Annotated in this window: 45 protein-coding genes and 5 tRNA genes (1 of these 50 running past the window's edge); 31 read left to right on the top strand and 19 right to left on the bottom strand. The window is 63.3% G+C overall.

Annotated features, from left to right (window positions below; all coding sequences use genetic code 11):
- Positions 1–426 precede the first annotated feature (426 nt).
- From PQQ95_RS08275 to PQQ95_RS08250, 6 genes are all read left to right on the top strand, one after another.
- Positions 427–774, top strand: a complete 348-nt coding sequence (locus tag PQQ95_RS08275) for a hypothetical protein (protein ID WP_408436732.1) — start codon at positions 427–429, stop codon at positions 772–774.
- A 220-nt stretch (positions 775–994) separates the two neighbouring features.
- The gene (locus PQQ95_RS08270) at positions 995–2,959 is read left to right on the top strand and encodes an extracellular solute-binding protein (protein ID WP_408436730.1); all 1,965 of its coding nucleotides are present in this window, start codon (positions 995–997) and stop codon (positions 2,957–2,959) included.
- A 42-nt stretch (positions 2,960–3,001) separates the two neighbouring features.
- Positions 3,002–4,039, top strand: coding sequence for a microcin C ABC transporter permease YejB (locus PQQ95_RS08265; protein WP_408436729.1), 1,038 nt, complete (start codon positions 3,002–3,004; stop codon positions 4,037–4,039).
- A complete protein-coding gene (locus PQQ95_RS08260) occupies positions 4,039–5,145 on the top strand; it encodes an ABC transporter permease (RefSeq protein ID WP_408436727.1) in 1,107 nt (368 codons plus the stop codon). The genes PQQ95_RS08265 and PQQ95_RS08260 overlap by 1 nt, the downstream gene beginning before the upstream one ends.
- A 5-nt stretch (positions 5,146–5,150) precedes the next feature.
- Positions 5,151–6,776, top strand: coding sequence for an ABC transporter ATP-binding protein (locus PQQ95_RS08255; RefSeq protein WP_408436994.1), 1,626 nt, complete (start codon positions 5,151–5,153; stop codon positions 6,774–6,776).
- A 137-nt stretch (positions 6,777–6,913) separates the two neighbouring features.
- Positions 6,914–7,579 carry a C40 family peptidase gene (locus PQQ95_RS08250; RefSeq protein ID WP_408436726.1) on the top strand — a complete coding sequence of 222 codons (666 nt, stop codon included), beginning with the start codon at positions 6,914–6,916 and terminating at the stop codon, positions 7,577–7,579.
- A gap of 188 nt (positions 7,580–7,767) precedes the next feature.
- On the opposite strand, the gene PQQ95_RS08245 is transcribed toward PQQ95_RS08250, so the two are convergent.
- Entirely contained in the window at positions 7,768–8,739 is a 972-nt protein-coding gene (locus tag PQQ95_RS08245) for a patatin-like phospholipase family protein (protein ID WP_408436993.1), read from the bottom strand.
- Between the two features lie 394 nt (positions 8,740–9,133).
- Here PQQ95_RS08245 and gltX point away from each other — a divergent pair, with 394 nt between their 5' ends.
- From gltX to PQQ95_RS08210, 7 genes are all read left to right on the top strand, one after another.
- Complete coding sequence (gene gltX / locus PQQ95_RS08240) at positions 9,134–10,543, top strand: glutamate--tRNA ligase (protein WP_408436724.1); 1,410 nt, start codon at positions 9,134–9,136, stop codon at positions 10,541–10,543.
- Between the two features lie 122 nt (positions 10,544–10,665).
- A tRNA-Ala gene (locus PQQ95_RS08235) sits at positions 10,666–10,741 on the top strand.
- A 165-nt stretch (positions 10,742–10,906) separates the two neighbouring features.
- Positions 10,907–10,982: transfer RNA gene (locus PQQ95_RS08230), tRNA-Glu, on the top strand.
- A gap of 94 nt (positions 10,983–11,076) precedes the next feature.
- Positions 11,077–11,153, top strand: a tRNA-Asp gene (locus tag PQQ95_RS08225).
- A 61-nt stretch (positions 11,154–11,214) separates the two neighbouring features.
- Positions 11,215–11,290, top strand: a tRNA-Glu gene (locus PQQ95_RS08220).
- A gap of 81 nt (positions 11,291–11,371) precedes the next feature.
- Positions 11,372–11,448, top strand: a tRNA-Asp gene (locus tag PQQ95_RS08215).
- 154 nt (positions 11,449–11,602) lie between these two features.
- Positions 11,603–12,067, top strand: a complete 465-nt coding sequence (locus PQQ95_RS08210; RefSeq protein WP_408436722.1) for a GNAT family N-acetyltransferase — start codon at positions 11,603–11,605, stop codon at positions 12,065–12,067.
- A gap of 39 nt (positions 12,068–12,106) precedes the next feature.
- On the opposite strand, the gene PQQ95_RS08205 is transcribed toward PQQ95_RS08210, so the two are convergent.
- Complete coding sequence (locus PQQ95_RS08205) at positions 12,107–12,958, bottom strand: AraC family transcriptional regulator (RefSeq protein ID WP_408436720.1); 852 nt, start codon at positions 12,956–12,958, stop codon at positions 12,107–12,109.
- Between the two features lie 390 nt (positions 12,959–13,348).
- Between PQQ95_RS08205 and rraA the strand changes: the two genes are divergently transcribed.
- Positions 13,349–13,843, top strand: coding sequence for a ribonuclease E activity regulator RraA (gene rraA, locus PQQ95_RS08200; protein WP_408436718.1), 495 nt, complete (start codon positions 13,349–13,351; stop codon positions 13,841–13,843).
- 54 nt (positions 13,844–13,897) lie between these two features.
- A complete protein-coding gene (locus tag PQQ95_RS08195) occupies positions 13,898–14,299 on the top strand; it encodes a gamma-glutamylcyclotransferase family protein (RefSeq protein ID WP_408436716.1) in 402 nt (133 codons plus the stop codon).
- Between the two features lie 266 nt (positions 14,300–14,565).
- Here PQQ95_RS08195 and aceB read toward each other — a convergent pair whose 3' ends face one another.
- Both aceB and PQQ95_RS08185 read right to left on the bottom strand, forming a co-directional pair.
- Positions 14,566–16,176 carry a malate synthase A gene (gene aceB / locus PQQ95_RS08190; RefSeq protein ID WP_408436714.1) on the bottom strand — a complete coding sequence of 537 codons (1,611 nt, stop codon included), beginning with the start codon at positions 16,174–16,176 and terminating at the stop codon, positions 14,566–14,568.
- 83 nt (positions 16,177–16,259) lie between these two features.
- The gene (locus PQQ95_RS08185) at positions 16,260–17,111 is read right to left on the bottom strand and encodes a (S)-2-haloacid dehalogenase (RefSeq protein WP_408436713.1); all 852 of its coding nucleotides are present in this window, start codon (positions 17,109–17,111) and stop codon (positions 16,260–16,262) included.
- Between the two features lie 174 nt (positions 17,112–17,285).
- Here PQQ95_RS08185 and PQQ95_RS08180 point away from each other — a divergent pair, with 174 nt between their 5' ends.
- Both PQQ95_RS08180 and PQQ95_RS08175 read left to right on the top strand, forming a co-directional pair.
- Positions 17,286–18,197 (top strand): LysR family transcriptional regulator, encoded by a 912-nt coding sequence (locus PQQ95_RS08180; RefSeq protein WP_408436712.1) that lies wholly within the window; start codon positions 17,286–17,288, stop codon positions 18,195–18,197.
- A gap of 273 nt (positions 18,198–18,470) precedes the next feature.
- A complete protein-coding gene (locus tag PQQ95_RS08175) occupies positions 18,471–18,905 on the top strand; it encodes a universal stress protein (protein ID WP_408436710.1) in 435 nt (144 codons plus the stop codon).
- Positions 18,906–19,167: 262 nt separating this feature from the next.
- On the opposite strand, the gene aceA is transcribed toward PQQ95_RS08175, so the two are convergent.
- From aceA to PQQ95_RS08160, 3 genes are all read right to left on the bottom strand, one after another.
- Positions 19,168–20,472: an isocitrate lyase gene (aceA, locus tag PQQ95_RS08170; protein ID WP_028199401.1), complete on the bottom strand. Its 1,305-nt coding sequence runs from the start codon at positions 20,470–20,472 to the stop codon at positions 19,168–19,170.
- 503 nt (positions 20,473–20,975) lie between these two features.
- Positions 20,976–22,625, bottom strand: coding sequence for a DEAD/DEAH box helicase (locus PQQ95_RS08165; RefSeq protein ID WP_408436709.1), 1,650 nt, complete (start codon positions 22,623–22,625; stop codon positions 20,976–20,978).
- Between the two features lie 630 nt (positions 22,626–23,255).
- A complete protein-coding gene (locus PQQ95_RS08160) occupies positions 23,256–23,525 on the bottom strand; it encodes an acyl-CoA-binding protein (protein ID WP_408436707.1) in 270 nt (89 codons plus the stop codon).
- A 160-nt stretch (positions 23,526–23,685) separates the two neighbouring features.
- On the opposite strand from PQQ95_RS08160, the gene tsaB reads away from it, so the two are divergent.
- Genes tsaB through PQQ95_RS08140 form a run of 4 tightly spaced genes read left to right on the top strand, consistent with a single transcriptional unit; the run spans position 23,686 to position 27,191 of the window.
- A complete protein-coding gene (gene tsaB / locus PQQ95_RS08155; protein WP_408436706.1) occupies positions 23,686–24,501 on the top strand; it encodes a tRNA (adenosine(37)-N6)-threonylcarbamoyltransferase complex dimerization subunit type 1 TsaB in 816 nt (271 codons plus the stop codon).
- Positions 24,498–24,992, top strand: a complete 495-nt coding sequence (gene rimI / locus PQQ95_RS08150; protein WP_408436705.1) for a ribosomal protein S18-alanine N-acetyltransferase — start codon at positions 24,498–24,500, stop codon at positions 24,990–24,992. Before tsaB ends, rimI begins: the two co-directional genes overlap by 4 nt.
- Positions 24,979–26,160, top strand: a complete 1,182-nt coding sequence (locus PQQ95_RS08145) for a uracil-DNA glycosylase family protein (protein WP_408436703.1) — start codon at positions 24,979–24,981, stop codon at positions 26,158–26,160. The genes rimI and PQQ95_RS08145 overlap by 14 nt, the downstream gene beginning before the upstream one ends.
- The gene (locus PQQ95_RS08140) at positions 26,157–27,191 is read left to right on the top strand and encodes a DUF1853 family protein (protein ID WP_408436702.1); all 1,035 of its coding nucleotides are present in this window, start codon (positions 26,157–26,159) and stop codon (positions 27,189–27,191) included. Before PQQ95_RS08145 ends, PQQ95_RS08140 begins: the two co-directional genes overlap by 4 nt.
- 154 nt (positions 27,192–27,345) lie before the next feature.
- Here PQQ95_RS08140 and thiD read toward each other — a convergent pair whose 3' ends face one another.
- Both thiD and lplT read right to left on the bottom strand, forming a co-directional pair.
- A complete protein-coding gene (thiD, locus tag PQQ95_RS08135; RefSeq protein ID WP_408436700.1) occupies positions 27,346–28,152 on the bottom strand; it encodes a bifunctional hydroxymethylpyrimidine kinase/phosphomethylpyrimidine kinase in 807 nt (268 codons plus the stop codon).
- Between the two features lie 55 nt (positions 28,153–28,207).
- Positions 28,208–29,515 (bottom strand): lysophospholipid transporter LplT, encoded by a 1,308-nt coding sequence (lplT, locus tag PQQ95_RS08130; RefSeq protein WP_408436698.1) that lies wholly within the window; start codon positions 29,513–29,515, stop codon positions 28,208–28,210.
- Between the two features lie 218 nt (positions 29,516–29,733).
- Between lplT and alr the strand changes: the two genes are divergently transcribed.
- The 3 genes from alr to PQQ95_RS08115 all read left to right on the top strand — a co-directional run bounded on the left by alr (position 29,734) and on the right by PQQ95_RS08115 (position 32,852).
- Complete coding sequence (gene alr / locus PQQ95_RS08125; RefSeq protein ID WP_408436696.1) at positions 29,734–30,804, top strand: alanine racemase; 1,071 nt, start codon at positions 29,734–29,736, stop codon at positions 30,802–30,804.
- Positions 30,805–31,053: 249 nt separating this feature from the next.
- Positions 31,054–32,430: a DNA repair protein RadA gene (gene radA, locus PQQ95_RS08120; protein WP_408436695.1), complete on the top strand. Its 1,377-nt coding sequence runs from the start codon at positions 31,054–31,056 to the stop codon at positions 32,428–32,430.
- 143 nt (positions 32,431–32,573) lie between these two features.
- A complete protein-coding gene (locus PQQ95_RS08115; RefSeq protein ID WP_097389622.1) occupies positions 32,574–32,852 on the top strand; it encodes a DUF2866 domain-containing protein in 279 nt (92 codons plus the stop codon).
- 112 nt (positions 32,853–32,964) lie between these two features.
- Here PQQ95_RS08115 and PQQ95_RS08110 read toward each other — a convergent pair whose 3' ends face one another.
- Together PQQ95_RS08110 and PQQ95_RS08105 are read right to left on the bottom strand one after the other, a co-directional pair.
- Entirely contained in the window at positions 32,965–34,047 is a 1,083-nt protein-coding gene (locus PQQ95_RS08110; protein ID WP_408436991.1) for a CaiB/BaiF CoA transferase family protein, read from the bottom strand.
- 190 nt (positions 34,048–34,237) lie between these two features.
- Entirely contained in the window at positions 34,238–36,172 is a 1,935-nt protein-coding gene (locus tag PQQ95_RS08105; protein WP_408436693.1) for an ATP-binding cassette domain-containing protein, read from the bottom strand.
- Positions 36,173–36,306: 134 nt separating this feature from the next.
- Between PQQ95_RS08105 and PQQ95_RS08100 the strand changes: the two genes are divergently transcribed.
- Positions 36,307–36,786, top strand: coding sequence for a glutathione peroxidase (locus PQQ95_RS08100; RefSeq protein WP_408436692.1), 480 nt, complete (start codon positions 36,307–36,309; stop codon positions 36,784–36,786).
- Positions 36,787–37,100: 314 nt separating this feature from the next.
- Here PQQ95_RS08100 and cls read toward each other — a convergent pair whose 3' ends face one another.
- The 6 genes from cls to dapC form a co-directional block, all read right to left on the bottom strand.
- Positions 37,101–38,540, bottom strand: a complete 1,440-nt coding sequence (gene cls / locus PQQ95_RS08095) for a cardiolipin synthase (RefSeq protein ID WP_408436691.1) — start codon at positions 38,538–38,540, stop codon at positions 37,101–37,103.
- Positions 38,541–38,912: 372 nt separating this feature from the next.
- Positions 38,913–39,797, bottom strand: coding sequence for a 50S ribosomal protein L3 N(5)-glutamine methyltransferase (gene prmB, locus PQQ95_RS08090; RefSeq protein ID WP_408436690.1), 885 nt, complete (start codon positions 39,795–39,797; stop codon positions 38,913–38,915).
- 17 nt (positions 39,798–39,814) lie between these two features.
- On the bottom strand, positions 39,815–40,954 hold the full coding sequence (gene dapE / locus PQQ95_RS08085; RefSeq protein ID WP_408436688.1) for a succinyl-diaminopimelate desuccinylase: 1,140 nt from the start codon (positions 40,952–40,954) through the stop codon (positions 39,815–39,817).
- 256 nt (positions 40,955–41,210) lie between these two features.
- Positions 41,211–41,576: an ArsC family reductase gene (locus PQQ95_RS08080; protein WP_408436686.1), complete on the bottom strand. Its 366-nt coding sequence runs from the start codon at positions 41,574–41,576 to the stop codon at positions 41,211–41,213.
- On the bottom strand, positions 41,576–42,403 hold the full coding sequence (gene dapD / locus PQQ95_RS08075) for a 2,3,4,5-tetrahydropyridine-2,6-dicarboxylate N-succinyltransferase (RefSeq protein WP_408436684.1): 828 nt from the start codon (positions 42,401–42,403) through the stop codon (positions 41,576–41,578). Before dapD ends, PQQ95_RS08080 begins: the two co-directional genes overlap by 1 nt.
- Positions 42,404–42,483: 80 nt before the next feature.
- The gene (gene dapC, locus PQQ95_RS08070; RefSeq protein ID WP_408436682.1) at positions 42,484–43,701 is read right to left on the bottom strand and encodes a succinyldiaminopimelate transaminase; all 1,218 of its coding nucleotides are present in this window, start codon (positions 43,699–43,701) and stop codon (positions 42,484–42,486) included.
- A 453-nt stretch (positions 43,702–44,154) separates the two neighbouring features.
- Between dapC and PQQ95_RS08065 the strand changes: the two genes are divergently transcribed.
- The 6 genes from PQQ95_RS08065 to def all read left to right on the top strand — a co-directional run bounded on the left by PQQ95_RS08065 (position 44,155) and on the right by def (position 53,115).
- Positions 44,155–44,319 carry a hypothetical protein gene (locus PQQ95_RS08065; protein WP_408436681.1) on the top strand — a complete coding sequence of 55 codons (165 nt, stop codon included), beginning with the start codon at positions 44,155–44,157 and terminating at the stop codon, positions 44,317–44,319.
- Complete coding sequence (locus PQQ95_RS08060) at positions 44,316–45,302, top strand: DMT family transporter (RefSeq protein ID WP_408436679.1); 987 nt, start codon at positions 44,316–44,318, stop codon at positions 45,300–45,302. Before PQQ95_RS08065 ends, PQQ95_RS08060 begins: the two co-directional genes overlap by 4 nt.
- A 151-nt stretch (positions 45,303–45,453) precedes the next feature.
- Positions 45,454–48,972, top strand: a complete 3,519-nt coding sequence (smc, locus tag PQQ95_RS08055; RefSeq protein ID WP_408436678.1) for a chromosome segregation protein SMC — start codon at positions 45,454–45,456, stop codon at positions 48,970–48,972.
- A gap of 118 nt (positions 48,973–49,090) precedes the next feature.
- Positions 49,091–50,344, top strand: coding sequence for a cell division protein ZipA C-terminal FtsZ-binding domain-containing protein (locus tag PQQ95_RS08050; protein ID WP_408436676.1), 1,254 nt, complete (start codon positions 49,091–49,093; stop codon positions 50,342–50,344).
- A gap of 174 nt (positions 50,345–50,518) precedes the next feature.
- Positions 50,519–52,585: an NAD-dependent DNA ligase LigA gene (gene ligA / locus PQQ95_RS08045; RefSeq protein ID WP_408436675.1), complete on the top strand. Its 2,067-nt coding sequence runs from the start codon at positions 50,519–50,521 to the stop codon at positions 52,583–52,585.
- Complete coding sequence (def, locus tag PQQ95_RS08040) at positions 52,582–53,115, top strand: peptide deformylase (protein WP_408436674.1); 534 nt, start codon at positions 52,582–52,584, stop codon at positions 53,113–53,115. The genes ligA and def overlap by 4 nt, the downstream gene beginning before the upstream one ends.
- 149 nt (positions 53,116–53,264) lie before the next feature.
- On the opposite strand, the gene PQQ95_RS08035 is transcribed toward def, so the two are convergent.
- Positions 53,265–55,412 (bottom strand): pseudouridine synthase, encoded by a 2,148-nt coding sequence (locus tag PQQ95_RS08035; RefSeq protein WP_408436672.1) that lies wholly within the window; start codon positions 55,410–55,412, stop codon positions 53,265–53,267.
- Positions 55,413–55,418: 6 nt separating this feature from the next.
- Positions 55,419–57,671, bottom strand: partial view of a [protein-PII] uridylyltransferase gene (locus PQQ95_RS08030; RefSeq protein WP_408436670.1) — the 3' portion only. 327 nt of this gene lie beyond the right edge of the window; only the last 2,253 of its 2,580 coding nucleotides appear in the window; the start codon falls outside the window, past its right edge; its stop codon occupies positions 55,419–55,421.

Here is a 57,671-nt window from a genome sequence, read left to right as displayed (position 1 = left end):
GATGGCAACGCAAACGTATGGGAGGATAAGGGCGTACGGAGCGGCCAGGTTTCAGCGTCCGGTCAGGCTCGTTACGTGCCGTGAGAATGTTTCGATATCCTACTGATCTGGGTGTGTCGGCAGCACCACGGTCACAAGGCTGATCGAAGGCCGCTGACCAGATTGCCTGGCGCGAAGGCAAGCGGCGTCCCTCAGCGGCGAGGGCGGTGACCGATGGGTGGCTCGCCCCAAGATGGTCCACTAAGGGCGAGGCGATTCGATTACATCGCCACTACTTTTTCGCCAAACCTTTGTCCAATGTAACGAGACGTAACGAGGCGGCCCCGGACGCGATGTTGTGCATCAGTTATTACAAAGTTGAAATACGCGGACGGCTGCCTTGCGCTATATTTCGGCCAACAACACACATCTTCAAAAGGGTGATCGATGAAGTCCGCACGTCTTGTTCCACTTCTGATCGGGGTTCTCGGGTTGGCTGCGTCGGGTGCTGCAATGGCCGGCGGCCTTAGCGTTGGTGTCAACATCGGCATTCCCGCGCCGGTCTACGTTGCGCCGGCTCCGGTCTACGCACCGCCGCCGCCCCCGCCGCCGCCCGTCGTCTACCAACCGGCTCCTGTGTATTACGGCGGTCCGGCGATCGTGATCGGCTGGCACGGCGACCGTTACTGGGACGGTCGCCGCTATTGGGCGCGTGATGACTGGTATCGCCACCATCCCCCGGGCCGCTACGATTATGGCCGTGACCACTACGACAATCATCGCGGCTGGCACTAAGCCTCAAAAGGTCACAGTCGGCCCAGCGGCCGAGCTGAAAAACCGCCCCCGAAAAGGGGCGGTTTTTTATTGCGCTCGCGAAACCGGCAGGGTGAGTCGAAGGCGTTGAGGTCTGCGCGCCACGCACGTCAACGTCTTGTAGATGAGATGTGCGGATTGCGTGGGTTTATTGGGTAGAATTCTCTCACACCGACATTGCCCACTGACCAACAAGGCCCCTATGACAACTGGCTCGCGATGGGTTCAAGCGCTTCATGCACTTTGGTGCAGCGTGATTCACAGGCTATCGCGTGTCGGTTTACCCGTTGTGCCGCGCATCCGCCGTTCGGCGTGCGCTGCCGCGCTGTGCGGGCTGTCTCTCCTGGCCGGTTTGCTCGCGCCGCCCGATGCGCACGCTGTCTATGCGATCGCGCAATACGGCGAGCCGAAGTATCCCGCCGATTTCAAGCACTTCGACTACGTCAACCCGGATGCGCCGAAGGGCGGCACGCTGGTGCTGGCCAATCCGAGCCGGCTCACCAGCTTCGATAAATTCAATCCGTTCACGCTGCGCGGTAACGCCGCGCCGGGCGTCGACCTGATGTTCGAGAGCCTGACCGTCGGCAGCAGCGACGAAGTGGCCTCCGCCTACGGCCTGCTCGCCGACGACATCAATATCGCGCCGGACGGCCTGTCGACCACCTTCCACATTAACCCGCGCGCACGGTTTTCGAACGGCGATCCGGTTACCGCGGACGACGTCAAGTTTTCGCTCGATACGCTGAAAAGTCCGCAGGCCGCGCCGCAGTTCGCGTCGATCTTCGGCGAGATCACACGAGCGGTCGTTGTTGATCCGCATACGATCCGTTTCGAGTTTCGTCAACGCAATCGCGAGTTGCCGCTGCTCGCGGGCAGCATGCCGGTGTTCTCGCACAAGTGGGGGATGAAGCCGGACGGCAGCCGCGTCGCGTTCGACCAGTTGGCGTTCGAAACGCCGATCGCCAGCGGCCCCTATCTGATCGATCAATACGAGAACGGTCGCACGATTGCTTACCGGCGCGATCCGAATTATTGGGGGGCGACGTTGCCTGTGCGGGTCGGCATGAACAATTTCGACCGGATCGTCTACAAGCTGTATTCGGATAACACCGCCCGGCTCGAGGCGTTCAAGGCGGGCGAATACGACGCATTGGTCGAGTATGTCGCGCGCAACTGGGTGCGGCGCGACGTCGGCAAGAAGTTCGATAGCGGCGAACTGATCAAGCGCGAATTTCCGCAACATAACGGCACCGGCATGCAAGGCTTCGTGCTCAACACACGGCGTCCCTTGTTTCAGGACGTGCGGGTGCGCAAGGCGCTCGATCTCGCGCTCGACTTTCAGTGGCTGAACCGGCAACTGTTCTTCAATCAGTACACGCGCATCGACAGCTTCTTTGCCAATACGGAATTGCAGGCGAAGGGAATGCCAACGCCTGGCGAGTTGGCGCTGCTCGAACCATGGCGCGCCAGGCTCGATCCGGCTGTGTTCGGTCTGCCGCCGAAGCAGCCCGACACCGATCCGCCAGGCTCGCTGCGCGCCAATCTGCTGCAGGCGCGCGCGTTGTTGCAGGAGGCGGGTTGGACCTATCGCGACGGCGCATTGCGTAACGCCAAAGGCGAGCCGTTCCAGTTCGAGATTCTCGACGACTCCGGCTCGTCCGCCCAGTTCGAGCCGATTGTCGCGACCTTCATCCGTAATCTGCAGAAGCTCGGCATCACCGCGACCTTTCGCGTATCCGACTTCGCGGTCTATCAGAAGCGGCTCGACGCATTCGACTTCGACACGACCACGATCCGTATGGCGGATGTGCAGGTGCCCGGTTCGGAGCAGATCGATCGTTTCGGCAGCAAGGCTGCAGACACCAACGGCTCGGACAACGTAATCGGATTGAAGTCGGCCGCCGTCGACGCGATCCTGAACGCGCTCGTGCATGCGCAGACACGCGAGCAGCTGATCGACGCGACGCACGCGCTCGACCGCGTGCTGATGCATGGCTACTATGTGATTCCGCAGTGGTACAGCGCTTCGCACCGGGTGGCGTTCAAGCGCGGTCTCGCGTGGCCCGCCACGCTGCCTCTGTACTATGGCGCGGAAGGCTGGATCACCTCGATGTGGTGGTATGCACAGCCGCAACCGACGCAATCGCCGCAAACCCAGCCGCACTGAACGCGTCTATTCATTCATCGCCTTCGCACCGGAAACGCCGCCATGTGGAGCTACATCCTCAAACGCCTGCTGTTGATGATCCCGACCTTGCTCGGCGTGCTGACGCTGACCTTCGTCGTGATCCAGTTCGTGCCGGGCGGCCCGGTCGAGCAGATGCAGCACGAACTGCGCAAAGGCGCGGAGAATGGCGCGCCGTTCGGCCTGCGCACGCATACCGGTGTCGACGCGCAGCAGATCGCGCAACTGAAGGTGCTATACGGTTTCGACAAACCGCCGCTCGAACGCTATGTCCTGATGCTCAAACGCTTCTCGACATTCGATCTTGGCCAGAGCTATTTTCGTCACCAGAGCGTGTGGTCGCTGATCGTTTCGAAATTGCCGGTGTCGATCAGCATCGGTTTGTGGACGTTCTTTCTGACGTATCTGATATCGGTGCCTTTGGGTATAGCCAAAGCGGTGCGCAACGGCTCGCGCTTCGATATTGCGACGAGCCTCGTCGTGCTGATCGGTTACGCGATTCCGGGCTTTGTATTGGGCGTGCTGTTGCTAGTGCTGTTCGGCGGCGGCAGTTTCCTGCAGTTGTTCCCGCTGCGCAATCTCACCTCGGACAACTGGGCGCAATTGAGTTTTGGCGGCAAGATCGTCGACTATCTGTGGCACATCACCTTGCCGATTACGGCCTCTGTGGTGGGCAGCTTCGCCGTCGTCACAATGCTGACGAAAAACGCCTTTCTCGACGAGATCCGCAAGCAATACGTGCTGACCGCGCGTGCCAAAGGGTTGTCCGAGAAGCGCGTGCTGTGGAAGCACGTGTTTCGTAATGCGTTGCTCCCGTTGATCGTCGGTTTTCCTGCGGCCTTCATCGGTGCGTTCTTCACGGGCAGTCTGCTGATCGAGACGCTGTTTTCGCTCGACGGACTCGGCTTGCTGTCGTACGAATCGGTGGTGCGGCGCGACTATCCGGTCGTGCTCGGCACGCTGTATCTGTTCACGCTCATCGGTCTTGCGACCAAGCTGATTTCCGATCTTTGCTATGTGTGGGTCGATCCCCGCATCCAATTCGAACAACTGGAGCGCTGATGAATCGAGCCCGTCTTTCAGCCGATGCGGCGGCGCGTACCGAACCGGCTCGCGCGTTCGTGTCGCCCACGCCCGCGCGCCGCGTCTGGCAGCGTTTTCGCCAGCAGCGCCTGGGCTACTGGAGTCTGATCATCTTCGTCGTCGCGTTTGCAGCGAGCCTCGCCGGGCCGCTGTGGTCGAACGACAAACCGCTCGTGGTGCGTTACGAAGGGCAGTTGTATTTTCCGATGTTCAAGACCTATTCGGAGACCACCTTCGGCGGCGATTTCCCGACCCCCGCCGATTATCTCGATCCGTATATCAAGCATCGTTTCGATACACCGGGCAACTTCGCGGTGTACCCGCCGAACCGGTACTACTACGACACGCTGAATTATTTCTCGAAAGCGCCGAATCCGGCGCCGCCGTCGCGCGATAACTGGTTCGGCACTGACGATCGTGGTCGCGATCTCTTCGCGCGTCTCCTGTACGGTTTTCGCGTGTCGGTGGAATTCGCGCTGGTGCTGACCTTGATCGGCACGGTGCTCGGGATTGCCGCGGGCGCCGTGCAAGGTTACTTCGGAGGACGTACCGATATCATCGGGCAGCGTCTGATAGAAATCTGGAGTGCGATGCCGGAGCTTTACCTGTTGATCATTTTCTCGTCGATCTTCGAGCCGGGGTTCATTCTGCTGATCGTGCTGCTGTCGCTGTTCGGCTGGATCGGCTTGTCCGACTACGTGCGCGCGGAGTTTCTGCGTAACCGTCACCAGGACTATGTGCGTGCGGCCCGGGCGATGGGTCTCTCGAACTGGCAGATCATGTGGCGGCACGTATTGCCCAACAGTTTGACGCCGGTGATCACATTCCTGCCGTTTCGCATGAGCGGCGCGATTCTCGCGCTCACCAGTCTCGACTTTCTCGGTCTCGGCGTGCCGTCGCCGACCCCGAGCCTCGGTGAACTGCTCGCGCAAGGCAAAGCGAATCTCGACGCATGGTGGATCTCGCTGTCGACTTTCGGCGTGCTGGTCGCGATGCTGTTGCTGCTGACGTTCATGGGCGACGCGCTGCGCAATGCGCTCGACACCCGCATCTCCGATGCCATGCGCGCGGGAGGCAACCAGTGAGCGCCATGACGGAGAACCACGCAAAGCAGGCCATGACGCCACCGCTGCTCGAACTCGATCATCTGCATGTGACCTTCGGCGACACAGTCGCGGTGAACGACGTGACGCTCGCGATTCAACGCGGCGAGCGGGTTGCGCTGGTTGGCGAATCGGGTTCGGGCAAGAGCGTGACCGCGCTGTCGATCCTGCGTCTGTTGAGCGATGCGCAGATCAGCGGATCGATCCGTTTCGACGGCCAGGACCTGCTCGCCAAAAGCGAACGCGAGATGCGCGGCATGCGCGGCTCGGACATCGCGATGATCTTCCAGGAGCCGATGACGGCCCTCAATCCGCTCTATACGGTCGGCGACCAGATTGCGGAGACGATTGTCGTGCACGACGGCGTCACGGCGAACGAAGCACGTAAGCGCGCCGTGGCGTTGCTGGGGCGCACGGGCATCGCCGAGCCCGGTAAGCGGGTGAACAGTTATCCGCATCAGCTTTCGGGCGGTCAGCGGCAGCGCGCGATGATCGCGATGGCGCTCGCGTGCCGCCCACGCCTGTTGCTGGCCGACGAACCGACGACGGCGCTCGACGTGACGATTCGCGCACAGATCGTCGACCTTCTGCTGGAGCTGCAACGCGACGAAGCCGAGAAGCGCGGCATGGCTGTGCTGCTGATCACGCACGACCTGAATCTGGTGCGCCATTTCGCGCAACGCATCGCGGTAATGGAGAAGGGTGTACTCGTGGAAAGCGGGTCGGTCGAGCAGGTGTTCGAGTCGCCTCAGCATCCGTACACGCAACGTCTGCTGGCGAGCCGGCCGCAGCGCACCGTGGTCCCGGTGCTGCCGATCTCGCCGGTGCTCCTCGAAGCGCGCGATGTCTCGGTCGACTTCAAAACGAAGCTGCCGGGCTTGAGCGGCTGGTTTCGCTCGGGACACTTCCGCGCGGTTGCGGATGCGAACGTGTCGGTGCGCCAGGGCGAGACGCTGGGGATCGTCGGCGAGTCGGGCTCGGGCAAATCGACACTCGCGATGGCGCTGCTCGGTCTGCAACGCACGGTGCACGGCGAGATCGAGTTTCAGGGCAGGGCGCTTGGCAGCTATCGCGGCGCTGAGCAGACCGCCTTACGCTCGAATATGCAAGTTGTCTTTCAGGACCCGTTCAGTTCGCTTTCGCCACGGCAGACCATCGAACGGATCGTGGGCGAAGGGCTCGCGCTGCATCGGCCGAACCTGAGTCCGGAGGCGCGGCGTGACAAGGTGATGTCGGTGCTGCGCGAAGTCGGTCTCGACCGCACGGTGCTGTACCGATATCCGCATGAGTTCTCCGGCGGTCAGCGTCAGCGGATTGCGATCGCGCGCGCGCTGGTGCTGGAACCGCGCATCCTGATCCTCGACGAACCGACCAGCGCGCTCGACGTGTCGATCCAGCAGCAGGTGCTGAAACTGCTCGCCGGGTTGCAACAGAAGTACAACCTCGGCTTCGTTTTCATCAGCCACGATCTGGCGGTGATCGGGGCGATGGCGCACCGTGTCGCGGTCATGCAAAACGGTTCAATCGTCGAAAGCGGGGACGTTGAGCAGATTTTTGCGACACCGGCGCACCCTTACACCCGAAAGCTGCTGAAAGCGGCGCTTGACCACTGATTTTGCACTCTTTCACCAATTGGGTGCGTGTCTCGATTGTATTTTTCTATTTGTTTTGACACGTGAATACTTACTGGCTAGTATCGACCAAACTTTTTTCCGTAGCCCACTGATTTTTAGGCAAAAAATACCGACCAATGCAGCACAGAAACCTAACCCAGGCTTGCACGCGCGTCGTCGCCGGGATGTTCATTGGCGTCTTGATGGCAGCAGCTCCCGGCGCGTTCGCCGACGAAGTAAGCAGTTTTAATCAGAATGCCTCATATTCGACCCCCAGCGGGTCGAATTCTTTGTCCTCCCTGAATACGCAATCGGCCGCTCCTGATAGCGACGGCGGCGCCAAATCGTTCCTTTCCGGTATGGCCGGCAAAGCGGGCGACGTGGTGGTCGGCGCGCTGAACATGATCGGCGTTCGCTACCGTTGGGGTGGTAATACGCCCGATTCGGGGCTCGATTGCAGCGGCTTCGTTCGCTACGTGTTCCAGGACACGCTCGGCATGGCGCTGCCGCGCCGTGCAGAGGAAATGAGCCGCGTTGGCGAGAAGGTTCGCGTTAGCGACCTGAAGCCGGGCGATCTGGTGTTCTTCAATACGATGCGCCGCACGTTCTCGCACGTCGGCATCTATATCGGCGACAACAAGTTTGTGCATTCGCCTTCCACGGGCAGCACGATTCGCGTCGACGACTTGGATAGCGGTTATTGGGAAAAGCGCTTCACGGGTGCACGCCGGATCGAGACCTCCTATCAGGAAGGGGAAGATCTGCGCAAGCGCGTGAATGCGTCGATCGGCGGCAATCAGTAACTGATTCAACTCGCACCGGCGGTTTGGGTGCGACAAAAAAGCCTGCTTCATTCGAAGCAGGCTTTTTGCGTTTGAGTGCTCGCCGATGTGCCGGCGAATCTTCCGTGCCGTTTTCCAAGGCGCCGCTCGGTGAGCGACGACAGCCGTAGCGCGCCGGTCGGTGCAACCGCCGCTGCCTTGCTGCGGGGTTACACCGCGGCGCGGCTGGCGGCTAGCTTGCGTTGCAACTCAGGCATCATCTTCGCCACCGCTTCCTCGCCGGCCAGAATCGCCGCATTGCGCTGCGAGAAATCGCTGCCGCTCATGGCGGCCAGATTGGGCCGGATCACGACGTCGGCATATTTGTCGAGTTCATAGGCCTTGATCGTCTGGCCCATGATCGTGAAAGTCTGCATCAGCACGTCGAATGAACTGGCGGTGAGGCCGCTTTCCGGGCGCTGAGAGATGTCCACGGCGATCACGAAATCCGCGCCCATCTTGCGCGCAAACGAAGCCGGCACCGGGCTCACCAGACCGCCATCCACATATTCGTGGCCGCCGATCTTTACCGGCTCGAAAATCGACGGCACGCTGCACGATGCGCGCACGGCAACGCCGGTGTTGCCGCGCTGGAACAGGATCGGCTGACCGGTTTTCAGATCGGTGGCGACCACGCCGAGCGGCTTGCTCATCTTTTCGATCGGACGGTTGTTCAGGGTCGTGTTCAGGTAATTCTGCAGCGCGACGCCTTGCAGAAAACCGCGCGTGCGAAACGGCATGGCCCAGTCGCTGATCGACGCTTCGTCCATGGTCAGTGCGAGCTTGTTCAGTGCAAAGCCGTTCATTCCCGAGGCGTACAGCGCACCGACTACCGAACCCGCGCTGGTGCCGGCCACGAGGTCGACCTGGATATTGCGCGCCTCCAGCGCCTTGATCACGCCGATGTGCGCGAAGCCGCGCGCGGCGCCGCCGCCCAGCGCGAGCCCGACGCGGATTGGCCGCTGCGGTTTGTCGAGCGGCGGCGTGTTGGCGGTAGGCGTGGCGGTAACCGGCGTGTTATCGGTCTTGCTGCCGCCGGTCGTGGTGCAGGCGGCCAGCACCGCGGAAGCGGCCGCCAATGAGAAGTGGCGACGGGCGAGGCGAGGGGATGACGGTTTCAACGGGTTCTCCAGCAACGGCATGGGTGGCGCGATCGGCGCAACCTGTGCCGCGATCAGGCGGATAGTCAAACGGATGGAGCCGCCGGCGGCGATTCCATGCACTGTGGTTCTATCCCCACCCGCAGCGCGCGCACATCATAAATCAAAGCTTCGGACCCGCGCCGGCCTCGTAATGAAACGTTGCAGAGGAAGCCCTCGGATGCCTCGGCGCACGCTTCCCGCGCGGCCTTGTGCGCTGCCATTGGCCATTCGGACGAGGGCTGGCAACGCCTGTTGGGAAGGTATAATTCGGCTCTCGCATTTATTTCCTTCGTGTCCGTGCAAGGCGCTTTCCGCTGCATGGGCGCGGTCCGCTGCCGCGCTTCACTGGCCATGTTCGCCACGGCGCCGGCGCCTGTCTTCCGAGTAACCGCTAATGACCACCTCCGTCCGTACCCGTTTCGCACCGAGTCCCACCGGCTTCATCCACCTCGGCAACATTCGCTCCGCGCTTTATCCGTGGGCGTTCGCGCGCAAGATGAAAGGGACTTTCGTGCTGCGGATCGAGGATACCGACGTCGAGCGTTCCAGTACCGAAGCGGTAGACGCCATTCTCGAAGGGATGGAATGGCTGGGCCTCGATTTCGACGAAGGCCCGTTCTACCAGATGCAGAACATGGACCGTTATCGCGAAGTGCTCGAGCAGATGCGGGATGCCGGCCTCGTGTATCCGTGCTACATGTCGACGGAAGAACTCGATGCGTTGCGCGAGCGTCAGCGCGCAGCCGGTGAAAAGCCGCGCTATGACGGCACGTGGCGCCCGGAACCCGGCAAGGTCTTGCCGGAGCCGCCGGCGGGCGTGCAACCGGTGCTGCGCTTCCGTAATCCGTTGACGGGTGTCGTGGCATGGGACGACGCGGTGAAAGGCCGCATCGAGATCTCGAACGAAGAGCTCGACGACCTCGTGGTCGCGCGCCCGGACGGCACGCCGATGTATAACTTCTGCGTGGTGGTCGACGATCTGGACATGCGCATCACGCACGTAATTCGCGGCGACGACCACGTGAACAATACGCCGCGTCAGATCAACATTCTGCGTGCGCTCGGCGCCGAGCCGCCGGTCTACGCGCACTTGCCGACCGTGCTGAACGAGCAGGGCGAGAAGATGAGCAAGCGCCACGGCGCAATGAGCGTGATGGGTTATCGCGACGCCGGTTTTTTGCCGGAAGCGGTGGTCAACTATCTGGCGCGTCTGGGCTGGTCGCATGGCGACGCGGAAATCTTCACACGGGAGCAGTTCGTCGAATGGTTCGATCTGGAGCATCTGGGCAAGTCGCCGGCTCAGTACGACCACGACAAGCTGAACTGGCTCAACGCGCACTACATCAAGGAAGCGGACAACGCGCGCCTTGCGGCACTCGCCAAGCCGTTCTTCGCTGAACTGGGCATTGACGAAGCCGCGATTGCGCAGGGCGCCGATCTGACGTCGGTGGTGGGCTTGCTGAAGGATCGTGCGTCGACGGTGAGGGAAATCGCCGGGAACGCGGCGATGTTCTATCGCGTACCCGCACCTGAAGCTGAGGCGCTCGCGCAGCACGTCACGGATGTTGTGCGGCCGGCGCTTGCCGATCTGGCGGCTTCGCTGAAAACGGTGGAGTGGACCAAGGAAGCGATCGCTGCGGCATTGAAGGCAACGCTCGGCGCGCACAAGCTGAAGATGCCGCAACTGGCCATGCCGGTTCGTCTGCTGGTGGCCGGCACCACGCATACGCCGTCGATCGACAGCGTGTTGATGCTGTTTGGTCGCGATGTCGTCGTCAGCCGTATCGAAAAAGCGTTGGCTTGAGCGCGTTCGCCTCTGCATTGAGCGGGTTTGCATGCGACTTGCGAAAAAAGTCGCATGCAATTGCTCAAAGGGTATTTACAAAGCGCAGATTGGCCTCTAAAATCTCGTTTCTGTTCTGCAAGGGGGGTATAGCTCAGCTGGGAGAGCGCTTGCATGGCATGCAAGAGGTCAGCGGTTCGATCCCGCTTACCTCCACCATCAGAGCAGAGTGAAGTGGTTCCGAAGTCTGGAGCTTGTAGCAAAAAAGACTTCACAAACAGCGGTAACGTAGTTAGAATATCGGTCTTTGCTGCAGACGAAGCGAAATTAGCCAAAAGTTAAGCTGAGTTGGCAGCAAGATAAAGACAGATCTGAAAAGATTATGTCCCCTTCGTCTAGAGGCCTAGGACATCACCCTTTCACGGTGAGTACAGGGGTTCGAATCCCCTAGGGGACGCCAAATATCAGCGTCGCTTTAGTATTCGATAAGAAGCAGTAAAGCAACGCAGCTTGCAGAGAAAAAACCAACGCTCGCAAGTCATGATAGGCAAACTGGAGTGGTAGTTCAGTTGGTTAGAATACCGGCCTGTCACGCCGGGGGTCGCGGGTTCGAGTCCCGTCCACTCCGCCAGACAAAGCCCGTTCATGCAAACCTGAACGGGCTTTTTCATTAAAGGTGTAAGCAGTACGTTGTCCCCTTCGTCTAGAGGCCTAGGACATCACCCTTTCACGGTGAGTACAGGGGTTCGAATCCCCTAGGGGACGCCAGAACATCGGCGTCGTTCAGTGTCAATATGAGCGGTGCAGCGGGTGAGTGAGCCAGGCTCACACGCCACGGTCAAAAAATCTGGAGCGGTAGTTCAGTTGGTTAGAATACCGGCCTGTCACGCCGGGGGTCGCGGGTTCGAGTCCCGTCCGCTCCGCCAGATTTTAAAAAGCCCACTTCGAAAGAAGTGGGCTTTTTTTATTTCCGCAGCCGGGTTTGCCTGGGTATCGTCCGGGTATGCTCGGGACAAACAGCCATTGCCAGCGCGCGCGGCCTGTTTTACCGTTGACCCGACTCATCTTCGTCGTTCCACCATGTTCGATCCAACCGAAGCCCCGTCACCGTTTTATCTGCGCCAGGCCAGCATGGACGATTTCGAGTTCGCTGAGGCGCTGACTCGCAATAACATGGGTGGCTACTACCGTCGGCACCATCTGGTCTGGCGTGGCGATCTGTTTCTCGGCAGCTGGCGTGAGTCGGAGAATTTTATTCTCGAAGTGGACGGCATGCCGATCGGCGTGCTGCGCATTACCCAGGAAGGCGATTCGCTGCATATCCGCGATGTGCAAATTGCCGAGGGGCATCGGCGGCTCGGCGCCGGCACGTATCTGCTCGATATGTCTCATCAGTGGGCGCGCGAGCGCGGGCTGCGCGAGTTGCAGTTGCGCGTATTCGTCGACAATCCTGCCGCGCGGCTGTACCAGCGCAAGGGATACAAGCTGACCGGGCCGCGTCTGGCGCAACTCGGGGCGATCCGTCACCTGGCGCGGCGCGTCTGACGCACGGCGGCTAGTGGCCGGCGGTTTCGCGCTATGCCGTCACTTTTGCGCGCTTTCTTCAACCGTCCCGCTCTCCACCCGATGCTCCGCGCCACGTTCGATGAACGCGCGTGGGCTTTCGCCGAATGCCCGCCGGAACATCGCCGAGAACGCACTCTGGCTCTGATAACCCAACTCCTGCGCGACATGTGAAAGCGGCCGTCCCTGACTCAACAGCGGAATCGCGCGCGCGAGAATGGCCTGCTGACGCCATTGTGAAAAGCTCACGCCCAACTCCTGACGAAACAGCCGCGCAATCGTGCGCGTACTCGCCCCCACGCTCGATGCCCATTGTTCGAGCGACTCGCCGTGCGTCGGGTCCGCGATCACGGCCTCGCACAACGCGCGCAAGCGCTTCTCGTTGGGCATCGGCACGGACAGCGGCAACGGTTCCGAACGCGTCAGTTCGTCGAGCGCGAGCGCGCCTAGCAATTGTTCGCGCGTCGCCGAAATGCCTGGCGTATCGAGCGCGGCAATGACTTCGCGCAGCAGGTCCGATACTTCGACCACGCGTGGCGCATCCAGTCCGGCCGGGACGGTGCTTTCGGTGATGTAGAGCGTGCGCAGGAATGCATCTTCGACGGCGACCACTTCGTGTGTCACGTGCGGCGGCACCCAGATTGCCCGGGATGGGGGCACCATCCAGGTCGTGCCGGTTGTCGCGACCCGCAGCACGCCGCGCGACGCATAGGCCACCTGGGCCCACGCGTGCGTGTGTCGCGCGATGCGCCAGCCCGACGGCATCAGCCGCGAGCGCACGCGGATCGGGTGCGTTTGCGTCGGCTGGAATTCGGGCGGGATGTCGGCGAAGTGGACCTGGCTCGACAGGACTGAGTCAGAGGACGAATTCATGTTGAAGATCGATCCAATGGATGGAACGCAAAAAACGCTGTGCTTGCAAATGCGGAACTCGTGAGCAGGGCGCTCTCATCTACTGAGCGCTTTACGGACCTCAAGGCCCACGGCCCAGATTCAAGCTCTAAGGTTCAACCCCAGGCTCCAAGGCCCAACCCCAAGCTCAAAAGCCCAACCCCAAGCTCAAAAGCCCAACCCCAAGCTCAAAAGCCCAACCCCAAGCTCAAAAGCCCAACCCCAAGCTCAAAAGCCCAACCCCAGGCTCCAAGGCCCAGACCCAAGCTCCAAGGCTCAACCCCAAAACTCCCCCTGGCCACTCATTGTAGGTGTTACGTCGGGGTCAACGTTGCATAATGTCCCGATTACACGGATCCTGAGGAGAAGGCCATGAGTTTTGCAACCGCCGACTTGTGTGACGCACACGAGGACCAACTGGCGCTGGGCACGTTGCGGGTGCTCGAGCCGGTCTTTCATCTCTTCAGTCGCGCCGAATGCTTCAGCGGCGAGGCCGTCACGCTAAAAGTATTCGAAGACAACGCACTCGTACGTGCCACGCTCGAGGAGAAGGGCGCCGGCCGGGTGCTGGTGGTCGACGGCGGTGGCAGCCTACGTTGCGCACTGGTGGGCGGCAATCTCGCGCAAATCGCCGAGCAGAATGGCTGGGCGGGCATCGTGCTGAACGGATGCGTGCGTGACACGCTCGAGCTCAATGAAGTCAATGTCGGCGTGGCGGCGTTGGCGACCTGCCCACGGCGTGGCCAGAAGCTCGGCATCGGCCAGCGCGACGTGCCGGTGCAATTGCCGGGCGCGCTGGTGCGTCCGGGCGAATGGATCTATGCGGATATCGACGGCGTGCTGGTGGCGAGCGCGCCGCTGAACTGAACCCCGGCAACAGCCGGGGCAAGCCGAACCCCTCATCAAGGAGAGCAAACGACGATGCAGACCGTCTTTGTATACGGCACGTTGCGTGCCGGTGAAGTGAACGATCTTAGGAATGCTGCCGCGCGTAACGATATCGCCGCGCCGAATCTGCTCGGCACGGCCACGGTGCGCGGTCATCTATTCGACTTCGGTTTGTATCCGGGCCTCGTGATCGACGAAGCGGGCGTGGACGTCACGGGCGACGTCTACGAAATCGACGATGAACTGGTTGCGGTGCTCGACGAGATCGAAGCGGTGTACCCGGGCGTCGAAGATCGTTTCCTCGCGCGGGAAGTGATGGTGAAAGTAGACGGTAACGTCGTGAACTGCCGCTTCTATCCTGTCACGCCCCATGCAGTGAAGGGTCTCCCGGAAATCAGATCGGGCGATTGGGTCGAATATCGTAGCTCGCGCTGAGAGGGCACGACCAATCCCGCAGCGAAATGCACCGCGAGCACATGACGGACTGACGGACGCATCACGCGCCCCCGCGAGCATTCCCGCGAGCGCATAAAAAAACGGCCCGGCAGGCATGCGCCTGTCGGGCCGTCCGGTCGGTCAGCCTTGCGACCCGGGCCGCTCGTTCATCTTGCGTGGCTGGTGAAAGCGGGCCCGGTACGACGTCGTTGTTGCGGATCAATGAGGCAGATCAATGAGGCTGCTGCAGACGCTATTCAGATACCTCAGATTTCCTCATACAGCGGCAGCGTCAGGAAGTCGGTGAACTGCTCCGACGTCGACATCTCTTCGAAGATTTGTGCGGCGCGATCGTACGGTTTCGTATCGCCGCCGACTGCCAGCTTCACCTTGTCGAGTTCTTCCGCCGACAGTTCGCGCACCAGCTCGGCCGTGACCTTGCGGCCGTCTTCGAGCTTGCCCTTCGGCGAGCGAATCCATTGCCACACTTGCGAGCGCGAGATCTCCGCGGTGGCGGCGTCTTCCATCAGGTTGTGAATCGGCACGCAGCCATTGCCCGCGAGCCACGAACCCAGGTAGTGAATGCCGACGTTGATGTTGTTGCGCAGACCGCCTTCGGTGATCGGCGCTTCCGGGCGGAAGTCCGTCAGGTCGGTCGCCGTGACGAGCACGTCGTCGCGTTGCTTGCTGATCTGATTCGGTTTGTCGCCGAGCACCTTGACGAATTCTTCCATTGCGATCGGCACGAGGCCCGGATGCGCGACCCAGCCACCGTCGTAACCGTCGCCCGCGTCGCGTGCCTTGTCCGAGCGCACGCCGCCCATTGCCTTGTCGTTCGCGGCCGGATCGTTCTTGATCGGAATCAGCGCGCTCATGCCGCCGATTGCCGGCGCGTTGCGGCGATGGCAAGTCTTCAGCAACAGCAGCGCGTAGGCGCGCATGAACGGCGAGGTCATCGTGATCTGCGAACGGTCGGCGAGACAGAAATCGCGGTCGTTCTTGAACTTCTTGATCGCCGAAAAGATGTAGTCCCAACGGCCGGCGTTCAGGCCCGAGCTATGCTCGCGCAACTCGTACAGGATCTCGTCCATTTCGAATGCGGCGACGATCGTTTCGATCAGCACGGTTGCGCGAATCGTGCCGCGCGGCACGCCCACGGCTTCCTGTGCGGCGAGGAAGATATCGTTCCACAGGCGCGCTTCCAGATGGCTCTCCATCTTCGGCAGATAGAAGTAGGGCGCCGTGCCGCGTGCAACCTGTTCCTTTGCGTTGTGAACCATGAAGAGCGCGAAATCGAAGATGCCGCCGGACACGCGCTTGCCGTCCACCGTCACGTGCTTTTCATCCAGATGCCAGCCGCGCGGACGCACGATCAGCGTGGCGATCTTGTCGTTCAGCGTGTACGACTTGCCGTTCTGTTCGAGCGAAATCGTGCGGCGCACCGCGTCCTTCAGATTGATGTGACCGGTAATCTGGTTATCCCAGCTCGGCGCATTCGAATCCTCGAAGTCGGTCATGTACGAATCCGCGCCCGAATTCAGCGCGTTGATGATCATCTTGCGCTCGACTGGTCCGGTGATTTCCACGCGGCGGCATTGCAGATCGTGCGGCAGCGGCGCGATCTTCCAGTCGCCTTCGCGCACGCTTTTCGTTTCGGCGAGGAAGTCGGGGCGCTCACCGGCATCGAGGCGCTTGGTGCGTTCCACCCGCGCTTGCAGCAGTTGCTGACGGCGCGGTTCGAACGTGCGATGCAGCGCGGCGACGAGTTCGAGCGCGTCGCGGGTGAGGATCGTTTCATAGCCCGGCTTGATTTCAGCCGTGATTTCCATGCCCTGCGGCAGTTGCAGCGATGATTGCGATGACAGCGGATTCGCCATGGTTTTTCCTTGGTCGGTCAGATTGCAAAGATGCAAATGTTGAGAGGCGGTTGAATTGCGTCGTGGTATCCAGATGAGAGCTGTCATGCGCCAGGGCTGTGGCGCGTGCGGCTGCCGCCCGGATTGCCGGTGCTGCCCGTGCCGCTGGTGCGGCCGGGCGACGCGAGGGACTTCAGAAAAGCGAGCAGATCGTTCATGCCTCCGCCCGCGCCATGCGGCGTGACGCCCAGTTCTTCGGCTGGTGCGTTTTGCCGGTTAAGCCAGAAAGTCGTGAAGCCGAACCAGCCGGCGCCTGCCACGTCCCAGCCGTTCGACGACACGAAGACAATCTCGCGCGGCTCTGCGCTGAAGGCGTGCGTGCCGAGCGTGTAGGCTGCGGGCGAGGGTTTGTAGGCGCGTACTGTGTCGACGGATAGGACATGGTCGAACAGCCCCGTCATGCCGGCGCTCTTCACGGCGATGTCGAGCATTTGCGGGTTGCCGTTCGAGAGGATCGCGAGACCGGGCCTTGCCGTTGCTCCGGCTTTGCCGCCCACAGCGGCAGATGCGGATCCTGACGACGCCGAAGGCGCGTCGCGCAACTGGCGCAGTGCGGGCACGGCATCGGGAAAAGCGGACAGGCACGCATATTCATCCATCAGACGCTTCTCTGCCGCGCGGCCCAACGTGAGATGCAGTTTCCTGGCGGAGAAGCGCAAGGCGTCGAGCGTGATGTCCCAGAACGGCCGGTAGTGCGCGCCGGATGCGCCGGCCGGATCGGCGAGCGTGCGCAGCTGCGTGTATTCGATCTGTTTCTGGCGCCACAAGTGCGAGAGCGCATCGCCATGGCCGGGGAACATTTGCTCTGCGGCAGCGATCACCGAGTGCACGTCGAAAAGCGTGCCGTACGCGTCGAAAATCACTGCTCTAGGAAAAGGTGTCGTTATGGCCGACATTGCCGTGCACTCCTATCAGAGGTCAGGACGAATTGTATTAGTGACGCTGTATGCTAAAAAAGAGGTAAAAGATCACTTGATCTTTTACTTTCATGCACCTAATCTGACGCGCACCGACCACTTTCCTGCGCAGCCCCAAGAGAATTTCTTTCGGGCGTTGCGGCTTCGTTGCCCATGGACCGTTTCAAGCAGATCGAGACTTTCGTTACCGTTGCGGCCAAAGGCAGCCTGTCCGCCGCGGCGCTCGCGGAAGGCGTCGCGCCCGCGATCATCGGCCGCCGCATCGATGCGCTCGAAGAGCGCCTCGGCGTCAAACTGCTGGTGCGCACCACGCGCAAGATCACGCTGACCTTCGAAGGCTCGGCGTTTCTCGAGGATTGCCAGCGCGTCATCCACGACATGCAGAACGCCGAGGCCAGCGTGTCGGCGGGCGGCGTGAAGGCGAGCGGCCATTTGCGGCTGTCGGCGCCGGCCGGGTTTGGGCGTCGGCATGTGGCGCCGCTGGTGCCCGCTTTCACCGTCGCGCATCCGGATGTGTCGATTACACTCGACCTGTCCGACCGGCTGGTCGACCTCGTCAACGAAGGATTCGACTGCGCGGTGCGCCTGGGCGAACTGCCGGATTCGTCGCTGGTGTCGCTCAAGCTTGGGGAGAACCGTCGTGTGTGCGTGGCTGCGCCGTCGTATCTGAGCCGGCGCGGTTCGCCGCATTCGCTGGCCGATCTCGCGCACCACAATTGCCTCGCGCTCGGCGCGAGCGCCAATCAGCAGCGCGGCTGGATGTTCCAGCAGGGGGACAAGGTCGTGTCGATCAAGGTATCCGGCACGATGGAGTGCTCGGATGGCGCCGTGCTGCACGAGTGGTGCCTCGAGGGTTATGGGCTTGCATGGCGCTCGTGGTGGGAGGTCGGCACGGATATCGCCGCTGGCCGGCTGGTGAGCGTGCTCGATGAGTTCGCCGCGCCGCCGATCGGCATCCATGCGGTTTTTCCGCAGCGCCGGCATTTGCCACTGCGGGTCCGGCTGTTTCTGGACTTTCTCAAGCATACGTACGGCCATCCTGACTACTGGGGCGAGGCGGGCTGAGGTGGGACTGAGGCCAGACGATCTGCGCAATGACCCTTTTGGGTTGTTTTGCGCAGGCGCCATACACGAGCGCCCCACACGAGAACCAACCCGCCGCACCAATCCGCTGCGCCAACCCGTCACACCAACCCACGCAACGGGTTTCCGATATGCGGACAGACCCGCACAACCGCCTTGACCTCATTTCTGCGAACTACAATCGATTGAAGCGGCTTCCATGCCGATCGCGGGACGCTGAAGCCGCGCTGCACGCAGCCGGCGACGGAGGGCATCATGTTCAGGCACATCCTGGTTCCGACCGATGGTTCCGACCTGTCACGCAAGGCGATAGACGGCGCCATTGATCTCGCGCAGGCCGTCGGCGCTCGCGTCACGGCCTATGCGTGTCTGCCGCAATATCCGTATTCCCCGTTCTCCGACGTGGTGGTCGAACCGCCGGTCGAGTTTCTGCGGCGCAGCGAACGGGAAGCGCACGTGCACCTGCGGGAAGTGGAACTGGCCGCGCGCCGTGTCGGTGTTGCGTTCGACAGTCACACCAGCGTGCATCCGGCACCCTATCTCGGCATTATCGAAGCGGCCGAGCAGGGTGGCTGCGACGTGATTTTCATGGCGTCGCACGGACGGCGGGGCCTCGGCAGCCTGTTGATCGGCAGCGAGACGCAGCGGGTCCTGACGCATACGAAGATTCCGGTCATCGTGTACCGCTGAGGCGCACGCTCGCGATCACATCGCCGGCACAGATACGACATGGCAAAAAAAACGCGCCGGCGATGAGGCCGGCGCGTCCCATGCTTCGCCGCACAATGCATTGCGCTGGCTTTTTTCCGCTGCTGCGATCACTCCCAGGCTCCAGCCATCAGGGCAGACCGGCGTACTTCGGCCCTGATGGCATGCCTCCCTGACAGCGGCCCTCTAACGGAGCCGCTGTTTCGTCTGCCTTGCTGCTTCCGCGATCAGACCGCGAAATCCCTTAAGCGACCTTCTTGTCGAAGAACTGTTCGTCTTCCGTCGAACCGTGCAGCGCGGTCGTCGATGCATCGCGCTCGACCGTTTGCGTCACGGCGTCGAAGTAGCCGGTGCCGACTTCGCGCTGGTGCTTGACCGCGGTGAAGCCCTTTTCGGCGGCAGCGAATTCAGCCTGCTGCATTTCGACGAAGGCGGTCATCTGGTTGCGGGCATAGCCATGCGCCAGGTTGAACATCGAGTAGTTCAGCGCGTGGAAGCCAGCCAGCGTGATGAACTGGAACTTGTAGCCCATTGCGCCGAGTTCGCGCTGGAATTTGGCGATGGTTGCGTCGTCCAGGTTCTTCTTCCAGTTGAACGACGGCGAGCAGTTGTACGACAGCAGCTGGTCCGGGAATTCCTTGTGGATCGCGTCGGCGAATTTCTTCGCGAACTCGAGGTCCGGCTTGCCGGTTTCGCACCAGATCATGTCGGCGTACGGCGCATAAGCGAGACCACGCGAGATTGCCTGTTCCAGACCCGGCTTCGTACGATAGAAACCTTCCACCGTGCGCTCGCCCGTCAGGAACGGCTTGTCGTTGTCGTCCACGTCAGACGTGATCAGGTCTGCGGCTTCCGCGTCGGTGCGAGCCAGCAGCACGGTCGGCGTACCCGAGACGTCCGCGGCCAGACGTGCAGCCGTCAGCTTGGCGATGTTTTCGCGGGTCGGCACGAGCACCTTGCCGCCCATGTGGCCGCACTTCTTCACCGAAGCGAGCTGGTCTTCGAAGTGCACGCCTGCGGCGCCGGCTTCGATCATGGCCTTCATCAGTTCGAATGCGTTCAGCACGCCGCCGAAACCGGCTTCCGCGTCCGCCACGATCGGTGCGAAGTAGTCGATATAGCCTTCGTCGCCCGGGTTCTTGCCTTCCGACCACTGGATCTGGTCAGCGCGCGTCAGCGTGTTGTTGATGCGCTTCACGACGAGCGGCACCGAGTTCGCCGGGTACAGCGACTGGTCCGGGTACATTTCACCGGCCACGTTCGCATCGCCTGCCACTTGCCAGCCCGACAGGTAGATCGCCTTCAGGCCGGCCTTGACCTGTTGCATCGCCTGGTTGCCGGTCAGCGCGCCGAGCGAGTTGACGAACGGCTCGTTGTTGACGCTTTCCCACAGCTTTTCCGCGCCGCGCTTGGCAAGCGTGTGCTCCACTTGCAGCGAGCCGCGCAGACGGATCACGTCTTCAGCGGTGTACGTACGCTTCACGCCTTTCCAGCGCGGATCGGTTTCCCATTGCTGTTGGAGTTGCTTGGCTTGTTGTTCGCGCGACATGGTGTGCTCCTTGGTTGCCTGTAATAGATAGGTGACTCTGTCGACCCGGGTTGGCGCTTTGGCGCTGGCTCGGATCCCATGCAAGAAACTTGCAGTCTTCGTCGAAGCGCTTGGCCGGTAGAGGCGTTTCGTTTCGTGAAGTCTTATATAAGAGTCTAGGCAAATCGATCGTCGCGCAATAGTCTGCGAGGAGCGTTTTTTGAATATTTATTTCCTTTAAAAATCAGTTATTTATAGAATGTGTTCCGCATTGGGAAATGACTTTTCCCATCTTGCAATAGGCTCTGTTGTGCCTTGCAGCACGATTTTTTACGACGCAAAAAAATTTTCCACATCGTGAAATTTCGCCGGTGCCCAAAGTAGGTACGAAAAAAAACCGGCGCCTGAGCACCGGTTTCTTTCGACTGACGAACGGCGCGAGGCCGTTCGGGTCTTTTCAGGCCGCCTGACGTACTGAACGAGCCACGTAAATAGCGTTTGCCTGTTGACTGCTGAGTCGCTGCTTAGCTGCCGCGACGCGCCGTACGCGGACCGTCGCTGCGGCGTGCGCCGTAGCCGCCGTCACGCGAACCGCCGCCGAAGCCGCCTTCACGCGAGCCGCCACCGAAGCCGCCTTCACGTGAACCGCCGCCAGCCGACTTGCCGGCCCAGCCGCCGCCATTGCTGCTACCGCTGCGCGAACCGCCGCCATTACCGGCCGGCTTGCCTGCGCCGCTGCCGAAGCGACGGCCACCACCGTTGCCACCGCCCGGACGGCCACGGCCGCCAAAGCCAGGACGGCCGCCACCGCCCGACGGAGCCGACTTGCGCGGCTCAAAGCCTGCGACGACGTTGACCGGCAGCGGCGTGCGCACGAAACGCTCGATGCGCTTCAGCGCGCCTTGTTCCGCGTGGTGCACGAGGCTCACTGCGATACCCGAGCGGCCAGCACGGCCGGTACGGCCGATACGGTGCACGTAGTCTTCAGCGAACTTCGGCAGGTCGTAGTTGAACACGTGCGTGATGCCCGGAATGTCGATACCGCGAGCGGCGACGTCCGTGGCTACCAGCACGCGCACGCGGCGCTCGCGCAGAGCCTTGATCGTGCGGTTGCGCGCACCTTGCGGCAGATCGCCGTGCAGCGCAGCCGATTCGAAACCGGCGTCGGCCAGACGGCCGGCCAGTTGGTCCGCGTCCATCTTGGTTGCCGTGAAAACGATAGCCTGGTCGAGGCCCTCGTCACGCAGCAGATGGTCGAGCAGACGATCCTTGTGATCGCGGTCGTCGACATAGTGGACGGTTTGCGCGATGTTGGTGCGTTGTTCGAGGCGTTGAACGATCTCGATCCGTTCCGGATCCTTCAGCAGACGGCCGGTCAGCGAGCTGATCTTGCCGTCGAGCGTAGCCGAGAACAGCATGGTTTGACGCGTAGCCGGCGTAGCGGCGACGATCGTTTCGATGTCTTCGATGAAGCCCATGTCGAGCATGCGGTCGGCTTCGTCGAGCACGAGGATCTGCAGTTGCGACAGATCGATACGGCCGCGTTCCAGGTGGTCGATCAAACGGCCAGGCGTAGCAACCAGGATTTCCGGGTTCTTCGCCAGCAGCATCAGCTGTTGACCGTAAGCGACGCCGCCCAGAATGCTGACGGTACGCAGACGCTTGAGGTGCTTGCCATACGTGGCAGCGGCGGTGGTGACCTGCATCGCGAGTTCGCGGGTCGGCGTCAGAACCAGCATGGTCGGACGGGCAACCGGTTGCGGGCGGCGCGTGCGGGCACCGTCAGCCGGACGCGGCTCACGCGGCTGGCTGGCTTGCTGTTTTTGCAGTTGCGAGAAACGCTCGATGGCGGGCAGCATGAACGCGGCGGTCTTGCCCGAACCGGTCGGGCTCGAGACCATCAGATCGCGGCCGGCGATGCCGGCGGGGATTGCGCGTTGCTGAACCGGAGTCGGGTTTTGATAACCAGCGGCGGTCAGGGCGGAGACGACATCCGCGGAGAGACCGAGCGACGCGAACGACGGGCCGGTCGGCGCTGCGGCTTCTGCGGCGACAGCTTCCGGAGCGGCAGCGACTGCTGCGGCTTGTGCGGGTGCAACATTGCTGTCAACGAGACCGAGGGCTTGATCGGCGATGGCGTTCAACGGGCTGCTGGGGGTATTGCTCGAAGTCATGAGAATCCTTGATACACAGGGAATTAAAACGTCGGCGCCAATCGGCATACCCAAGTCGTCGGATTCAGCGAGCAAAGAAGCAGCGAGCAAATCGAAAAACGGGGGCAGCTCGCGACAATGAAGGCGAGCTTTTCGTTAGAAGCTGTATCGGATGCGACATGCCAAAACGGCGTGCCGCCAGCCTGGGACATGATCGCCCGTAGGGGGCTAGGCAGGAGGGGACAGGTTCTAAACTGGATTGGAGCTAAACGCTACGAGGCGCTGCGCCGCAAAGGCCGCTAGAGGAAAGCCGGGCAAAGCAGTGAAGCGCAGGCAGCATTGTATAGGGTTTTGTTGCACTGCGCCACTGTTAGGACGTTTCCTGGCGGAAAACTTTCCTCTGGCTGCCCGAATGGGCTTAGGAGTCTGTCCAGCGGGTTTGCTTGAGGGACTTACGGATTTGTGGACTTGCTTGCCCCCAAGAGGACTTGTTTGCCCACAAGGTTTTTTCCGAACGGGCGGGCCCAGTGGCTGCCTTAGGGGCAGCCTCAAGCGCGCCTTAGGGCCACCCAGGCGGGCTGCCGTGCCGCGGTCACTCCAAGGCGGCCGCGGCCCGCGGTTTCAACAACGGATTTCGCCGCGGAGTCAGATTCAGGCGGCGGCGCCGCTTTTGAGGGCTTCGATCAGCTCGACATATTGCTGTTTCGCTGCGTCTTGCGCCGTGCCTTTGAGCGCGGCCCACGCATCGTACTTGTATTTGCCGACGATATCGGTGAAGCCGGGTTTGTCGCCGTGGACGTCGCCATCAACGGCCTGCTTGTAGAGGGCATAAAGGCGCAGAAGGGTAAGGTTGCCCGGACGCTCCGGCAGTTGCTTGGCATCTTCCTGGGCCTGGACGAATTGCGCGTTGATGTCTGTCATGGTGGTTTTGCCCGGCTGGCGGGTTGGTTTTGGCTGGGCTGATGATCATAACAACTGCATGCTGGCGCGGGGCCGAGGGCTTATTCCAAACATCCTTCGCTATTCGGCCGACACACCCAAAACCGCATCCGCACGCGCCGTGCCGATTACAATACGGTCCATGACTCAAACTGTGCTTCTTGCTCTCGATACCTCGACCGAATTCTGCTCGGTAGCGCTTCTGTCCGCCGTCGGCGGCGTGGCGAGCCAGACAGCGGACCAAGGCAACGCCGAACCCCGGATCTGGATGCGCCATGAGCAAACGGGTGCAGTCTCCAGCACGCGTCTCTTGCCCGCCATTCGCGAACTTTTCGACGAAGCCGGCCTGAAGCTGGCGAATTGCAACGCCATTGCCTTCGGCTCCGGTCCCGGCTCTTTCACGGGTCTTCGCACCGCGACGGGCGTCGCGCAGGGCCTCGCGTTCGGCCTGAACCTGCCGGTCGTGCCGGTCAGCACGCTGCTGGCCTGTGCGGAAAGCGCACGGCTGCGCGATCCGTCGGCGATCCGCGTGCTCGCCGCGCTCGACGCCCGCATGGACGAAATCTATTGGGCCGACTACGCCTGGGACGCCGCCCTTGGTGAATGGCGCACGCTTCAGCCGGCTTCGCTCGACGCACCGGAACGGCTCGTTTTGCCCGACGTCCCCTTCACCCTGGCGGGTAATGCGGCTGCGGCCTTCGGTGCGCGGCTGCCCGCCGCCGCGGCTGCGCGAATCGTCGACAGCGAAGCGCTGCCGCATGCCGTGCCGCTCGCGCACGCGGCATTGCGCGCGTTTCGCGCCGGCCGCACCGTGCCCGCGGATCAGGCCGCGCCGGAATACATTCGCGACAAGGTCGCCCAGACGACGGCGGAGCGCGTCGCTGAAAAAGCCGCCAAGGCTGAGCAGGCCGCTGCCAGGCTGGCGCACGAGGCGCATCAAGGCGAGGGCCGGCAATGAGCGGCGTGTTGCTGGCGGACCGTTATATGTCGCCGATGACCGAAGCCGATCTGGACGAGGTCGCGGCCATCGAAAAGATTGCCTACGAATTCCCCTGGAGCCGTGGCAATTTCGGCGATTCGCTGCGTAATGGCTATTTCGGCATCTGCATGCGTCATGTAACCGGCACGCTGATCGGTTATTGCGTGCTGATGCCGGTCGTCGATGAAATGCATCTGCTCAATTTGTGCGTGACGCCCGCCGCGCAAGGTGCGGGTGCCGGGCTCACGCTGCTGCGCGAAGCGGTGCGCATTACGCGCGCCGAAAAACTCGACGGTCTGCTGCTCGAAGTGCGGCCCTCGAATCACCGGGCTATCCGGCTGTACGAGCGTTTCGGCTTTGCGTCGATCGGCCGGCGCAAGAACTATTATCCGGCGCGGCATCGCAGCCGGGAGGACGCCATCGTGATGCGTTTCTCGTTTGCCACGGAGGGCGCAGATGGCGCTGCATGAATCGGTACTGGAAGAGTTCGGACTTGCGCCGCTGTGGGTGCGTCGCGGGATGTCGGCGGCGCAGGAGCCTGCCGGTGACGTCGGGGGCGAGCAGGGCGCCGGTGCGTTAGCGAATCAGGCGGCCCATCGCGACGATCCGGGTGCGGCAGCGCGTGAAGCGTCGTCGGCTGCGTTTGCGCAGGATGGTCGAGACGGTACGCGGCCTGCAACGCAAACCGGTGAAGCTCGACAAACCGATTCCGCACACGTGCCGGGCGAGCGCCGCGCGCCGGTTCGCGCGGATCAAGCGTCGCCGCCCGCCGAAGCGCGCGATCGATTCGATCGCCAGACTCCGGCACGTGCAGGTGATCTGTCGCGGTCCATGCAGGAGCCGGATCAAGGCGAGCGCCTTGCGCCGCCAGCGCAAGAACAGCAAAGACGCATGCAGGCGCCGGCTGAAGCGCGGCAGCCATCGCCGCAGCCTCGTACGCCGGAACCGCCGGCGTTCGACGCTCCACCCGACGACGATTTCGCATGGTTCGACGATCAGCCGGTCCACGTGCCCACTGAAGCGCGCCGCGAGGCGCCCGAGTCCTCATCGGTCCAGACGCTCGACTGGGACGCGTTGAGCGAGCGGGTCGCCGCCTGCGAACGCTGCCGCCTGTGCGAGAAACGCACGAACACGGTATTCGGCGTCGGCGACCGCAACGCCGACTGGATGCTGATCGGCGAAGCGCCGGGTGAAAACGAAGACCGCCTGGGCGAGCCGTTCGTCGGCCAGGCCGGCAAGCTGCTCGACAATATGCTGCGTGCGCTGACGCTCGCGCGCGACAGCAATGTCTATATCGCCAACGTGATCAAGTGCCGCCCGCCGGGCAACCGCAATCCCGAGCCGGACGAAGTCGCGCGTTGCGAGCCTTATCTGCAGCGGCAGGTCGCGCTGGTCAAGCCGAAGCTGATCGTCGCGCTGGGCCGTTTCGCCGCGCAAAGTCTGCTGAAAACCGACGCGAGCATTTCGTCGCTGCGCGGCCGCGTGCATGAATACGAAGGCGTACCGGTGATCGTCACCTATCACCCGGCGTATCTGCTGCGCAGCCTGCCCGACAAGGCGAAGGCCTGGGCCGACCTGTGCCTCGCGCGCGACACGTGGCTCGCGGCGGGCGGCGCGCCGTCCAGCGCGGCAAAGTGACGGACGTGAGCGGATCGACGGCGCGCTTCGCCGTCCCGCCCGGCACATCCGTGGCAATCCTCGGGCAACTGCTCGATACCTTGTGCGAACCGGCCGTGCGTGATCTCGCGTGGTTGCTATTGAGCGCGGATTTGTTGCGAGCGCAACCACCGGTGGGTGCGCTCGCGACTCCTTTCGCCACGCAGCAGGAAGCTGATGCAACCGTCGACTGGTTGCGCGCGCTGGACGCCGATCCGGCCGACCTGCACCGCGATCTCGCCACGACCCGTATCACGCGTCTTGGCCGCTACGCCGAACGGCTGCTCGGATGGTTCCTGCAACATGGGCCGGCGGCGCGGCTGGTCGCGGCCGGCGTGCCGTTGCGGCGTTCGGGTGTCACGCTCGGTGAATGCGATTTTCTGGTGCAGACGCAACGGGGCGTGCGGTTGCATTGGGAACTGGCGGTGAAGTGTTATCTGCATGCAGGCGAAAGCCGTGCGCAGCCGGGTACACAGCCGGTGGCACGTCTCGCGGATTATGTCGGACCGAATCTCAAAGACCGTTTCGATCTGAAGCTCGCGCACGTGCTGAATCATCAACTGCCGTTGAGCGCGCGCGAAGAGTTTGCATCGGTTGGTCATGCAGGGCCGTGGACGCCGCAAATGTTCATCAAAGGCTGGTTGTTCTATCGCGCTGGCGAGACGTCGGCCGATCCTGTCGAACTCGATCCGTTGCATGGCCGAGGCTGGTGGGTGACCCGTAGCGAGTGGCCGGATTTTGCCGCGGTGCATGCACAAATATGGCGCGTGCTGCCCCGGTTGGAATGGCTTGCGCCGAGACGGCACGCGTCAGATGCGGCGGGTGAGGCGGAAGGAGTGGGATTGACCTTTGTCGATGCCGGAACGCTCGCAGTGCAAACTTTACATCAGCACGGACCGACCATGATCGCGGCGTTTGTCGATGACGGCACCGGTCACCGCGTCGAACGCTCGCGCGGCTTCATCGTGCCGGATGAGTGGCCAGAGCTGGCGCAGACCTACGCGCGGCAATAGCGGGATGTGTGGTTAATGGCACCGGCGCGGGGTTGCCCGAACGCGTGGTTGCTTGCCCGCTGATTTCCGACCAGATTCATCGTTGAATCCAGCAGCTGAATCGAGCGGCCTACGGCATCGCCTGCCACAACCATGCGCCGCCCCGTTCAATCCCTCACCACCACCGATAAAAGTGATGCACCGGCCCGACGCCGCTGCCAACGCTCAGCCGATCGCTCGCTTGCAACGCGCCGGTCAGGTACAGCTTGGCGTCGGCAACCGCGCTCGCCAGATCGGCGCGCTGCGGAATCAGTGCCGCAATCGCCGATGACAGCGTGCAGCCCGTCCCATGCGTATTCTTCACCGGCACGCGCGGACCGCCAAGACGCAGCGTGCCGCTTTCCTGTATTAGCCAGTCGGGACTGTCCGTCGCGCTCAAATGGCCGCCCTTCATCAGCACCGCCCGCGCGCCAAGCGCGCGCAGCGCTTCGCCTTGTTCGACCATGCCAGCTTCGTCGGTGGCCGCGTGCACGCCCAGCAGGGCCGCGGCTTCCGGCAGATTCGGCGTCAGCAGATCGGCCAGCGGGAGCAATTCGTCACGCACGGCCGCGACCGCGTCCGGCAGCAGCAGCGCGTGATTGCTCTTCGAAATCATCACCGTGTCGAGCACGACGTGCTTCGGCTTGTGCCGCCGCAGCACGTCGGCAACCGCGCGCGCGATTCCCGCATTCGCCAGCATGCCGATCTTCACGGCATCGATACGGATGTCGTCGAACACCGCATCGAGTTGCGCGGTAATGAAGGCGGGCTCCGGCGCGTGAATCGCCGTGACGCCACGCGTGTTCTGCGCGGTGAGCGCGGTGATCACGCTCGCGCCATAAGCGCCGAGCGCCGAGAAAGCCTTCAGATCGGCCTGAATGCCGGCGCCGCCGCCGGAATCGGAACCGGCGATCGTCAGCACATTGGGAATGGGTTGAGTCATGGCAAAGCGAGGAAAGGGGGAAGGCGCGGGCAGTAAGCGCAGTGCCCGCCGCGGGTCAGTGCTTGACTTCGCCGATCAGGGCGACTGAGTCGAACGCGCGCTGATTCGCCTGGTGACGGCGCATCACGAACCACATCATCACGCAGACGAAGGTGCCGAATAGCACGATCACCGCCGTGACCGGCACGTCGAGCCATACCAGCACAGCGTACAGGCACAGCATGACGAGCACCGAGAGATTTTCGTTGAAATTCTGCACGGCGATCGAGTGACCGGCCGACAGCAGCACGTGACCGCGATGCTGGAGCAGCGCATTCATCGGTACGACGAAAAAGCCCGACAGGCCGCCCACGATCATCAGGAAGATATACGCGACGATCAGATAGCCCGGCACATGCACGCGGCCAAAATACAGGCCCCAATGCGTGGGGAACAGATCGCGCGTATAGAAGGCCATCAGCATCACGGCGATGCCCATCATGATGCCGACCGGAAGCACCGTCAGCGACTTCTTCAACGGCACGCGCGAGGCGGCGTAAATCGCGCCGACCGCCACGCCGACCGCAACCACCGCTTGCAGAATAGCGGCTTCCGAAAGCGACATGTTCAACGACACTTCGGCCCACTTCAGCACGATGAACTGCAACGTCGCGCCGGCGCCCCAGAACAGCGTGGTGACGGCGAGCGAGATCTGACCGAGCTTGTCGCGCCACAGCACGAGAAAGCAGTCGGCGAAATCGGTGACCAGCTTGATCGGGCCGCGTTCCTGTTTCGGATAGCGCGCGCCGGTGTCGGGAATACGCAGATTGAAGAGCGCCGCGATCACGTAGATGGCCATGATCACCAGCATCGCTGCTTCAGCGGGCGTGTTGACGGTGGGGATGTGCTGCCTGAGGATCGGCGCGGCAATGTGCGGGCTGATGAGCGCGCCGCCGAGCACGGTGCCGAGAATGATCGAGCCGACCGTGGTGCCTTCGATCCAGCCGTTCGCCGCGACCAACCGGTCAGGCGGCAGCAGTTCGGTGAGAATCCCGTATTTGGCGGGCGAGTATGCCGCCGCGCCGAAACCCACGATGCCATAGGCGATCAACGGGTGCGCGCCGACCAGCATCGTGATGCAGCCGACCACCTTGATGGTATTGGTGACGAACATCACGTGGCCCTTCGGCCGGGAATCGGCGAAAGCGCCCACGAACGCGGCCAGCACGACGTACGACAGCACAAAGAACAACTTGAGCAGCGGCGTCATCCAGTTCGGGGCGTGAAGATCTTTCAGCAGTGCGATAGCAGCGATCAGAAGCGCATTGTCGGCCAGCGACGAAAAAAACTGCGCGGCCATGATGGTGTAAAAACCTTTTTTCATCTGATGCGATGCTGTCCTCGCTGCGGTCTATCCGCCCCGGCCGTGTGCAAAGCGTCCGGGCTAATGCCGTTCGAAATGGGTTGTGCGCACGGCTTTATATCATGAAAATAGCTGGATTCGGACTAGCAGAATCCTTGATCGCACCGCCCAGCGGGCTGCCGAGCACTGAAAACGCCCTGTAAGCTGCTGATTCGCAAGCGTCTTTACGAAAATTACCCATGCCGCGCCCCCTCTCAGCCACGATTCACACTGCCGCACTCGCCAATAATCTCGCCGTCGCCCGGCGCTACGTAACAAAATCGAAAATCTGGGCCGTCGTCAAGGCAAACGCCTATGGACACGGCCTCGCGCGCGTTTTTCCCGGCTTGCGCGCAACCGACGGCTTTGGACTTCTGGACCTCGAAGAGGCGGTGAAGTTGCGTGAATTAGGCTGGGCCGGCCCGATTCTGTTGCTCGAAGGCTTTTTTCGTCCGACCGATATCGACGTGATCGACCGGTACAGCCTGACCACGGCGCTGCACTCGGACGAACAACTGCGCATGCTCGAAATGGCGCGCCTGTCCAAGCCCGTCAATATCCAGTTGAAGATGAACACCGGCATGAACCGCCTCGGTTACACGGTGGAAAAATTCCGCGCCGCGTGGGAGCGCGCGCGGGCCTGCCAGGGTGTCGGCCAGATTACGTTGATGACCCATTTCTCGGACGCCGACGGCGAACGGGGCATCGCTCATCAGATGGAAGCGTTCGAGCGCGGCGCACAAGGCATTGCCGGCGCGCGCAGCCTCTCGAATTCCGCGGCCACGTTGTGGCATCCCGAAGCGCACTTCGACTGGGTGCGCCCGGGCATCATCCTGTACGGCGCGTCGCCCTCGGGCGTGACGGCCGCGATCCAGGGCACCGGCTTGCAACCGGCCATGACGCTCGCCTCCGAACTGATCGCCGTGCAGACGCTCAGCGAAGGCAATACGGTCGGCTACGGGTCGGCGTTCAAGGCGCGCGGGTCGATGCGCATCGGCGTGGTGGCCTGCGGTTATGCGGACGGTTATCCGCGGGTCGCACCGGAAGGCACGCCGGTGATCGTCGACGGCGTGCGTACGCGGATCGTCGGACGGGTGTCGATGGACATGCTGACCGTCGACCTGACGCCGATTCCGACCGCCAATATCGGCTCGCGTGTCGAACTGTGGGGCACGTCGCTGCCGATCGACGATGTCGCACAGGCGTGTGGCACGATCGGCTACGAGCTGATGTGCGCAGTCGCGCCGCGCGTGCCGGTGCGCGCGGAGTAAGGCAGTGGATGGGCCGGGTTCGGGCGGCAGGGGCGTAGCGGCGATCTGAGGGGGGCGCTTCTGTACTGACGGTCCGTGTCGGCCTCGCGCTTGCTGGCCGCTTGCTGGTCATTCGCGGCCTTCATGGCGACCACGGCAGCGGACCTGACAAGTGCCGCGTCGCGTGCTCGTCGAGAGCAGTATCGAGCGCCTCGATCGGCGCATCAATCCAAAGAACAGCAACAACGAACAGCAACAAGGCAAGGGCGCGTGGCTAAACAGAAGACGTTGTACATCTGCAGTGAATGCGGCGGCCAATCGCCGAAGTGGGCCGGGCAATGCCCGTCATGCAATGCGTGGAACACGCTGGTGGAATCGGTCGCGGAGGCGCCGTCCACCCATCGCTTCCAGTCGCTCGCGAAGAGCGCGCCGGTGCGGCGTCTCGCCGATATCGAAGCGTCCGACGTGCCGCGTTTTTCGACCGGCGTCAGCGAGTTCGACCGGGTGCTGGGCGGCGGTCTCGTGCCGGGCGGCGTGGTGCTGATCGGCGGCGATCCGGGCATCGGCAAATCGACGCTGCTGCTGCAGTCGCTCGCGGAAATCGCCGCGGATAAACGCGCGCTCTATATCAGCGGCGAAGAATCGGCCGCGCAGATTGCGTTGCGCGCGCAACGACTTTCATTGCTGGAACCCGGCTCGAAGGCGAGCGAGTTGCAACTGCTGGCGGAAATCCAGCTCGAGAAAATTCAGGCGACCATTGCCGAGCAGCGACCCGACGTCGCGGTGATCGACTCGATTCAAACCGTTTATTCCGACGCGCTGACCTCGGCGCCGGGTTCGGTCGCACAGGTGCGCGAGTGCGCGGCGCAACTGACGCGTATCGCCAAACAATCGGGCACCACGATCATCATGGTCGGCCACGTGACCAAGGAGGGCGCGCTCGCCGGGCCGCGCGTGCTCGAGCACATCGTCGATACGGTGCTGTACTTCGAGGGCGACACGCATTCGTCGTACCGCCTGGTGCGGGCGATCAAGAACCGCTTCGGCGCGGTCAACGAACTCGGCGTGTTCGCGATGACCGAGCGCGGTTTGCGCGGCGTCGCCAATCCGTCGGCATTGTTTTTGTCGCAGCATGAGCAATCCGTGCCGGGATCGTGCGTGCTGGTGACGCAGGAAGGCACGCGGCCGCTGCTGGTCGAAGTGCAGGCGCTGGTGGATTCCGCCAACGCGCCGAATCCGCGGCGCCTTGCCGTGGGACTGGAGCAGAACCGCCTGGCGATGTTGCTGGCGGTGCTGCACCGGCACGCCGGCATTGCCTGTTTCGACCAGGACGTGTTCCTGAACGCGGTGGGCGGCGTGAAGATCACCGAGCCCGCGGCTGACCTGGCGGTACTGCTCGCGATTCATTCTTCCATGCGCAACAAGCCGCTGCCCAAGGGGCTGGTCGTATTTGGCGAAGTGGGCCTCGCCGGCGAAATCCGGCCGTCGCCGCGCGGTCAGGATCGTCTTAAGGAAGCGGCCAAACTGGGCTTTTCGGTCGCGGTCATTCCGAAGGCCAATGCCCCGAAACAACCGATTGAAGGCTTACAAGTTGTTGCGGTGGAGCGCATCGAGCAGGCCATCGATCGGGTCCGCACGCTCGAATAGACGGGGTTCCGGCGCCTGCGGGCGCCCTTTCGTCCGTAACGGCCAGTAAATATCTCCATATTGGCTGTAACCTACCCGACATTCCTTTTTCCTAAGCTGGCAGGGTATTGCATCCCTTCTGATGCCCGAAAAAGGATCGCGCCTTGAAACAGTCATATGAAACCGCGGCCGAGCGGCCAATGCAGGTGCGCGGCTGCCGCGTCTCCGAGCCGATTCGCCAGCCTTGGGGCGGCGCTTGCCGGATTGTCGAGTGGATCGACACGACCGGGCAGATTTCGCGCCGGGTCGTGGCCGAAGATGTCACCGCCGCCGAAGTGCGCGCGACGATCAACCGTCACGTGGAAGGCCGCAAGCATTTCCTGTACGACGACGAAAAGACGCCACGCCAGGTTTTGCCGCGGCAAACGGCGGTGCGGCGCTGAGATTTTGCACGGCGGGAGTGCGGCCCGGCAGCCCGGATGAGGAGTTGATCGCTGCGGGCCGCGTGGATTTCACACCCAGACTGGCTGGACAAGTCTTGGCCTGGTTGTCGTTTTAACCTGGGTAGCGGCCGCTCTGGCCGCCATCGTCCCCGGCATCGTTTCCGTTCTGGTCCTCGTTCATCGCCGCGTACGCCTCGCGGTTGAAGAGCGGATGCTGTGCGGCTTCCGCCGGGGTGAGTACCGGCGAGACGCAGCAGTCCAGCGATTCCAGTAACAGAACCCATTCTTCCAGCGGGCGCTTGACGATCAGGTCGGCCAGTTCCTGCGTCAAGGCGGCGGCATCCGGGCCGCCGATCGCCTGGCCGAGGCTCCAGTGACGCGTTGCCCATTCGGGGCGGTCCAGCGCCATGCATAGCGTTTCCCAGAACTTCAGTTCGAGCGCGCCGACCGCGAGCCAGCGGTGATCGAGCGTCCGGTACAGGTTGTAGCAGGGTACGCCGCCGTTCAGCAGACCGGCGCCGGCGGCCGGCGCGGCGCCCTCATTGGCAAGCGCCACTTGCGCGACGACGTTGTGCGCATGCGTGACATGCGTCATCGATACGTCGACGAAGCGGCCTTCGCCGCCGCGCGACACGTGCCATAACGCGGCGAGAATCTGCGTCACCGCGCTCAACGCACCGCCGAGCAGATCGGCAATCTGGAAATTGGGCAGAATCGGCGCGCCGTCGCGGCCCGCCAGTTGATCGAGCACGCCCGCGTAGCCGATGTAGTTCAGGTCATGACCGGCATGGTCGACAAAGGGACCGCTCGCGCCGTAACCGCTGATTGCGCAGTAGACCAGTCCTGGATTGACCGCGCGCAGCGTTTCGTAACCGATGCCGAGGCGCTCCATTACGCCGGGCCGGAAACTTTCGATCAGCACATCCGCCTCGGCCGCGAGCGCGCGCAATACCGTGCGTCCCGCTTCCGATTTGAGGTCGAGCCGAGTTTCGCGCTTGCCGCGATTCACGAGGCGATAAAACGCGCCGGGGCGGCCTGCCACACGGTCGCCGGACGACTGCATCATCGTGCGGGTGGGGTCGCCCGCACCGGGCGCTTCGATCTTCAGCACGTCGGCGCCGAGCTCCGCAAGCCGCAAGGCGGCGACGGGACCCGGCAACAGGCGCGTCAGATCCAGCACGCGCAGGCCTTGCAGCGGCGCAGGCGCTGAAGCCGCTGAAGCCGCTGAAGCCGCAGCCGACGGCCCGGCTGAAGATCCCGATGAGGACGCCGGCGAGGACCCGGATGACGATCCCGGCATAGACCCGGATGAAGACGCAGACGGGCTCACAGGTGACAAGGGCTACCTCCGATCGATGCCGGCGCGGACCGCGAACAGCCTGCCGCTAGCCGATTTGTTCGAGTTCCTCGTGAGTCTCGAGCCATTCGGCTTCGAGCGTTTCGAGGCGCGCGTTCACATCTGCCTGACGGCGGATTGCCTCCGTCAGCTTGCTTTTCTGCTCGGGCTCGTAACTGGCCGGATCGACGACGAACGCATCGAGCGTCGCTTTTTCCGCGTTGAGCGCGTCCATTTCCTTTTCGATCTTCGTGATGCGGCTTTGCAGCGGTTTTTTCAGGTGCGCGAGCTTCTGACGCGTTTCCGCTTCGAGACGGCGTTGCTCCTTGCGATTGACGCCGTTGTCCGCGCCATCCGCGGCGTTCGACGCCGTGCCCGCCTTGAGTGCCGCGCGCTGGTCAGCGGCATGTTGCAGCAGCCAGTCGCGGTAGTCGTCGAGATCGCCGTCGAACTCCTGCAGACGATGCCTGGCCACCAGCATGAACACGTCGGTGGTGGCGCGCAGCAGATGCCGGTCGTGCGACACCAGAATCAGCGTGCCCTCGAATTGCGCGAGCGCCATGGTCAGCGCGTGACGCGTTTCGAGATCCAGGTGGTTGGTCGGCTCGTCGAGCAGCAGCAGGTTCGGCTTTTGCCAGATGATCAGCGCGAGCGCCAAACGGGCTTTTTCGCCGCCCGAGAAGGGCGCGATCTTCGCGGTCGCCATCTCGCCGGAAAAGTTGAAACTGCCGAGGAAGTCGCGCAATTCCTGTTCGCGGGTATCCGGTGCGAGACGCGCGAGATGCTGCAGCGGCGTGTCGTCCGGGCGCAGGGTTTCGAGCTGATGCTGCGCGAAATAGCCGATGCGCAGACCCTTGCCTTCGCGCACGTGGCCGCCGAGGGCTTCGAGCGTGCCGGCGAGCGTCTTGATCAGCGTGGACTTGCCCTGGCCGTTCGCGCCGAGCAGGCCGATGCGCTGACCGTTCTGAATCGACAGCATCACATGGTCGACGATTGGAATTTCGCCGTCTTCACCGCGGTAGCCGCAGCGCACGTCTTCCATCACCATCATCGGATTCGGTGCGGAATCCGGCGTGCGGAATTCGAACGTGAACGGCGACGAAGCATGCGCCGGCGCGATCATCTCCATTTTTTCGAGCGCTTTCACGCGGCTCTGGGCCTGACGCGCCTTGGTGGCCTGCGCCTTGAAACGGTTGATATAGCTCTGCAGATGCTCGACCGTGCGCTGTTGCTTCTCATACGCGCTTTGCTGCAAGGCGATCTGTTGTGCCCGCAGGATTTCGAACTGCGAATAGTTGCCGCCGTAACGCTTGATCTGCTGATGTTCCAGATGCAGCGTGACGTTGCAGACCGAATCGAGAAATTCGCGGTCGTGCGAGATCACGATCAGCGTGCCCGGATAGCGGTGCAGCCAGTCTTCGAGCCAGACGATCGCGTCGAGGTCCAGGTGGTTGGTCGGTTCGTCGAGCAGCAGCAGGTCGGAGCGGCACATCAGCGCCTGCGCCAGATTCAGCCGCATGCGCCAGCCGCCCGAGAAACTGCTGACCGGCTCGCGGGTTTGTTCGAGCGTGAAACCGAGGCCAAGCAGCAAAGCTTCAGCGCGAGCGGGCGCGGTGTAGCCGTCGGCGTCGGCGAATGCGGCGTGTGCTTCGCCTTCCGCGGCGCCGTCATGCGCGGCGGAGGCTTCGGCGATGCGCGCTTCGATCGTGCGCAAGGCCGCATCGCCGTCGAGCGTATAAGCGAGGGCGGTTTTGTCCGCCGCCGGCGTTTCCTGCGCGACGTGCGCGATCTGCCAGTTTGGCGGGATCGAAAAATCGCCGCCGTCGCCATGCAGTTCGCCGAGCAGCACGGCAAACAGCGTCGACTTGCCCGCGCCGTTCGCCCCCACCAGGCCGGCCTTCTCGCCGGGGTTGAGGGTGAACGTGGTGTTTTCAAAGAGCGGCTTGGTGCCGCGCGCGAGGCTGAACTGGTTAAAGCGGATCACGAAGAGGCCGGCTGAAGAAAAACGCTATTTTAGACTGCCGGGGCTGACACCGGGCGCTCAACCAGGATCGGCCATTCGGCCGACTGTACCGGCGCGGCTTTTGGCATAGACTGACGGCTTTCACGGGGGAGCATATGACATCGATTTATTCGTTTTCCGCACGTACGCTTGGCGGCGAGGAAGTAAGCCTCGAGCGCTATCAAGGCAAGGTTTTGCTGATCGTCAATACGGCGAGCGAATGCGGGTTTACGCCGCAGTACGCGGGCCTGCAAAAGCTCTATGACACCTATGCGGCGCGCGGACTCGCGGTGCTCGGTTTTCCGTGCAACCAGTTCGGCAAGCAGGAACCGGGCGACGCGACGCAGATCGGCAGTTTCTGCGAAAAGAACTACGGCGTGACTTTTCCGATGTTCGACAAGATCGATGTGAACGGCGCCAATGCGCATCCGCTGTTCCGCTATCTGACGGGCGAGGCGCCGGGCTTGCTGGGACTCGAAGCGATCAAATGGAATTTCACCAAGTTCCTGATCGGCCGCGACGGCGAGGTGGTGAAACGCTATGCGCCGCTGACCAAGCCCGAGGCGATTGTCGAAGACATTGAAAAGTTGTTGTAACGCAGGGTGTAGCCGGAGGCTGGGGGGCGGGCGGGGGCAGGGCTTGAGTGAGCCAGCGTCCGAACCTGAGGTGAAGTTCATGCCGGCACCGGCACCGGCGTCAGTTGTTAGTGTTAGCGTCGGTCTCGGTCTCGGTCTCGGTCTCGGTCTCGGTCTCGGTTCCGGTTCCAGCCCCAGCCCCAGCCCCAGCCCCAGCCCCAGCCCCAGTGCCAGCCCCAGCCCCAGCCCCAGCCCCAGCCCCAGCCCCAGCCCCAGCCCCAGCCCCAGCCCCAGCCCCAGTGGCGGAGCCGAGGACGGTGACTTAGCAGGAGACGCTACAGGATCGGCGAGAACAACCGCGCCACGTGCATCAGCACGCGCCGCAGCGCGCTCGCCTTGCGGTACTCGTTGCGGTCGATTTCGAGCGACTCCGCGAAGTCCTTGAGCAGCATCGCTTCGACGTCCCTGGCAAAGCCCCGGTCCACGGTCAGCACCATGATCTCGAAGTTCAGCCGGAACGAGCGGTTGTCGAGATTGGCGCTGCCGATGGCGGCCGCTACGCTGTCGATCAGCACGACCTTCTGATGCAGGAAGCCAGGTTGGTAGCGGAAGATGCGGATGCCCGCGCGCAGCGAGTCGTACGCGTACAGCTTCGAGGCGGTGAACACCACGCGGTGATCGCGCCGGCACGGAATCAGAATGCGCACATCCACGCCGCGTAGCACCGCCAGTCGCAACGCGGCGAACACGGCTTCGTCGGGGATGAGATAAGGCGTGGTGATCCAGATCCGCTCGCGTGCCGCGTTGATCGCTTCGACGAAGAAAAGCGAACACGTTTCCTGCTTGTCGGCCGGGCCGCTCGGTACGACGAGGCAGTGCATGCCCTCGTCGGTTGGCTGGAAAGCCGGCATGACGAACTCGGGCAGTTGCTGGGTCGCCCAGTGCCAGTCCTCGGTGAATACGAACTGGATGCTGGCGACGGCCGGTCCGCGCACTTCGATATGCGTATCGCGCCACGGCGACAGCGGCGGCTTGCCGCCGAGATATTCGACACCGACATTGTGTCCGCCGACAAACGCACGTTCACCGTCCACCGAGACGATCTTGCGGTGATTGCGGAAGTTCAGCTGCAGGCGGTTCACGAAGCGGCGATTGGTGGCGAACGGGTGCGTCTCCACGCCGCCCGCGCGCAGCGCGGCCACATAGCGGTGGGGCAGATCGAAGCTGCCGATGCTGTCGTACAGGAAATAGACGCGCACACCTTGTTGTGCTTTTGCGATCAATGCGTCCTTGAGCATTTCTCCGAGCGCGTCGTCGCGCACGATGAAAAACTGCACGATCACATAGTTGCGTGCGCCTTCGATCGCTTCGAAGATCGCTTCGAAAGTCGCGGCCCCGTTCACCAGCGTACGCACGGAATTGCCCGGCAGGAACGGCATGCCGCCCAGCCGCGTGAGCGAATGCACGAGCCGCGCGCCAAGCTCCTGGGTGGGCAACCCCGCCGAGGAGGCGCGCGTGTCCCATTCCTGAGGATGGGAGCGCGTGCGCAGCAGCTCGTTTTCGATGCGGCGAGCGTCCGCGTAACCCTGGAATTTGCTGCGGCCGAGGAACAGGTACGGCACCAGCGTCAGGTACGGCATGGCGACCAGCGACACCGCCCACGCGATCGCGCCTTGCGACGTGCGCGTGTTCAGAATCGCGTGGCACGCTGCTACCACGCCGAGAATATGGGCGAGGGCGACCAGCGTGCCGATGTGAAGCAGGTCGAATTCCATAGGCGGGAGAAGGGTTGGCGAAGCGCTGACGCGGCTGCCTGATGGCGCAGCGCGCAGCTGATCGCGCCCATCTTACCGAACGTGAGTGCGTTGGGGTGGCGTGATGGTGCAGCTTCGTTGAGGATTCCGCGAATGCGGAGTGTGCGGGCAGGGCGAGAGAGGTGAGGCTGGCGTGTGTGGCTATGTACGGCGACACGCACGGCAGGCAATGAAGGTCTGCCGCGCGTGTCGCGCGATAAAGCGGGCCGGCGAGTCAATGAGTCAGTGGGCCGTTAGCCAGTGAGACTGTGAGCCAGCGATACAGCGATACAGCGATACAGCGATACAGCGATACAGCGATACAGCGATACAGCGATACAGCGATGCGCAGCCTTAAACCGGCAAATCCGCAGCCTGAATGAGGAATACGTTATCGTCGCCGGCGCTCGTCGACAACCAGACCAGATCAAGGCCGCCGAAGGCCGCTTCGACGTTCGCACGTTCGTTGCCGATCTCGACCACCAGCACGCCGTCCTCGGTCAGCCAGTTGCGCGCCTCAGCGATGATCCGGCGCACGATATCCATGCCGTCCGCGCCGCCTGCCAGCGCCATGTCGGGCTCGTGCTTGTATTCGGCGGGCAGTTCCTGCATGGAAGTGGCGTTCACATACGGCGGATTGCTGATGATCACGTCATAGCGGCGCTCGGCGAGCGGCGCGTACAGATCGCCTTCGAAGAGGGCGATGCGGTCGTCGAGCCGGTAGTCCGAGACGTTGCGCGTGGCGACTTCCAGCGCGGGCGCGGAGAGATCGACGGCGTCGATATCCGCGTTCGGGAACGCGTGTGCCGCGAGAATCGCGAGGCAGCCGGAGCCCGTGCACAGTTCCAGCACGGCGCTCACCTGCTCGGGATCTTCGACGTAAGGTTGCAGACCGTCCTGCAGCAACTCGCCGATGAACGAACGCGGCACGATCACGCGTTCATCCACGTAGAAGTGGAAACCGTGCATCCACGCTTCCTGCGTGATGTACGCGGCCGGCACGCGCTGGCCGGCACGGCGCTCGATCACGTTCAGCACGGCGTCGATTTCGGACGCGGAGAGACGCGCATCGAGAAACGGCTCCAGCAGATCGAGCGGCAGATGCAGCGTATGCAGGATCAGATAGGCGGCTTCGTCGTAGGCGTTGGCCGAGCCGTGGCCGAACGACAACTCGGCCTGGTTGAAGCGCGATACCGCGAAACGCAGCAGGTCGCGGACAGTGGAAAACGGGAGCGTCATCGCGGAAATTCCTTGGGTCAGGCGATCAGTTGTTCGAGCACGCGGCGGTACACGTTCTTCAGCGGCTCGATGTGTGCGACTTCGATATGTTCGTCGATCTTGTGGATGCTGGCGTTCAGCGGGCCGAATTCGATTACCTGCTCGCAGATGCGCGCAATGAAGCGACCGTCCGAGGTGCCGCCGGTGGTCGACAGTTCGGTCGTGACGCCGGTTTCGTCCTTGATCGCTTTAGCCAGCGCGTTCGACAGATCGCCGCGTGGCGTGAGAAACGGCAGGCCGCTCACGGACCATTGCAGGTCGTATTCGAGATTGTGTTTGTCGAGGATCGCATGGACGCGAGCCTGCAGGCCCTCCACCGTGCTCGCCGTCGAAAAGCGGAAATTGAACATCACGTCCGCATGGCCCGGAATCACATTTGTCGCGCCGGTGCCGCTGTGGATGTTCGAAACCTGCCAGGTGGTGGGCGGGAAATACTCGTTGCCGTCGTCCCAGCGTTCGGCGACCAGCTCGGCCAACGCGGGCGCGAGCAGATGCACCGGATTTTTCGCCAGATGCGGATAGGCGATATGGCCTTGCACGCCCTTGACGATCAACTTGCCCGACATGGAACCGCGCCGGCCATTCTTCACCATGTCGCCGAATTGTGCGCTCGAGGTCGGCTCGCCGACGATGCAATAGTCCATGCGCTCGCCACGCGCCTGCAGCGCTTCGACGACCTTGACGGTGCCGTCGGTGGCGGGGCCTTCTTCGTCGCTCGTAATCAGGAAGGCGATCGAGCCGCGATGCGCCGGGTGCGCCGCGACGAATTCCTCGCTTGCCACGACGAAACCGGCGATCGACGACTTCATGTCCGCCGCGCCGCGGCCGTAGAGCTTGCCGTCGCGATGGGTCGGCTCGAACGGCGCCGAGTGCCATTGTTCGAGCGGGCCGGTCGGCACGACGTCCGTGTGGCCGGCGAACGCGAGCAGCTTGCCGCGCGTGCCGTCGACGCCGCGTTTGACGGCCCACAGGTTGGTCACGCCGTTCGATGCGATCGTCTCGTGCTCGAAGCCGAGCGCGGACAGGCGTTCGATCAGCAGGCGCTGGCAATGCTGGTCGTCGGGCGTTACGGAGGCGCGCGCGATCAGTTGTTCGGTAAGGGCGAGGGTGCCGGACATGGATTCAGTACAAGCCACTTTGAAATGAAAAAATGCCGGCTGGCGGTTGGACACCGCAGCCGGCAACAGCTTTAAGCAACGCGGCGAGGCCGCGTTTTACGTCTTCTTGCGTCGTTGCGCGCGATCTTCGCGGCCGGTCGCCGGGTTGAATCTTCGCTCGGGTCACGCGTCTTCGGGCCACGCGTCTGATACCAGGTCTGGCCCTGCGTGCGACTCTCCCGCTCGATCCCGCGCTTCAGATCAGGCAATCAGGTTATCAAGCAAACAGCGCTTCGTATTCGTCTGCTGCAAAACCGAGCGACTTGACCTTTCCGTTGACCACCAGCACCGGCCGCTTGATCACCGACGGCTTGTGGATCATCAACGCGATCGCGCCCGGTTGCGTGTCCGCCGCCGCCTTCATGTCGTCGGACAGGCCGCGCCAGGTGGTGCCGCGACGGTTCAGCAATGCGTCGAGCTTCACGTCCTTCAGCCAATCCTGAACCAGCGGCTCGGTTACGCCGTGTTTCTTGAAGTCGTGGAACTCGAACTCGACGCCGTGTTCTTCCAGCCACACACGGGCCTTCTTCACGGTGTCGCAGTTCGGGATGCCGTAGACGACGGTCTTGGTGCCGCGTGCCATCAGTCGCCTCGCAGCAGCTCGTTCAGGCCGACCTTCGCACGCGTCTTGGCGTCGACCTTCTTGACGATCACGGCGCAGTACAGGCTGTGCGAGCCGTCCTTCGACGGCAGGTTGCCCGCCACCACCACCGAGCCCGCCGGAATACGGCCGTACGTGACTTCACCGGTTTCGCGGTCGTAAATCTTGGTGCTTTGGCCGAGGTACACGCCCATCGAGATCACCGAATTTTCTTCGACGATCACGCCTTCCACCACTTCCGAACGCGCGCCGATGAAGCAGTTGTCTTCGATGATGACCGGGTTGGCCTGGAGCGGCTCCAGCACGCCGCCGATGCCCACGCCACCCGACAGGTGGACGTTCTTGCCGATCTGCGCGCACGAACCGACGGTTGCCCACGTGTCGACCATCGTGCCTTCGTCTACATAGGCGCCGATGTTGGTGTACGACGGCATCAGCACGACGTTCTTCGCGATGAACGAGCCGCGGCGCGCGATGGCGGGCGGCACCACGCGGAAGCCGCCGGCGGCGAAGTCTTCAGCGGTGTAGCTGGCGAACTTCGACGGCACCTTGTCGTAGAACTGGGAGTAGCCGCCAGCCGGCATCGGCGCGTTGTCTTCCAGGCGGAACGACAGCAGCACGGCTTTCTTCAGCCATTGATTGACGATCCAGTCGCCGTCCTTCTTCTCGGCCACGCGCAGCGCGCCCTTGTCCAGTTGCTCGATGGCGTGGGCGACGGCTTCGCGTACCTCGGCCGGGGCGGCCTTCGGCGACAGGTCGGCGCGGTTTTCCCAGGCGGTATCAATGATCTGCTGAAGTTGTTGCGACATATGCGTGCTTTTCTGAAGAGTTGAAGTCTGAAGGGAGTGCGGTGCGCGGGGTTGCTGAATTCGAAAAACTCGCGAAAAACTCAACCCGCGAGCGCGCGGCAAAAATCGACGATTCGTTGCGCGCCCTGCGTGCATTCGTCGACATCGGCGACGAGCGCCATGCGCACGAAATTGTGGCCGGGGTTCACGCCGTGCGCAGTGCGCGCGAGGAACGAGCCCGGCAGAACCGTCACATTATAGTCGGCGTAGAGACGCTGGGCGAACTCGGTGTCCGACAGGCCCGTGCGCGAGACGTCCGCCCACAGGTAGAACGCGGCGTCCGGCAGGCGTACGTCGAGCACCTCGGCGAGCATCGGCGTCACGGTGGAAAACTTCTGCACGTACTTCGCGCGGTTCTCGCGCACGTGCGTTTCATCATTCCAGGCCGCGATGCTGGCATTCTGGAACACCGTCGACAAGGCCGCACCGTGGTATGTCCGGTATAGCAGGAAGTCTTTCAGGATCGCCGCGTCGCCCGCCACGAAGCCCGAGCGCATGCCCGGCACGTTCGAGCGCTTGGACAGGCTCGAGAGCATTACGAGGCGCTCGAAGCCGCGGCCGAGCCGGTGGGCCGCTTCCAGACCGCCGAGCGGCGGATGGGCTTCATCGAAGTAGATTTCCGAGTAGCACTCGTCCGAGGCGATCACGAAGCCGTAGCGGTCCGACAGCGCGAACAGCTCGCGCCAGTCGTCGAGCGTGAGCACGGCGCCGGTGGGGTTGCCCGGCGAGCACACGTACAGCAGCTGCGTGCGCGCCCAGATGTCGGCCGGAACCGCCGAATAGTCGCAGGCGAAGTTGCGCGCCGGGTCGCTATTCACGAAGTACGGCTGGGCGCCGGCGAGAATCGCGGCGCCTTCGTAGATTTGGTAGAACGGGTTCGGACAGAGTACGATCGCAGGCTCGCCGTCAGCATGACGCTTGGGGTCGATGACCGTTTGTGCGAGCGCAAAAAGCGCCTCGCGCGAGCCCGACACCGGCAGCACCTGGGTGGCCGGATCGACCGCGGGCAGGTCGTAGCGCTGCGTCACCCACGTCGCGATCGACTCGCGCAGCGCCGGCGAACCGATGGTCGCCGGGTACGCCGACAAACCGCCGAGCGAGGCGATCACCGCGTCGCGAATCAGCGCGGGCGTAGGATGTTTCGGTTCGCCGATGCCGAAGCTGATGTGTGCGAGGCCGGCCGGCGGCGTGATGTCCTTGAAAAGCGCACGCAGCTTTTCGAACGGATAGGGCTGGAGGGAGTCGAGTAGCGGGTTCACTGGGCGGATCGAGCCTGATCGAAGAGGGCGCAGACGGATGCTGGGAAATGCAGGGCACGCACGCTGGCGGCAAAACGCCTGAAAGGCGCGAAAACGGTAGCAGCGGCGGCGAGCGGATGATTATAGCTTGGCACGCGGCCATTCGCGGGCAGGCATGGCGCGGCGGCGAAGGGGCAGGACATTCGTGGGGTGGGGCCGGATGCGAGCCGAAGTCAGATGAACCATCCAGAACGCATGCAACAGAGAGACAACCCACGGTAGGATCGAGGACGACTCAGGGCCGCAACGGCCCGAACGCAGGCAATGTGCCGCCACGCAAGACATCAGGGGCGCATTGCAGCGGCGCCAGGCGTGTCAGGACGCGGCGCAACCCGCCAGGCAGCGCAGGCATGCGAGGCAGCGGGAACGACGCGAACCGCGGACGGTTCGCGAAAAAGGGAAGCAGGAGCAGCAATGGTCGCAGCAGCAATGGAGACATCAGGACGAAGCGGGCCCAATGACGCGGCCGTCCGCAGACTCGGCAACATCGGCAAGGCGGCCAGCATGGTCCGCAAAACCGTCCGCAACAAGCCCGGCAGCCCCGACAGCCCCGACAGCCAATGGAGGCTCGCATCATGAGCAACTGGCTCCGCAATGGCTGGCCGACCCTCGCGATCATGCTGGGCGCCTCGGTGTGGGGGATGATCTGGTACCCGCTGCGCATGCTGAATGCACTCGGCGTGACCGGCACGGCGGCAAGCGCGCTGACGAGTGGCGCCGGTTGCCTGTTCGTCCTGCTGGTCCGTCATCGTGCGCTCAAGACCGTGCGCTGGCACTGGCTGCTGCCGGCTCTCGCGTTGGCCGCCGGCGTGACCAATCTCGGTTTCGTGTGGGGCTCGATTCACGGCGAGGTGATGCGCGTCCTGCTGCTGTTCTATCTGACGCCCGCCTGGACCGCGCTCTTTGCCCACTTCATTCTCCACGAACGGCTCACCTGGGCGGGCGCGGGTCTTGCCGCGCTGTCGCTGGCCGGTGCGATGACCATGCTGTGGTCGCCGCAATTGGGCATGCCGGTGCCCGGCAACCTCGCCGAATGGGCTGGGCTGGCGGGCGGCATGGGATTTGCCATGAGTAACGTGCTGATTCTCAAGACGAGCCGCGTGCTCCCTGAGATGAAGCCCGAAATGCGGACTGCGACGATCTTCGGCGGCGCGGCGATTTTCAGCGCCTTTGCGTCGCTGTTCGAGGCGATGCCCGCGCCGCCCGCCGGCGCGCATCTGGGCACGGCGGCGTTGCTGGTACTCGGTCTCGGTTTTCTGCTGGCGTCGAACAATATGCTCGTGCAGTACGGACTCTCGCGCGTGCCGGCCAATCGGGCCTCGATCATCATGCTGTTCGAGATCGTGGTGACGGCCTTGTCCGCGTGGCTCTTCGCCGGCGAGACGCCGGGCCCGCGCGAATGGGCCGGCGGCGCGTGCATCGTGCTGGCATCCGCACTATCCAGTTGGGTGCACCGGACCAAGGCCTTGCCGCCTGATCCGGCCAATCAGGATGCAGGTCCCGGCGCCGATGATGGCGCAGACCGTAAGGACGCTAAGAACCGCTCGCGCGCGATGGTATGATTGCCCCTCATTAGCCGGCGCACGCTTCATTGCGCGCGCCTGGCGCCCGTGTCGCGAGGGTTCGCGGGGGCCGTTCCGCTGCATCGGCGAACGGCTGGCGCAACCTTCACGAGCCACTTTTTATTTTCCCTTTTCAAACAGCGAAATCGCCGTGCGTCTGACCTCGATCAAACTCGCTGGCTTCAAGTCATTCGTCGATCCCACACATTTCCAGGTACCGGGCCAGCTTGTCGGCGTGGTCGGACCGAATGGGTGCGGCAAGTCCAACATCATCGACGCCGTGCGCTGGGTGCTCGGCGAATCGCGCGCTTCCGAGCTGCGCGGCGAGTCGATGCAGGACGTGATCTTCAATGGCTCGACCGCGCGCAAGCCGGGTAGCCGCGCCAGCGTCGAACTCATGTTCGACAACGCCGACGGCCGCGCCGCCGGGCAGTGGGGGCAGTATGCCGAAATCGCCGTCAAGCGCGTGCTCACGCGTGACGGCACCTCGAGCTACTACATCAACAACCTGCCGGCACGCCGCCGCGACATTCAGGACATTTTCCTCGGCACCGGCCTTGGGCCGCGCGCGTACGCGATCATCGGGCAAGGCATGATCGCGCGCCTGATCGAGGCGAAGCCGGAAGAGCTGCGCGTGTTCCTCGAAGAGGCTGCGGGCGTGTCGAAGTACAAGGAACGCCGCCGCGAAACCGAGAACCGTCTGCACGATACGCGTGAGAATCTGATCCGCGTCGAAGACATCGTCCGCGAACTCAGTGCCAATCTCGAGAAGCTGGAAGCACAGGCGATCGTCGCGACCAAATACAAGGATTTGCAGGCCGACGGCGAAGAGAAGCAGCGTCTGCTGTGGCTGCTGCGCAAGAACGAAGCCGGCGGCGAGCAGGAGCGCCAGCAGCGCGCAATCGAGCAGGCGCAGATCGACCTCGAAGCGCAAACCGCGAAGCTGCGCGAAGTCGAAGCGCAACTCGAAACGCTGCGCGTCGCGCATTACTCCGCCAGCGACGCGATGCAGGGTGCACAAGGCGCGCTGTACGAGGCGAATGCCGAAGTCAGCCGCCTCGAGGCTGAGATCAAGTTCATCGTCGAATCGCGTAACCGCGTGCAGGCGCAGATTGCCGCCTTGGCCGCGCAGCGCGAGCAGTGGCAGTCGCAAGCGCAAAAGGCGCAAGACGATCTCGAAGACGCCGAAGAGCAACTCGCCGTCGCTGAAGAAAAAGCCGCGCTGGCCGAAGACGAGGCCGCCGCCAAACACGACGCGATGCCGACGCTCGAAGCGCGCTGGCGCGATGCGCAGACCGAACTGAACGCCGAGCGCGGCGGTATCGCGCAGACCGAACAGGCACTCAAGCTCGAAGCCGCGCATCAGCGCAATGCCGATCAGCAATTGCAGCAGTTGCAGCAGCGTCACGAGCGGCTGAAGTCGGAAGCAGGCGGTCTCGACGCGCCCGACGAAGCGCAGCTCGAAGACCTGCGCATGCAGCTCGCCGAGCACGAAGAAATCCTGCACGACGCGCAGGCCCGTCTTGCCGACGCGCAGGAAACGCTGCCGCGTCTCGACGGCGAACGGCGCGCCGCTCAGGAGCGCGTGCAGTCGGAAAGCGCGCAGATTCATCAGCTCGACGCCCGCCTGGCCGCGCTCAAGCAATTGCAGGAAAACGTCCAGACCGAGGGCAAGATCCAGCCGTGGCTCGAAAAGCACGAGCTGAGCGGCTTGCCGCGGCTGTGGAAGAAGCTGCACGTCGAAGCCGGTTGGGAAGCCGCGCTCGAAGCGGTGCTGCGCGAGCGGCTCGCCGCGCTGGAAGTGTCGAACCTCGACTGGGTCAAGGCGTTCGCCACCGACGCGCCGCCCGCCAAGCTCGCGTTCTACTCGCCGCCGGCGGCCGGTCAGCCGGCTGCTACGCCGGCGGCTTTGCGTCCGCTGTTGTCACTGGTTCGGATCGACGACGCGGGCATTCGCGCCGTGCTGAACGACTGGCTCGGCCTCGCTTTCGTCGCTGACGATCTGCAGCAGGCGCTGGCCATGCGCGCGCAACTGCCGGAAGGCGGCTCGTTCGTCGTCAAAGCCGGCCACGTGGTGACGCGTGTCGGTGTCCAGTTGTACGCCGCTGATTCCGAACAGGCCGGCATGCTGGCCCGTCAGCAGGAAATCGAAAACCTGGGCCGTCAGGTGCGTGCGCAAGCGTTGCTCGCCGACGAGGCGAAGGCCGCCGCGATCCGCGCCGAAGCCGCGCACACGCAAGCCGCGCAAGCGTTGACCGATGTGCGGCAACAGTCGGAGCGCGCCACGCAACGCGTGCACGCGTTGCAGATGGACGTGCTCAAGCTCGCGCAAGCGCATGAGCGTTACACGCAACGCAGTACGCAAATCCGCGAAGAGCTTGAGGAAATCACCGCGCAGATCGAAGAGCAGCGCGCATTGCGTGGCGAGTCGGAAGCGAACTTCGAGCGTCACGATTCCGAACTCGCCGAATTGCAGGCGCGTTTCGAAGATCATCAACTCGCTTTCGAAGCACTCGACGAACAGCTCACCGCCGCGCGCGCCCAATCGCGCGATCTCGACCGGGCCGCCACCGACGCGCGTTTCGCCGCGCGCAACATGGCGAACCGCATCGACGAATTGAAGCGCAGCATCCAGGTCTCGCACGAGCAGAGCGAGCGTGTCGCCGCGTCGCTGGAAGACGCGCGCGCCGAACTGGAAACGATCAACGAGCAAACCGCGCACACCGGCTTGCAGGACGCGCTCGATATCCGCGCGGTCAAGGAAGAAGCGCTGCATGCCGCGCGTCTCGAACTGGACGATCTGACGGCCAAGCTGCGTGCCGCCGACGAAACCCGTTTGACCGCCGAGCGCGCGTTGCAACCGCTGCGCGATCGCATCAACGAATTGCAGTTGAAGGAACAGGCCGCGCGCCTGAACGGCGAGCAGTTCATCGAGCAACTGGCGGCAGCCGGCGTCGATGAAGCCGAGTTGCAGGCCAAGCTCACGCCGGACATGAAGCCGTCTTACCTGCAAGGCGAAGTCACGCGGATCAACAACGCGATCACCGCGCTGGGTCCGGTCAACATGGCCGCGCTCGACGAACTGAAGGCGGCGACTGAGCGCAAGACGTTCCTCGATTCGCAATCGGCCGACCTGAACAACGCGATCGAAACGCTGGAAGACGCGATTCGCAAGATCGACGGCGAAACGCGCACGCTGCTGCAAGGCACGTTCGACGAAGTAAACCGTCATTTCGGCGAGCTGTTCCCGCGTCTCTTCGGCGGTGGCCAGGCTAGGCTGATCATGACCGGCGACGAGATTCTCGACGCCGGCGTGCAGGTGATGGCGCAACCGCCGGGCAAGAAGAATTCGACGATTCACCTGCTGTCGGGCGGCGAAAAGGCCTTGACCGCCACCGCGCTGGTGTTCGCGATGTTCCAGCTGAATCCCGCGCCGTTCTGTCTGCTCGACGAAGTGGACGCGCCACTCGACGACGCCAATACGGAACGTTTCGCGAACCTCGTGCGTGCGATGTCGGACAAAACGCAGTTCCTGTTCATTTCGCACAACAAGATCGCGATGGAAATGGCGCAGCAACTGATCGGCGTGACCATGCAGGAGCAGGGCGTGTCGCGGATCGTTGCGGTCGACATGGAAACGGCGGCTGGTTTCGCCCAGAATATCGGTTAAGTTTTTTATATAGATTGATCATCGCGGGCGCCCGCGTTCAGCGCAGCGGCCAGCGGCCGCGCGACAGGTGGGACGGGCGCAAAGCCGCGCAGACAGAAGAATTGCTGACGGAGCATGCATGGACGAGTTGACACTCGGTTTGATCGGCGCGGGCGCCGTGGTGGTCGGGGGCGTGGTCGTGTACAACGCATGGCAAGGCGCGAAGGTGCGCCGCAAGATGCCGCGCCCGATGCCGGCCGATACCGCCGAAAGTTTCGCGCGGGACGATCAGGAGGAGCAGAGCCCGTTCATCGAACCGGCCCGGCCGACCACGCGGCGCGAGCCGGTAGTCGGTTCAGACGCCGCAGCGGAAGCCACGGCGGCGCGCGTCGAGCCGACTTTCGGCGCAGTGGCCGCGCCGCTCGATACGCCGGCCGATATTCAGGCCGAGACGACTACGCCGAACGGCTATCCGGAAGCTGAAGGCATTGCTGAAGCGGAAGGCGGCCACGCCGCGACCGCCGACGAACCGGTCGAACCGATTCTGCCCGCCGCCACGACGATTTCGTCGGCGCCGCCGGCTATCGTCGATCGCCGCATTGACTGCATCGTGCCGATTCGTTTGAATGGCCCGGTGGCCGGAGACAAGGTGATTCCGCTTGCGCAGCGTCTGCGCCGCGCCGGCAGCAAGCCGGTGCATATCGAAGGCAAGCTCGAAGGCGGCGCGTGGGAATTGCTGCAAAACGGTGCGCGTTATGAAGAACTGCGCGCGGCCGCGCAATTGGCCAATCGGAGTGGGGCGCTCAACGAACTGGAGTTTTCGGAGTTCGTGACCGGCGTGCAGCAGTTTGCCGATGCGCTCGACGCGTCGCCGGAATTCCCCGATATGCTTGAAACGGTGGCGATGGCGCGCGAACTCGACGGCTTCGCCGCGCAGTGCGATGCGCAACTGTCGATCAACGTGCTCTCCGATGGCGCGCCGTGGTCGGCTAACTACGTTCAGGCTGTCGCGTCGCAGGACGGCTTGCTGCTCTCGCGCGACGGCACGCGCTTCGTCAAGCTCGACGCCAGGCAGAGCCCGGTGTTCATGCTGCAATTCGGCGACACCAATTTCCTGCGCGACGACCTGACCTACAAGGGCGGCCAGATGATCACGCTGGTGCTCGACGTGCCGGTCGCGGACGAAGACATCCTGCCGTTCCGCCTGATGTGCGACTACGCGAAATCGTTGGCCGAGCGTATCGGCGGGCGGGTAGTCGACGACGGGCGCCGTCCGTTGCCGGAAACCGCGCTGCTGGCGATCGAAAAGCAGTTGATGACGCTTTATGCGAAGCTCGAACAGGCGGGTATCCCGGCGGGGTCGCCGGCCACGCGCCGTTTGTTCAGCCAGTAACGGTTCCGCTGTTTCGCAGTATTCGACGGCCGCACGATGTGCGGCCGTTAGCGTTTGGGGCGCAGTTTGGGGCGCAATAACGAACCCACGAAACTGGCCATTCGGCCGATGTAAAGGGACAGGCTTCCTGCGATAATCCAATGTCTGAATTTCACTGAAAAACCTTCCGACAGTATGGCCCGAACCCCCGCCTCACCTCCTGCAACCAGCGCCCCGGCAGAACGGGCCGCGTGGCTGCGCGCGGAACTCGAACGCGCCAACTACGCGTACTACGTGCTCGATCAGCCGGACTTGCCGGACGCGGAGTACGACAAGCTCTTCAAGGAACTGGAGCGAATCGAGACGGAGCATCCGGATCTCGTGGTGCCGGATTCGCCCACCCAACGCGTGGGCGGCGAGGCGTCGAGCGGCTTCGAGCCGGTCGTGCACGATCAGCCCATGCTCTCGCTGAACAACGGTTTCGCGGATGAAGACATCGTCGCGTTCGACAAGCGCGTCGGCGACGCGCTCGGCAAGAACGCGAGCGAGCCGCCGGTGCCGGTGGATTACGCGGCTGAGCTGAAGTTCGACGGTCTTGCCATTTCGCTGCGTTATGTCGACGGTGCGTTCGTCCAGGCGTCCACGCGCGGCGACGGTACGACCGGCGAGAACGTTACCGAAAACGTCCGCACGATCCGTTCCATTCCGCTCAAGCTCAAGGGCAAACGCGTGCCGCATGTGCTCGACGTGCGTGGCGAAGTGCTTATGTTCAAGCGCGATTTTGAACGCCTGAACGAGCGCCAGCGGGCTGCTGAGCAGAAGGAATTCGCCAATCCGCGTAACGCTGCCGCCGGCAGTTTGCGGCAGCTCGATTCGAAGATCACTGCGCAGCGGCCGCTGTCGTTCTTCGCTTATGGAATCGGTGTGCTCGAAGGTATCGAGATGCCGGCCACGCATAGCGAACTGCTCGATTGGTACAAGGAACTCGGCTTGCCGGTGAATGGCGAGCGGGCCGTTGTGCAGGGCGCTGAAGGCTTGCTCGGTTTTTTCCACGCGGTGGGCGAGAAGCGCGATACGCTGCCTTACGACATCGACGGCGTCGTTTATAAAGTCAACCGGCGCGATGAGCAGGACGCGCTCGGCTTTGTCTCGCGCGCGCCGCGTTTCGCTCTGGCGCATAAATTCCCTGCGCAGGAAGCGCTCACCCAACTCGTCGCGATCGACGTGCAGGTCGGCCGCACCGGCGCGATTACGCCGGTTGCGCGGCTGGAGCCGGTGTTCGTCGGCGGCGCGACGGTGACGAACGCGACGTTGCACAACGAAGACGAGGTGCGCCGCAAGGATATTCGCATCGGCGACACGGTGATCGTACGGCGTGCCGGTGACGTGATTCCCGAAGTGGTGAGCGCGCTGCTCGACCGCCGCCCGGAGAACGCCCGGGAGTTCGTCATGCCCACGCACTGTCCTGTATGCGGCTCGAGCATCGAACGGCTGCCGGACGAGGCGATTGCGCGCTGCACGGGCGGCCTGTTTTGCCCGGCGCAGCGCAAGCAGGCGTTGTGGCATTTCGCGCAGCGGCGGGCGCTGGATATCGACGGGCTGGGTGAAAAAATCATCGATCAGCTTGTCGAGGAGAATCTGGTGCGCACGCCGGCCGATCTGTTCAACGTCGGCTTTGCGACCCTTGCCGAACTCGACCGCTTTGCTGAAAAGTCCGCGCAGAACCTGCTCGATTCGCTTGAAAAGGCCAAGCACACTACACTGGCGCGTTTTATTTACGCGCTTGGTATCCGGCATGTGGGTGAATCGACGGCGAAAGATCTGGCCAGGCATTTCGGCTCGCTGAATCCGATCATGGACGCTTCGGTTGAAGAATTGCTGGAAGTGAACGACGTGGGTCCTGTGGTGGCCGAGTCGATTCATCAGTTTTTCGCCGAAGAGCACAACCGCACGGTGATCGAGCAACTCCGCGCACCGGGCAAGGTCACCTGGCCGGAAGGGCCGCCCGCGCCCAAGGCGCCGCAAGGCGTGCTGGCCGGCAAGACGGTCGTTCTGACCGGCACCTTGCCGACGCTCGCCCGCGAAGAGGCGAAAGAAATGCTCGAAGCGGCCGGCGCGAAAGTGGCCGGTTCGGTGTCGAAGAAAACGGATTACGTGGTGGCCGGGGCCGAAGCCGGCAGCAAGCTGGCGAAAGCCGAGGAACTCGGCATCCCCGTACTCGACGAAGATGGTATGCGTAAGCTCCTGGAGGGGCAGTTATGATCCGCGAAATTCTCAAGATGGGCGATCCGCGCCTTTTGCAAATTGCCGATCCGGTCGATCACTTCGACACGCCCGAACTGCATGAACTCATCAAAGACATGTTCGAGACCATGCACGACGCGAACGGCGCGGGGCTCGCCGCGCCGCAGATCGGCGTCAATCTGCAGGTGGTGATCTTCGGCTTCGGGCACAACGAACGCTATCCGGATGCGCCGCCGGTGCCGGAGACGGTGCTGATCAACCCGACCATCACGCCGGTGTCGCTGGATATGGAAGAGGGCTGGGAAGGCTGCCTGTCCGTGCCGGGCCTGCGCGGCGCGGTGAGCCGGTTTTCGATGATCAAGTATCACGGCTTCGATCAATACGGCAAGCCGATCGACCGCGTCGCCGAGGGCTTTCACGCGCGTGTCGTGCAGCATGAATGCGATCACCTGATCGGCAAGCTATACCCGATGCGGATCAACGATTTCTCGAAGTTTGGCTTCACGGAAGTCCTGTTTCCGGATTTGGACCCGAATAGTGACGACTGACGCCGTATTCTGACCTGCGGGCGGCCACGTTGACGCTCGCGCCCCGCAGGCATAAAAAAGCCCACGTTTTTCACGTGGGCTTTTTGTTGGGCGAGTGTCACGGCGCGGGCACCATGAGTTTTCGCTGTTTGAGCGTCAAGCTCCCGGCATCAGAACGACTCGTCCGCGGACAGATAGCGCCATTGGCCCGGCGGCAGTGCGCCCAGCACCACTTTGCCCATCCGCACGCGCTTCAGGCCGATCACTTCGAGGCCCACCAGTTCGCACATCCGGCGAATCTGGCGCTTCTTGCCTTCGCGCAGCACGAAACGCAGTTGTTCGCCGTTTTGCCAATTGACCTGCGCGGGTTTCAGCGGCACGTCGTCGAGCGAGAGCCCGTGGCACAGGAGCGCGAGGCTTTCCGGCGGGAAATGGCTTTCGACGTCCGTGGTGTGCTCGCCGAACGACACGCGCACCAGATACTCCTTGTCGATCTCCGAATGGCCGCCGATCAGTTGCTTGGCGATGCGGCCGTCCTGCGTCAGCACCAGCAAGCCCGTCGAATCGATGTCGAGGCGTCCGGCCGGTGCTAGCTGGCGCAGATGCGAGACCGAGAAACGAATGTCAGAACTGTCGCCTTCCCAACGATTTTCCGGCGTGACCAGCGTGATCGCCGGTTGATAGCCGTCTTCCGCCTGGCCCGATACGAGGCCCACGGGCTTGTGGATCAGGACTGTCACCTGACTTGCTTGCGCGGCTTCGGCGGCGGGGTCGATTTCGATGCGCTGGTCCGGACGAACCTTGGTGCCGAGCGTGTCGATCCGCTCGCCGTCGACTAGCACCCAGCCTTTTTCGATCCACTCGTCGGCTTCGCGGCGCGAGCACAGGCCGAGTTCCGACATCAGCTTGGACAGGCGCAGCGTGCCCGGTGCGTCTTCGTAATCGCGGCGTGGCGTGCGCGGCGTGACATCGGCGTCATCGTCGCGTTCGGCTCTGGCTGCGGGCGCCGGGGCGCGCGGTTTATCGGCACGGGCGGGGCGGTTGTCGTCACCAAAGCGGCGGCCGGCGGTCGGCAGCGCTTTATCGACGCTGCGAGCAGGGCGGTCGCCACGGTCGCTACGCTCGTTACGTTCGCCGGCACGCGGCGGACGGTCGCCGAATTCACGTTTGGCTGGGGCGCGTTCACCGCGGTCGTCACGCGGTGCGCGCGCCGGACGATCCGTGCGGTCGCCGTAGCCGCTTTTGACGGGCTTCGCAAAAGTGCGCTCGCCGCGGTCGGACGCACCACGCTCGCCTTCAAAGCGGCGCGGTGTGCTGTCGCTGCGCAGCCCGCGCTCACCGGTGCGGCGCTCCTGCGGGGCGCCACGGTCGCTGCCGAAGCGGGGCCGGTCCGAAGCGTCACGCACCGGACGCTCGCCACGCGACCCACCTTCCGTCGGGCGGCCTGCACCCGGGCGCGGACCGCTGAACGAGCGGCGTTCACCGTCGTCGCGGCGCGGGGCGCGGCTGCCTTCGAAACTGCGCGGTGCGCGGTCGCTGCGATCTGCGCTGCCTTCGAAGCGGCGGGGTGCGCCTTGACTGCGTTCGCCGTCTGCGCGACGCGGTGCGCGTTCGCTGCGATCGCCGCTACCTTCAAATCTGCGGGGCGCTCGCTCGCCGTCGTCACGACGGGGAGTGCGGTCGCCGCTGCCTTCAAATCGGCGCGGAGCGCCCTGAGTGCGTTCACCGTCAGCACGCCGCGGTGCGCGTTCGCTGCGATCGCCCCCACCTTCAAACTTGCGGGGTGCACGAGCACCTTCATCCCGACGCGGGGCACGATCGCTGGTACCTTCAAATCGACGCGGAGCGCCTTGGCTGCGTTCGCCATCAGCGCGACGCGGAGCACGTTCACTACGGTCGCCACCACCTTCAAACTTGCGGGGCGCACGCTCGCCGTCGTCCCGACGCGGTGCGCGATCGCCGCTACCCTCGAAGCGGCGCGGCGCACCGCCGGCCCCTTCGCGCCGCGGCGGCCGATCCGACGGCGCCCGGCGCGCAGCGCCGGCGCCACCTGCATCCCGCTCGCGGGAAAACGATCCTTCAGCCCGCGGCGCACGCGCACCGGCGCCTGCCGGCTTACCTGCACCCGCCGGCCGCTTGCCGCCGCCCGCCGCTGCGCCAGCGCTTTCACCCCGCGCCCCGTTAAACCCAGCCGTCGGCGTAGACGGCCTTGGCCCGCTCGGACGCGTCGGCTTACGCGCCGAGGTGCTTCCGGTACGGACAGGGGCGCGTTCGGACGAAGCCGGCCGCGGGTGCTTGGCTGTTAATTTGACTCGCATGAAATCTCACACTGCAATCGCGCGCAGCAGTTCGGTCTCGACCTGAATTTGCAGGCGGTTGTCCGACAGACCGTGTCCATCCAGCAGGAACACGTCTTCGACGCGTTCGCCGAGCGTATTGATCCGCGCCGACGCGACGCCGACCCGGTGCTCGGCCAGCACGCGCGCGATCGAATAAAGAAGGCCTGGCCGGTCGTTAGCGGACACGGACAGGATGTAATATTGGCCGCGCTCGTCGGCCCGAAGATCGACGCGCGGCGTAACAGGGAAGGTCCGCGACAGCCGTGACAACCGGCCTTTCGACGGTCCCGGAAGCAGGGTGCCGTCACCGGTGAGGCGTGCAGTCAGTTCCTGTTCGACCAGATTGGCAATATCGCGATAATGCACGTCTTCTTCGGTATGCGCGACGAGGAAATTATCGAGCGCGTACCCGTGACGGGTCGTGCTGACCCGCGCATCGAGCACTGACAAGCCGTTGCGGTCGAAATACGCGCAAATGCCGGCGAACAGATCGGGCTGGTCTTTCACGTACACCAGCACCTGAAGCGCTTCGCCAATCGGCGAAGGACGCGCCCGCACGATCGGCGTCGCGGTCTCGACGTGCCGGTACAGCACGCGGGTCTGCCACGCAATGTCCGCCGCGTCGTGGCGCAGGAAATAACCGATATCCAGCTTGTCCCACAGCGCCTTTTGCGCGCCTTCCGGCACCGTTTCGAGGCGCAGCAGGGCCAACGCCTCCTCCTGGCGCGACTTCAGTTCCGAATGCGCGTCGGGCCGCGCGCCGCCGAGCACCGCCAGCGTGGCTCGGTAGAGGTCCTCGAGCAGCTTGCCTTTCCACGTGTTCCAGACCTTCGGGCTGGTGCCGCGAATGTCGGCTACGGTCAGCAGGTAAAGCGCGGTCAGCCGGCGCTCGTTGCCGACCAGCTCGGCAAACCGCTTGATGACCTCGGGGTCGCTCGTGTCCTGCTTCTGCGCGACCTGGCTCATGGTCAAATGCTGCTGGACCAACCAGACGACCAGTTCGCCGTCCTCGCCCTCCATGCCATGGGTGCGGCAGAAGCGCCGCGCGTCGGCCATGCCGAGCGTGGAATGGTCGCCGCCGCGGCCCTTGGCGATGTCGTGAAACAGCGCCGCCACATACAACACCCACGGCCGGTCGAAATTGGCGATCAACTGGCTGCAGAACGGATATTCGTGTGCGTGCTCGGCGACCGCGAAGCGGCGCAGATTGCGCAATACCATGAGGATGTGCTGATCGACCGTGTAGACGTGATACAGGTCGTGCTGCATCTGTCCGACGATGCGCCGGAAGTTCAGCAGATAGCGCCCGAGCACGCTGGTCTGGTTCATCAGGCGCAGCGCGTGGGTGATGCCGGCCGGCTGCTTCAGGATATCCATGAACAGGCGTCCGTTTTCCGGATCGCGCCGCCAATGCTGATCCATCACGTCGCGGGCGTTGTATATGGCTCGCAGCGTGCGCGCCGACAAACCCTTCACGCCGGGCGTCTGTTCATAGAGCAGGAAGGCTTCGAGGATCGCGTTCGGCTCGCGCTGGAAGACGTCGTCGCTGGCGATTTCCAGCATGCCCTGTTTCTCGACGAAACGATCCGACAACACGCGCGTGATGCCGCTCGTGTTGGGGAAGAGCTGCGCTTCGATGTTCTGGATCAGGATCGTGGCCAGCTGCGTCACGGCCTTGGCAGCCCAGTAGTAGCGGCGCATCAGTTGCTCGCTGGCGCGCTTGGTGGCCGTTGGTTTGTAGCCGAAGCTTTCCGCCACCGGCGTTTGCAGGTCGAACACCAGAATGTCCTGGCGGCGCCCGGCGATCACGTGCAAGCGGGCACGCAGCGTTTTCAGGAAGCCCTCGTTGCGGCGCAGTTCGCGCGCTTCACGCTCCGTGATCAGGCCGCGTGCTTCAAGCTCGCGCCAGCTGCTGCCGAAACCGGCTGCCTGGGTAATCCACAGAATCAGTTGCAAATCGCGCAGGCCGCCCGGGCTTTCCTTGATGTTCGGCTCGAGCGAATACGGCGTGTCCTGAAACTTGGCGTGCCGCTGACGCATTTCCAGCACCTTGGCCTGGAAAAACGCGCGCGGGTCGAGTGTTTCGCGGTAGCGCTTCGCAAAGTCGTCGAAGAGTGAGACGCTTCCTGTAATGCGCCGCGCTTCGAGCAGCGAGGTGCGCACGGTGACGTCGTTGGCGGCTTCTTCGACACACTGCACCACGCTGCGCACGCTGCTGCCGAGTTCAAGCCCCAAATC

The sequence above is a fragment of the Paraburkholderia caffeinilytica genome, assembly GCF_046030355.1.
GTDB classification, from domain to species: domain Bacteria; phylum Pseudomonadota; class Gammaproteobacteria; order Burkholderiales; family Burkholderiaceae; genus Paraburkholderia; species Paraburkholderia caffeinilytica_B.
The sequence above is the reverse complement of the archived record's forward strand: the minus strand, read 5'-3'. Positions and strand labels throughout refer to the sequence as shown.

What these genes read in the sequence shown, in the direction of transcription:
- PQQ95_RS08275 (WP_408436732.1), top strand. Translation starts at nt 427, where the DNA reads ATGAAGTCCGCACGTCTTGTTCCACTTCTGATCGGGGTTCTCGGGTTG.
- PQQ95_RS08270 (WP_408436730.1), top strand. Translation starts at nt 995, where the DNA reads ATGACAACTGGCTCGCGATGGGTTCAAGCGCTTCATGCACTTTGGTGC.
- PQQ95_RS08265 (WP_408436729.1), top strand. Translation starts at nt 3,002, where the DNA reads ATGTGGAGCTACATCCTCAAACGCCTGCTGTTGATGATCCCGACCTTG.
- PQQ95_RS08260 (WP_408436727.1), top strand. Translation starts at nt 4,039, where the DNA reads ATGAATCGAGCCCGTCTTTCAGCCGATGCGGCGGCGCGTACCGAACCG.
- PQQ95_RS08255 (WP_408436994.1), top strand. Translation starts at nt 5,151, where the DNA reads ATGACGGAGAACCACGCAAAGCAGGCCATGACGCCACCGCTGCTCGAA.
- PQQ95_RS08250 (WP_408436726.1), top strand. Translation starts at nt 6,914, where the DNA reads ATGCAGCACAGAAACCTAACCCAGGCTTGCACGCGCGTCGTCGCCGGG.
- PQQ95_RS08245 (WP_408436993.1), bottom strand. Translation starts at nt 8,739, where the DNA reads ATGCCGTTGCTGGAGAACCCGTTGAAACCGTCATCCCCTCGCCTCGCC.
- gltX (WP_408436724.1), top strand. Translation starts at nt 9,134, where the DNA reads ATGACCACCTCCGTCCGTACCCGTTTCGCACCGAGTCCCACCGGCTTC.
- PQQ95_RS08210 (WP_408436722.1), top strand. Translation starts at nt 11,603, where the DNA reads ATGTTCGATCCAACCGAAGCCCCGTCACCGTTTTATCTGCGCCAGGCC.
- PQQ95_RS08205 (WP_408436720.1), bottom strand. Translation starts at nt 12,958, where the DNA reads ATGAATTCGTCCTCTGACTCAGTCCTGTCGAGCCAGGTCCACTTCGCC.
- rraA (WP_408436718.1), top strand. Translation starts at nt 13,349, where the DNA reads ATGAGTTTTGCAACCGCCGACTTGTGTGACGCACACGAGGACCAACTG.
- PQQ95_RS08195 (WP_408436716.1), top strand. Translation starts at nt 13,898, where the DNA reads ATGCAGACCGTCTTTGTATACGGCACGTTGCGTGCCGGTGAAGTGAAC.
- aceB (WP_408436714.1), bottom strand. Translation starts at nt 16,176, where the DNA reads ATGGCGAATCCGCTGTCATCGCAATCATCGCTGCAACTGCCGCAGGGC.
- PQQ95_RS08185 (WP_408436713.1), bottom strand. Translation starts at nt 17,111, where the DNA reads ATGTCGGCCATAACGACACCTTTTCCTAGAGCAGTGATTTTCGACGCG.
- PQQ95_RS08180 (WP_408436712.1), top strand. Translation starts at nt 17,286, where the DNA reads ATGGACCGTTTCAAGCAGATCGAGACTTTCGTTACCGTTGCGGCCAAA.
- PQQ95_RS08175 (WP_408436710.1), top strand. Translation starts at nt 18,471, where the DNA reads ATGTTCAGGCACATCCTGGTTCCGACCGATGGTTCCGACCTGTCACGC.
- aceA (WP_028199401.1), bottom strand. Translation starts at nt 20,472, where the DNA reads ATGTCGCGCGAACAACAAGCCAAGCAACTCCAACAGCAATGGGAAACC.
- PQQ95_RS08165 (WP_408436709.1), bottom strand. Translation starts at nt 22,625, where the DNA reads ATGACTTCGAGCAATACCCCCAGCAGCCCGTTGAACGCCATCGCCGAT.
- PQQ95_RS08160 (WP_408436707.1), bottom strand. Translation starts at nt 23,525, where the DNA reads ATGACAGACATCAACGCGCAATTCGTCCAGGCCCAGGAAGATGCCAAG.
- tsaB (WP_408436706.1), top strand. Translation starts at nt 23,686, where the DNA reads ATGACTCAAACTGTGCTTCTTGCTCTCGATACCTCGACCGAATTCTGC.
- rimI (WP_408436705.1), top strand. Translation starts at nt 24,498, where the DNA reads ATGAGCGGCGTGTTGCTGGCGGACCGTTATATGTCGCCGATGACCGAA.
- PQQ95_RS08145 (WP_408436703.1), top strand. Translation starts at nt 24,979, where the DNA reads ATGGCGCTGCATGAATCGGTACTGGAAGAGTTCGGACTTGCGCCGCTG.
- thiD (WP_408436700.1), bottom strand. Translation starts at nt 28,152, where the DNA reads ATGACTCAACCCATTCCCAATGTGCTGACGATCGCCGGTTCCGATTCC.
- lplT (WP_408436698.1), bottom strand. Translation starts at nt 29,515, where the DNA reads ATGAAAAAAGGTTTTTACACCATCATGGCCGCGCAGTTTTTTTCGTCG.
- alr (WP_408436696.1), top strand. Translation starts at nt 29,734, where the DNA reads ATGCCGCGCCCCCTCTCAGCCACGATTCACACTGCCGCACTCGCCAAT.
- PQQ95_RS08100 (WP_408436692.1), top strand. Translation starts at nt 36,307, where the DNA reads ATGACATCGATTTATTCGTTTTCCGCACGTACGCTTGGCGGCGAGGAA.
- cls (WP_408436691.1), bottom strand. Translation starts at nt 38,540, where the DNA reads ATGGAATTCGACCTGCTTCACATCGGCACGCTGGTCGCCCTCGCCCAT.
- prmB (WP_408436690.1), bottom strand. Translation starts at nt 39,797, where the DNA reads ATGACGCTCCCGTTTTCCACTGTCCGCGACCTGCTGCGTTTCGCGGTA.
- dapE (WP_408436688.1), bottom strand. Translation starts at nt 40,954, where the DNA reads ATGTCCGGCACCCTCGCCCTTACCGAACAACTGATCGCGCGCGCCTCC.
- PQQ95_RS08080 (WP_408436686.1), bottom strand. Translation starts at nt 41,576, where the DNA reads ATGGCACGCGGCACCAAGACCGTCGTCTACGGCATCCCGAACTGCGAC.
- dapD (WP_408436684.1), bottom strand. Translation starts at nt 42,403, where the DNA reads ATGTCGCAACAACTTCAGCAGATCATTGATACCGCCTGGGAAAACCGC.
- PQQ95_RS08065 (WP_408436681.1), top strand. Translation starts at nt 44,155, where the DNA reads ATGGTCGCAGCAGCAATGGAGACATCAGGACGAAGCGGGCCCAATGAC.
- PQQ95_RS08060 (WP_408436679.1), top strand. Translation starts at nt 44,316, where the DNA reads ATGAGCAACTGGCTCCGCAATGGCTGGCCGACCCTCGCGATCATGCTG.
- PQQ95_RS08050 (WP_408436676.1), top strand. Translation starts at nt 49,091, where the DNA reads ATGGACGAGTTGACACTCGGTTTGATCGGCGCGGGCGCCGTGGTGGTC.
- ligA (WP_408436675.1), top strand. Translation starts at nt 50,519, where the DNA reads ATGGCCCGAACCCCCGCCTCACCTCCTGCAACCAGCGCCCCGGCAGAA.
- def (WP_408436674.1), top strand. Translation starts at nt 52,582, where the DNA reads ATGATCCGCGAAATTCTCAAGATGGGCGATCCGCGCCTTTTGCAAATT.
- PQQ95_RS08035 (WP_408436672.1), bottom strand. Translation starts at nt 55,412, where the DNA reads ATGCGAGTCAAATTAACAGCCAAGCACCCGCGGCCGGCTTCGTCCGAA.